Source organism: Nocardioides marmoraquaticus (assembly GCF_054777915.1).
The window spans coordinates 168,777-224,401 of the sequence record NZ_BAAHAA010000003.1; the positions used below are offsets into that span (position 1 = coordinate 168,777).

The window sequence follows — 55,625 nt, forward strand, 5'->3', positions numbered from 1 at the left end:
GAGCCACCACTGGTGCATGCCGACGGCCAGGGTCATCAGGCCGAGGCAGAGGCCACACCACAACGGCCACCAGCTGTAGGGCGGGAAGAAGCCGAGCTCGCCGGCGCCCTCGGCGATCTCGGCGTCCTTGCGGTCCTCGGGACGCGGCTGCATCTTGCTGGCGTGGAACCCGAGGTAGAAGGCCACCAGGGTCGTCAGCAGGAAGGTCATCACCAGTGCGGTGGTGCCGGTGATGTCACCGCTGGACAGGTAGTACAGCGGGGTGACCAGGACGAAGAAGATGCTGCACGAGGCGAACATCCAGGTCTCGGCCTTCATCGGGCGTCACCGTCCTTGCTGATGTGGTCGAAGCGACCCTCCATGTCGGGAGCGTCGGCGGCACCCTCGAGGTCGTTGTCGGCGTACTCGAGCGCCGCGACCTCCGGGTGGTGCAGGTCGAAAGCCGGCGACTCCGAGCGGATCCGCGGCAGCGTGACGAAGTTGTGGCGCGGCGGCGGGCAGCTGGTCGCCCACTCCAGCGACCGGCCCCAGCCCCAGGGGTCGTCGACCGAGACCTTCGGGCCGCGCGCGGTGACGTAGACGTTCCACAGGAACGGCAGCGTCGACAGCGCCAGCAGGAAGGCTCCGACGGTCGAGACCTGGTTGAGCAGCGTGAAGCCGTCGTTGGGGCCGTAGTCGGCGTAGCGGCGCGGCATGCCCTCGACACCCAGCCAGTGCTGCACGAGGAACGTGGTGTGGAAGCCGACGAAGAGCAGCCAGAAGTGGATCTTGCCGAGGCGCTCGTCGAGCATCCGGCCGGTCAGCTTGGGCCACCAGAAGTAGAAGCCGGCGAACATCGCGAACACGACCGTCCCGAAGACGACGTAGTGGAAGTGCGCCACCACGAAGTAGCTGTCGGAGACGTGGAAGTCGAGCGGCGGCGAAGCCAGGATGACGCCGGTCAGACCACCGAACAGGAAGGTCGTCAGGAAGCCGACCGCCCAGAGCATGGGCGTGTCGAAGCTGATCGACCCGCCCCACATCGTGCCTATCCAGTTGAAGAACTTCACTCCTGTCGGCACGGCGATCAGGAACGTCATGCCGGAGAAGAAGGCCAGGTCGACCGCGCCGGTCACGAACATGTGGTGCGCCCACACGGCGACCGACAGCACCGCGATGCCCATCGTGGCCGCCACCAGTCCGACGTAGCCGAAGATCGGCTTGCGGCTGAAGACCGGAAGGATCTCGGTGATGATGCCGAAGAACGGCAGCGCGAGGATGTAGACCTCGGGGTGGCCGAAGAACCAGAACAGGTGCTGCCACAAGATCGCCCCGCCGTGACTGGGGTCGAAGGTGTGGGCGCCGAACTGACGGTCGGCCTCGAGCGCGAGCAGCGCCGCGGCGAAGATCGGGAACGCGATGAGCACCAGCAGGCTGGTGACGAAGGAGTTCCAGACGAAGATCGGCATCCGGAACATCGTCATGCCGGGTGCGCGCATGCACACGATCGTCACGGTGAAGTTGACCGCGCCGAGGATGGTGCCGAGGCCGGCGAGCCAGAGCCCCATGATCCAGAGGTCACCGCCGATGCCGGGACTGCGCACCGCGTTGGACAGCGGCGTGTAGGCCGTCCAGCCGAAGCTCGCGGCACCGGATCGGGTGAGGAAGCCGGAGACGGTGATGAGGCTGCCGAACAGGTAGAACCAGTAGGCGAGCATGTTGAGCCGCGGGAAGGCCACGTCGGGCGAGCCGATCTGCAGCGGCACCAGCAGGTTGGCGAAGCCGAAGAACAGCGGCGTCGCGAACAGCAGCAGCATGATCGTGCCGTGCATGGTGAACAGCTGGTTGTAGACCTCGTCGCTGACCACCTGCGAGCCCGGGAACGCGAGCTCGGAGCGGATGACGAGGGCCATGACGCCGCCGACGAGGAACCACACGAACGACGTCGTGAGGTAGAGCTTGCCGATCAGCTTGTGGTCGGTGGTCGTCGCGATCCGGGCGAGCTGGGTGCCCAGGGAGTGCTTGGGCTGCTCGACGGTGACGTGGGACGGCGCGTCGGAGACGGCGGTCATTCGGTGGCTCCTGTCTCCTGGGTCTGCAGACCGGGGACCGAGTCTGCGTCGCTCTGGCCGAGGACGGGACCGGTGTTGCCCTGCTCGGCGAGGTCCTGCAGGTGAGCGTCGTACTCGGCCTGCTCGACGACCTTGACGTAGAACAGCATGCGGGTGTGGCGGGTGCCGCACAGCTCGGCGCAGCGGCCGATGTAGGTGCCGACGCGGTCGGGGGTCACCGTGAAGTGGTTGGCCCGGCCGGGGATGACGTCCATCTTGAACAGGAACGCGGGCACCCAGAACGAGTGGTTGACGTCGGGGCTGAAGAGGTTGAGCTCGACGGTCTTGTCCTTGACCAGCCACAGCGTGGGCGGCTCGGCCGCGGTGCCGACCTCGTGGACGACGTCACCGGTGCCCTCGGGGACGTACTCCTTGGACTCCTCGTCGTAGCCGAGGTTGTAGTTGAACGACCACGACCACTGCTGGCCGACGACGGTGACGGTCTCCTCGTGCTCCCGGTCGGGGTCGAGGACCTTGTTCTGGGTGTCGAGGGTGAAGTAGAAGAGGACGACCACCATCATCAGCGGCGCGACCGTGTAGAGGATCTCGATCGGCAGGTTGTAGCGCGTCTGCACCGGGATCTCGGTCTCGCTGCGCCGGCGGTAGCGCACGCAGGCGTAGCCGATCAGGCCCCACACGAGCACGCCGGTCAGCGCGGCCGCGAGCCAGGACCACATCCACAGCGAGTGCATGTAGGGGGCCTCGACCGAGGCCTCCTCCGGGTTGGCGAGCCGCCGCAGCTGGCTCTCGGTCTCCGCCGAGCAACCACTCAGCAGCGCGGCCCCGATGACCAGCACCAGGGCAACCGCACCGCGCCGGACACGCGTGGGTGACAACTGACTCAACAGCCGAACCTTTCGGATCGCACCGGCCCTTGTGGAGCAGGGCTGGGTGAGCGTGGACTGAGGATTCCCAAAGACTCCTGAAGACTACTACTGCGGCCCCCAGGACCAGCCTCCGGGCCGTGTGGCGCGTGCAACCTCCTGGGGCGCCGCGACCCGGCTGCCAAGCCCGGTCGTCATAGCAGGCGCGGGGCCACCGCCTGCGCCGCGTCGTCGCCGTACGCCGACGCCAGACGCGCGAGGAACTGCTCGCTCGTGAAGGTGTACTCCTGGGTGCCGACGCGCTCCACGACGTACGCCGCCAGGGTGCAGCCGACCTGCGCGGCCGCCTCGTGGCCGAGGCCCCAGTCGAGGGCGGCCAGGAAGCCGGCGCGGAAGGCGTCTCCCACCCCGGTGGGCTCGACGGCCGTGACGTCGGGGACGGCCGGCACGACGACGGGGTCGGCGCCGGCGGCCACGACGCGCACGCCCTCGGCGCCCAGGGTGACGACCTGCGTGCCCACCCGGGCGAGCACCTCGGCCTCGCTCCAGCCCGTCTTGGTCTGGATCAGGTGCGACTCGTACTCGTTGCTGAACAGGTAGGCGGCGCTCTCGATGAGCTCGCGGATCAGCTCGCCCTCGCCGAACGCCAGCTGCTGGCTCGGGTCGGCGACGAAGGCGTAGCCGCGCTGGCGGCACTCACGGGTGTGGCGGCGCATGCCCTCGGGATCGTCGGGCCCGACCAGGACGTACGTCGGCTCCCCCACGCGGCGGGCGATCGGCTCGAGCTCGAGCAGCCTCGCCTCGCTCATCGCCCCGGGGTAGAAGCTCGCGAACTGCGCCATGCTCGAGTCGGTGGTGCACACGAACCGGGCGGTGTGCTTGTCGGCGGAGATCCGCACCGAGTCGCAGTCGACGCCGTGGCGCTCCAGCCAGGAGCGGTAGTCGGCGAAGTCCTCCCCCGCCGCCCCGACGAGCACCGGGCGCAGCCCGAGGGCCGCGAGGCCGAAGCTGATGTTGCCGGCGCACCCGCCGCGCCGGATCTCGAGGTCGTCGACCAGGAAGGAGACGGACAGCTTGTCGAGCTGGTCGACCACCAGGGAGTCGGAGAACCGACCCCCGAAGCTCATCAGGTGGTCGGTCGCGATGGACCCGGCGATGAACAGCGACAACGGGGGCTCCAGAGGGTCTGGGAGGGCACGCGGAGGACACCGCAGACTACCGATCGGTACGGCTCGGCGTACCCCGCGGTAGCCCCTAGCGTCGCTGGCATGACCTACGACCGCCGCCCGTACGACGACGCCGACACGACCGGGCAGATGACCCTCGACGCCGCGGCGTGCAGCGCCCGGCTGGTGCTGCCGCGCCAGCGGGCGCTCTCGGGTGTCCCCTCCGCCGCCGACGTCCGCCGCCCGGCACCCCGGCTGACCCACGACGCGTGGGTCGAGTCGCCGAAGCGTGAGATCGAGGTCAGCGAGGCCGCGGCCCACCTCGCCGCCCGGCTGCACCTGCACCTCGACTGACCCGGCGCTCCCCCGACACGCGACGAGGGCCGTCCACCTGGTGGTGGACGGCCCTCGTCGTCTCGCGCGACAGCAGCGGGGCGCTGCGGAAGTCGGGGTCAGTGGAAGCTGTCGCCGCAGGCGCAGGAGCCCGAGGCGTTGGGGTTGTCGATGGTGAACCCCTGCTTCTCGATGGAGTCGACGAAGTCGATGGTCGCGCCGGAGAGGTAGGGCACGCTCATGCGGTCGACGACCACGTCGACGCCGTCGTAGTCGGTGACGACGTCGCCGTCGAGGTGACGCTCGTCGAAGAACAGCTGGTAGCGCAGGCCCGAGCAGCCGCCCGGCTGCACGGCGATGCGCAGCTGGAGGTCGTCGCGGCCCTCCTGCTGCAGCAGGCTCCGGACCTTGCTCGTGGCGGCCTCGGTGACGTTGATGCCGTTGGTGCGCTGCTCGGTGGGGGTCTCGACCTGCTCGGTCATGCTCGCTCCAGTGGTGTGGGACGGATGCTTCGGGCGACGGGGCCCCGCCGCGAGCCTGTCGCCCGCCGGGCGTGGCGGCCCGTCACGTGCTCAAGTGTGACACGGCGGGGTTTGTTCCCGCGGGTCGAGCACGCTCAGCGGCTCCACGTGCGGGCGGTGCGCTCGGCGAGCTGCTCGAGCGCCTCGGCCGGCGCGGCGAAGGCGCGCTCCTCCCCCACGAGCTCGACCAGGGAGTACGCCGACTCGATGCCGAGGGCGCGCATCTCGCGGGCCCCGACGAGCACCTGGCCGGCCAGGGCGACGCACGGGACCAGCCGCCCGGTGGCCACCTGGGCGACGCCGTAGGGCACCTTGCCGGCGCGCGAGGAGAAGTCGAAGGCGCCCTCGCCCGTGAGCGCGAGCCCGGCGCCGTCGAGGTGCGCGTCGAGGCCGACGGCGTCGGCCACCACGTCGAGGCCGCTGACGCGCTCGGCACCGAGCAGCGCCAGCGCGTAGCCGAGGCCCCCGGCCGCGCCGGTGCCCGGGCGCGAGGCGACCTTGCGGTCGGTGACCTCGGCGAAGTGCTGCAGCCACCCGTCGAGGGTCACCAGCCGCTCCTCGGGCACGCCCTTCTGCGGGCCGAAGACCTTCGTCGCGCCGTTGATGCCGAGCAGCGGGTTGTCCACGTCGGACGCCGCCACCAGCTCGACGCCCGCGACGAGCTCGCGGGCCCGCTCGACGTCGACGCCACCGACGTCGGCGAGACCGGCCGGTCCGTCGGTCATCGATCCGGCCGTGCACGTCGCGCCGAGCGCGGCCAGCAGCCCGGCCCCGGCATCGTTGGTCGCGGAGCCCCCCAGGCCGACGACCACGCGGCTCGCACCGGTGCCGACGGCAGCGAGCAGCAGCTCGCCGAGCCCGGCCGTGCTGCCGCGCTCCGGTGCACGCTGTGCAGGCTCGGTGAGGTGCAGGCCGACCGCCTGCGCGCTCTCGACGTACGCCGTGGCGCCCACGCGCAGCACCGCGGCCGGGACCGGGACGCCGTACGGGTCGGTCACGGTGACCGCCCGCAGCTCGCCGTCGAGGGCCGCGTGCAGGACGTCGAGGAAGCCGGGGCCGCCGTCGCTCATCGGCACCTCGACGAGCTCGTCGTCGGGGGCCCGCCGCGCCCACCCGCGGGCGATGGCGGCGGCGGCCTCGACGGCCGTGAGGGTGCCGGCGAACTTGTCCGGGGCGATGACGACGCGCATGCAGGGCAGGCTACGGCCGGTGTGGCGACGGGGGTCAGGTCGCGGTGGGCCCGACAGGCACCTCGAGCCAGAAGCACGCGCCCCCCAGCGGCGACTCCTCGACACCGATGCGACCACCGTGCACCTGCGCCACCCGTCGACAGGTCGCCAGGCCGATGCCCTGCCCGACACGGGCCAGGACGCCCTCGCCGATGCCGCGTGTCATGGGCTCGAAGATCCGCTCGCGCTGGGTCGCGGACACCCCGGGCCCGTTGTCCTCCACCTGGATCCGCCAGGCCTCGGCGTCGGTGGTGCCGGAGATCCGCACGACCGGGTTCTCACCGTCGCCGGCGTACTTGAACGCGTTGTCGACGAGGTTGAGCAGGAGCGCGCGGAGCAGCACCGGGACGGCGTCGACGACCGGCAGCTCGCCCACCTCGACCGCCACCCGGTCACGCGCCACCTCGAGGTCCTGCAGGACGTCGGTCACCAGGTCGGCCACCCGCACGGGCACCAGCTCGGGCCGACCCCCGAGCTGGGCGAACTCGAGGAGCGAGGCGACGGTGCGCTGGAGGCGTTCGCTGCCGGCCAGCGCGGTCCGCAGGAGCTCGGGCGCCTCGCCCTCGACCAGGTCGTCGCGAAGCCACTGCAACGCGAAGGTGATGGTGGACAACGGTCCCTGCAGGTCGTGCGCGACCTGTCCGGCGAAGGCGCTCAGGTGCTCGTTGGTGCGGTCGAGCAGCTGGAACCGACCGCGGGTCGCGTTCAGGACCTCCGAGACGCTGCGGGCGTTCCGCCTCGCCTCGAGCGCCAGCATGCACGACCGGGCCACCTCGTGCAGCGCCTCGACGAGGTGCGGGGCGATGTCGAGCCGGCCCTCGGAGAACACGCAGACGGTTCCGATCGTGACGCCGGCACTGGTCACGAGAGGACTCGCGGCGTAGCCGACGAGGTCCCCGCTGACGACGAGCCCGACGTCGGAGTACCGGACGTCCTGCGTCGCGTCGGGCACCTGGACGTCGCCGTGCTCGGTGGCCAGGACGCGCGCGCACATCGAGTCCGGCAGCGGCGTGGTCAGGGAGCGGCCGTCGGCGTTGACGAGGGTGACCTGGGCCTCGTCGGTCAGGACGTTGAGCTGGGCGTCGGAGGCGCCGGTGAGGAGGCGAGCCGCGTGCAGCAGGTGCGTGATGGCCTCGGGCGGCCGCCGGTCGAGCAACCCGAGCGCAGCGATCTCCGCCCGTCGCGCCGCCCCGTCCACACCGACGAACCTAAACTCGCCTCGCAGCGTGCACAACCGGACGGTCGCGCCGTCCCACCAGGCGACGCGGTCAGCCGGTCAGTCCCCAGATCGGCAGCCAGCGCGAGGGGTCCTGCTCGAACGGCAGGTCGGCACCGACCGCGTCACGCAGCTGGCGCTCGCGCAGGGTGTCGCGCTGCTGGCCGCCTCGCGGCACGAAGGGGTAGAAGGTGCCCTGCTTGTAGAGGTAGACGAGGTGCGCGGGCTGCGCGGCGTCGTCGACGAACGAGACCACCGAGCACAACAGGCTGGAGGAGAAGCCCTGGCTCTCGAGCGCCGAGTTGACCGCGTGCAGGTCGGTGACGAGCCCCGCGACGTCGGGCGGGTCGGTGCGGACGGTGAGCCAGGTGTAGCCGTAGTCGTCGACCCGGGTCACGGTGCGCGGTCCGCCGCCGCTGCCGACGAGGCCGGCGGCCTCCTCCTGGCTGACCCGCGCTGCCTGGCCCTCTGCGGCGCGGAAGCACACGCTGCCGGCGCCGGTGGCGTGCAGCCCCAGCGCGGCCTCGAGGCTCATCGCCGCGGACGGCACCCCGAAGAGGGCGTCGAGGTTGGCCTGCTTGGGCGTCGTGCGGCCCCGCAGCGCGTCCCAGAACCCCACGCGCGCCTCAGTACGCCCGGCCGAGCTCGGCCTGGATCCTGGCCAGCTGGTCGAGGCGCTGCTCCAGCGGCGGGTGGGTCGAGGTGAGGGTGCTCATCGAGACGCCCTTGATCGCGGGGGCGATGAAGAAGGCGTTCATCTTCTGCGAGGCCCGCAGGTCGCGCTCTGGCACGTTGTTCATCTGGCCGCTGATCTTCTGCAGCGCCGAGGCGAGCGCACCGGGCTTCTGCGTCAGGTAGGCGCCCGAGCGGTCGGCGCACAGCTCGCGGTAGCGCGAGAGCAGCCGCAGCGCGATGAAGCTGACGGCGTAGACGACCACGCTCACCAGGACCGCCAGCAGCACCGCGGCCGCGCCGCCGTTGTCGCGGTTGCCGCGGCCCAGGGCGCCGAACTGCGCGCCCTGCATGGTCATGCCGGCCACGATGCCGGCGGAGGCCGCCGCGGTCATGACGAGCACGTCGCGGTGCGCGACGTGCGACAGCTCGTGGGCGAGCACGCCCTCGAGCTCCTCGGCGTCGAGCACCTGCAGGATGCCAGTGGTGACGCAGACGGCCGAGCGCTGCGGGGACCGGCCGGTCGCGAACGCGTTGGGGATCGGGCTGTCGGCGATGGCGACGACGGGCTTGGGCATGTCGGCCATGACGCAGAGCCGGTCGATCATGCCGTGCAGCTCGGGCGCCTGCTCCGGGGTGACGACCCGGGCCCGCATGGCACGCAGGGCCACGGTGTCGGAGCGCCACCACTGGAAGATGCCGATGCCGATGCCGACGAGGCCGAGCAGGGCGCCCACCGCCACGCTGCGGGTCGCTCCCGCCACCGCCACGACGATGGCGACGAACAGGGCGCCGAGCAGGAACATGGTGGCGGTCATGCGGGCGGTCAGACCGCTGTCGGACTGGAAGCGTGTGCGGGCCATGTCAGGTCAACGTCGCTGTCGTCGGTCGGCGTTCCCGTGGGAACCCGAGAATCTGGTGAGAACCGGCGCGCTCGGCCTCAACCGGGGATGAGGCCCTCGTCGCCGAGCAGGCCGCGGACCTCCTCGAGGGAGGCGTCGGCCGGTGGCAGGATGAGGTCGGAGTCGTGCAGGAAGTCGGCATCGACCTCGGTGCCGACCGAGCGGACCTCGCCGAGCAGCGACTCCAGCGCCCCGGCGAACGCGGTCTCGTCGCCCGCCTCGACCGCCGACTCCACGTCGGCGTCGAGCGCGTTGAGCCGCTCGAGGTGCTCGTCGGCGACCTCGAGCTGGCCCTCGCCCATGATCCGGACGATCATCGCTGCTCCTCCTGGGCCTCGGAGGTGGTCTCGGTCGTCGCGGTGGAGGTGTCGGTCGGGGCGCCGGTGGGGGTACCTGCACCCTGCTCGAGCTCCTGGCGACCGGAGCCGCCGCCCTTGAGCGCGGCCAGCTCGGCCTCGACGTCGGCACCGCTGCTCATCGCCTCGAGCTCGCGGGAGATGTCGTCGCCGCGCGAGAGCGAGCTGGCGTCGTCGAGCGCGCCCGAGGCGATCAGCTCGTCGACCGCGCCGGCACGGGCCTGCATCTGCAGCGTCTTGTCCTCGGCGCGCTGGATGGCCATGCCGACGTCGCCCATCTCCTCGGAGATGCCGGAGAAGGCCTCGTTGATGCGGGTCTGCGCCTCGGCGGCGGTGTACGTCGCCTTGATCGTCTCCTTGCGCGTGCGGAAGGACTCGACCTTGGCCTGCAGCCGCTGGGCGGCGAGCGTGAGCTTCTCCTCCTCGCCCTGCAGCTGGGCGTGCTGGGCCTGGAGGTCGGAGATCTGGCCGGTGAGCCCCGACTTGCGGGTGAGCGCCTCGCGGGCGAGGTCCTCGCGCCCCACGTCGATCGCCTTCTGCGCCTGCTGGGTCAGCTTGTCGGCCTGCGACTGCAGCTGGTTGACCTGCAGCTCGACGCGCTTGCGGCTGGTCGCGACGTCGGCGACGCCCCGGCGCACCTTGGTCAGCATCTCCAGCTGACGCTGGTAGCTGTAGTCGAGGGTCTCGCGGGGGTCCTCGGCACGGTCGAGGGCGGAGTTGGCCTTGGCCCGGAAGACCGTGCTGATGCGCTTCATGAGGCTCATGGGCAGAACCTACCCGCTGCGACCAGGGGCGGCCCAGGGCCCCGGTAGGCTGCGAGACCCGTCGTCGACCCGTCCCGAGGACCCCCGCCGTGCTGCGCCGTACCAAGTCCGAGCCCGCCGAGACCGCCGAGGCCGCCCCCGTGGCCGCCCCCGCCTCCGGCGCCACCACCGCCGGCAAGGGGCGTCCGACGCCGTCCCGCAAGCAGGCCGAGGCGGAGCGCAAGGCTCGGGCCCGCGCCACCGTCGACTCCAAGGCCGCCCGCAAGCAGCAGCGCGAGAAGCGCGCCGACGCCGCGAAGCGTCAGCGCGAGGGGATGAAGCAGGGCGACGAGAAGTACCTGCTCGCCCGTGACAAGGGCCCGGTCAAGAAGCTGACGCGCGACTTCGTCGACGCCCGCCTCTCGCTCGCCGAGCTGCTGCTGCCCATCCTGATCGTCTCGCTGGTGCTCAACAGCTCGGGCAGCGCGGCCCTCGTGGGCTTCGGGTCCACGCTGATGACGACCTCGGTGCTGGTCGTCTTCGTCGACACCGCCTTCGCCGTCTGGCGGCTCAAGCGCGTGCTGCGCGCCGAGCTGCCCGACGAGAGCCTGAAGGGGGTCACCTTCTACGCCGTCATGCGGATGCTGCAGATCCGCCCGACGCGCATCCCGAAGCCGCGGGTGCGCATCGGCGGCCGCCCCAAGTAGGACGTCGGACCGGGACGTCGTGCCGGGACGTCGGCCCAGGCCGTCAGGCCGGGTCGAGCGACATCGGGCCGTAGACCTCGCGGTCGCCCTCGAACAGGGTGACGCTGCCGACGCCGTCCTCGGCCAGGTCGGGGTAGGCCTCCCCCAGCCACGTCTCGGCGTCGCTGCGTGTCGGGAACTCCACGCGCTCGCGCTCCAGCACGGCGCCGTCACGGTCAAGCAGCTGCCACCACCAGGGCACCTGGTCGCTGCGGCGGGTGCCGCCGAAGGTGGGCTCGAGGCTGTTGGTCATGGGGACCTCCCGTGGGTCATCGGTGGGGCCGGGGCCTGACCCCCCGGTGCCCGATCCTGCGGCGTCCGCTCAGGCGCGCACGTCGGTCGTCACGAACGGGGGCCTGACCACGGCGAACGCCTGGCCCCGACCCCGCACGTCGACCAGCACCTCCGCGTCGGGGGCGACCCCGGCGTCGAGGAGGGCGAGGGCGATGCCCTGCTTCAGGGTCGGGCTGAAGGTGCCCGAGGTGACGGTGCCGACCGGGTCGCCGTCGACGGTCGTGACCGACATCCCGGCGCGCGGGATAGCACGCCCCTGGGCGAGCAGGCCCCGCAGGACCCGGCCCGGCCCGGCCTCGCGCTCGGCCAGCAGCGCCTCGCGGCCGGCGAAGGCGGGCTTGGCCCAGCCCACCGCCCAGCCGAGCCGCGCCTGCACCGGGGTGATGTCGGGGCCGACGTCCTGCCCGTGCAGGGGGTAGCCCATCTCGGTGCGCAACGTGTCGCGGGCGCCGAGCCCCGCCGGCACCACGTCGTACGCCGCCCCGGCCGCGAGCAAGGAGTCCCACAGCGGCCCGGCGGCATCGGCCGCGGTCACCAGCTCGTAGCCGACCTCGCCGGTGTAGCCCGTGCGGCAGACCACGACCTCCGCGCCGCCGTGCTCGGTGACGGCGAAGCTCATGTAGGGGTGCCCGGCGGGCAGGCCGACGTCGCGCAGCAGCGCCTCGGACCGCGGCCCCTGGACGGCGAGCACGGCCCGCTCGGCGTGGAGGTCCTCCACCTCGACGCCGGCCGGCACCGCGGCGCGGACCCGGTCGAGCACGGCGGCGCTGTTGGCGGCGTTGGGGACGAGCATGGCGCGGTCGTCGTCGTGCACGTAGAGGATGAGGTCGTCGACGACGCCGCCGTCGTCGGCGCACAGCAGGGTGTACTGGGCGCGGCCGGGCCCGATGCGCGTGACGTCGTTGGTCAGCAGGGCGTCGAGGGCCGCGACGGCACCGGGCCCCCGGACCTCGGCCGTGCCGAGGTGGCTGACGTCGAAGACGCCGACCGCCTCGCGGACCGCGGTGTGCTCGCGCACCACGCCGCCGCCGGCGTACTCGAGCGGCATCTCCCAGCCGCCGAACGGGGCGAGCTTGGCGCCGAGGGCGACGTGACGGTCGTGCAGGGGCGAGCGCAGCGCAACGGGGTCGGGCATGGCCGGAACGTACCGCAGCGTCCGACCACCCCCGGGCCCGTCCTGGGCCTCGTCCTGGGGCCTGTCATGGGGCTCGTCCTGGGGCCGGTCGGGGCGTCGGGGGCGGCCTCTACGATGCACCGGGTGACGACCTTCACCCTGCGCAAGGGCAACCCCGCCAAGACCCGCACCGACGTCGTCGTGGTGGGGGTGGTGCGCCGCTCGCCCGGTCGCCGCGCCGCGGGCTCGGAGCCCCGGCACGAGGCCGCCGCGGGCGGCGAGGAGGTCGCCAGGGCCTACGGTCGCCGCTTCACGCCGCTGCTGAGCGCCGCCGGCTTCCGCGCCGAGGTGGCCGAGACGCTGCGCGTGCCCGCGGGCGACGCCGTGCGCGCCGGTCAGCTGCTGCTGGTCGGGCTGGGTGCGACCGACGAGCTCGACGCCGATGTGCTGCGGCGGGCCGCCGGCGCGGTCGCCCGCGACCTCGGCAACGCCGCCTCCGCGGCCCTGGCTCTCCCGCTGACCGACCCGGCCGACGTCGCCGCCGTGGTCGAGGGCTTCGCGCTCGGCGCCTACACCTTCACCCGCTACAAGTCCGGTCCGGCGCCGAGCACCGTCGGCGAGGTGGTGCTGCTCAGCGCGGCGGCCCGCGACGACGCCGTGGTCGCGGCGGTCGAGCGCGGTGAGGTGCTCGCCGCGCACGTCGCGCGCGCCCGCGACTGGGTCAACACCCCGCCCAACGACCTCACCCCGTCGGTCTTCGCCGACGCCGTCGTGGCGCTGGCCGCCGAGCAGAAGGGCCGCGGCCGCAAGGTCGAGGTCGAGGTGCTCGGCCCCGACGAGCTGCGTGCGCTGCAGTGCGGCGGCGTGCTGGGGGTCGGGCAGGGCTCGGCCCACGAGCCCCGCATGGTGCGGCTGACCTGGGCGCCCGACGACGCCGTGGCGTCGGTGGCCCTCGTCGGCAAGGGCATCACCTACGACTCCGGCGGTCTGACCATCAAGCCCGGCAGCTCGATGGCGACGATGAAGTACGACATGGGCGGCGCCGCCGCGGTGCTGGCTGCGACCTTCGCCGTCGGGACGCTCGGGTTGCCGGTCGCGGTCACCACCTACGCCCCCATGGCGGAGAACATGCCCTCGGGCAGCGCCATGCGCCCCGGCGACGTGCTGACGATGCACGACGGCCAGACCGTCGAGGTCACCAACACCGACGCGGAGGGTCGGCTGCTGCTGGCCGACGCGCTCGCGATGGCGATCGAGCAGCAGCCCGACGCCGTGGTCGACGCCGCGACGCTCACCGGCGCCTGCATGGTCGCGCTGGGCGAGCGCTACGCCGGCGTCTTCGGCCACGAGACCACGGTCGCCGACGTGCTCGGTGCCGCCGAGGCGGCGGGCGAGCTGGCCTGGCCGATGCCCATCCCCGAGCAGAGCCGCACGGCCGTGGGCGAGAGCCCGGTGGCCGACGTGCTGCAGGCCAACTGGGTGCGGTGGGGCGGGGCGTCGTACGCCGCCGCCTTCCTCGAGCGCTTCGTCGGCGACACCCCCTGGGCCCACGTCGACCTCGCCGGCCCCGCCTGGAACTCCGGCGGCCCCGCCGGGCACGTCACGGCCGGCGCCACCGGATACGGCGTCACCACGCTGGTGGCCTGGGTCGCCGCCCAGGCCGAGCAGGCCGAGGATCTGGCCGGGGACCCGGCCGACGGCTAGGCCCGGTCGGCCTCGTCGTCGAGCGAGCGGCGCAGCATCTCGCGCTGCGCGAGCTTCTGGCGGTGGTTGTAGTCGCGCATGCGCTGCGGCACCCCGACCAGCCCGGCGTCGTACGACGGCACGCCGTTGCGGTTGCAGAAGTCGTGCGCCCACGCGACCGACGGCACGCGGCGCCGGGTCCACTCGCCGTCGTGGGCGACGAGAAGCAGCGTCACGTCGGTGACGGTGGTGCGGGGCTCGACGAACCCCTCGACCCCCTTGCGGGAGGCGACGAAGTCACGCAGGTGCGCCTGGTCGGCACCGTCGGAGTGGCGCACGACGGGGCCGTCGCCCGCACCGCGGCGCGGTACGCGGCGGAATCGGTCCAGCAGTCCCATGGCCCCCAGTGTGCGGCATCGGGCACAGCCAGGCGTGCGGAACCGTCGCGGGAGGGGTACAGCGGGCGCGTCAGGCTACCGACGGGTCACGACGCGGGGTCCGGTGGAGGCCGCGGTGGTGGTTGGATAGCCCACCGAGACGTAGACGAGGGAGGTCGCGGCGTGCCGGAGGGTCCCGGGGGTGAGTACGACCTCGTGGTGCTGGGTGCCGGGTCGGGCGGTTACGCGTGCGCGCTGCGCGCCGCGGAGCTCGGCCTGAGCGTCGCGCTCGTGGAGCGCGACAAGGTCGGCGGCACCTGCCTGCACGTCGGCTGCATCCCGACCAAGGCCCTGCTCCACGCCGCGGAGGTCGCCGACAGCGCCCGCGACAGCGAGCGCTTCGGCGTGCGCGCCACCTTCGAGGGCATCGACCTGCCGGCCGTGAACGCCTACTCCCAGGGCGTCGTGGCCCGCCTCTACAAGGGCCTGACCGGGCTGGTCCGCGGCCGCGGCATCACCGTGGTCGAGGGCACGGGCCGGCTGACCGGGCCGCGCGAGGTCACCGTCGACGGGGCGACGTACACCGCCCGCCGCGCGGTGGTCGTCGCCACCGGCTCGCGCCCCCGCTCGCTGCCCTCCGTCGAGGTCGACGGCGAGCGCGTGCTGACCTCCGAGGACGCGCTGCGGCTCGAGGAGGTGCCCGGGTCGGTCGTCGTGCTCGGCGGTGGCGTCATCGGTGTGGAGTTCGCCAGCGTGTGGCGCTCGTTCGGCGCCGAGGTCACCGTGCTCGAGGCGCTGCCGCACCTGGTGCCGGCCGAGGACGAGCACGCGTCGAAGGCGCTCGAGCGGGCGTTCCGCAAGCGCGGCATCCGCTCCCACACCGGCACCCGGGTCGAGTCCGTGAAGGCCACCGGCAGCGGCGTGACGGTCACGGTCGAGGGCGGCGCGACGCACGAGGCCGACCTGCTGCTCGTGGCCGTCGGCCGCGGCCCCGTCTCCGAGGGCCTGGGCCTCGAGGAGGTCGGCGTCACGACCGACCGCGGCTGGGTGCCCGTCGACGAGCGGCTGCAGACCTCCGTGCCCGGGGTGTACGCCGTCGGCGACCTCGTGCCCGGCCTGCAGCTGGCCCACCGGGGCTTCGCCCACGGGGTGTTCGTCGCCGAGGAGGTCGCCGGCCTCGCGCCGCGCCCCGTGCCCGACCACGAGGTCCCCCGCGTCACCTACAGCGAGCCCGAGGTCGCCTCGGTCGGGCTGACCGAGGCCCAGGCCCGCGCCGAGCACGGCAACGACGCGGTCCGCACCGTCGTCCACGACCTCGCAGGCAACGGCAAGAGCCAGATCCTGGGCACGCAGGGCTTCGTGAAGCTCGTGCGCGTGGTCGACGGCCCCGTCGTCGGCGCCCACCTCGTGGGCAGCCGCGTCGGGGAGCTGGTCGGCGAGGCGCAGCTCCTCGTGGGCTGGGAGGCCCACCCGGAGGACGTCACCCCCTACCTGCACGCCCACCCCACCCAGAACGAGGCGCTGGGCGAGGCTCACCTCGCCCTCGCCGGCAAGCCGCTGCACGCGCACGGCTGACCCGGCCCCAAACCACAGCACCACCCGAACCAGACACCACCACGACGAAGGAAGCCGATGTCGACACCTGTGAAGCTCCCCGAGCTCGGTGAGTCCGTCACCGAGGGCACCATCACGCGCTGGCTCAAGCAGGTCGGCGACACCGTCGAGGTCGACGAGCCCCTGCTCGAGGTCTCCACCGACAAGGTCGACACCGAGATCCCCTCCCCCGTCGCCGGCACCCTGCTGGAGATCAAGGCCGAGGAGGACGAGACCGTCGAGGTCGGCGCCGAGCTGTGTGTCGTCGGTGACGAGGGCGAGAGCGCCGGGTCCGACTCGGACTCCGACGGCGCGACGCCCGAGGCGGAGCCGAAGGACGAGGCCGAGGCGGAGAAGAAGGCCGAGCAGGAGGAGGACATCGAGGAGCGCACCGGCGACCTCCCGCCCGGCGACGAGACGCCCGAGTCCGAGAAGCAGGACGAGCCCGCCGAGGAGAAGCCGAAGCCGTCGTCCGGCGGTGGTGGTGGCTCCGGCACCCCGGTCAAGCTGCCCGAGCTCGGTGAGTCCGTCACCGAGGGCACCATCACGCGCTGGCTCAAGCAGGTCGGCGACACCGTCGAGGTCGACGAGCCCCTGCTCGAGGTCTCCACCGACAAGGTCGACACCGAGATCCCCTCCCCCGTCGCCGGCACCCTGCTGGAGATCAAGGCCGAGGAGGACGAGACCGTCGAGGTCGGCGCCGAGCTCGCCGTCGTGGGCGACGCCGACGCGGCGCCGCAGCAGTCCGAGCCGGAGCCCGAGCCGGAGCCCGAGCCGGAGCCGGAGCCCGAGCCGGAGCCCGAGCCGGAGCCCGAGAAGCAGCAGGACGAGGCGCCCGCCCCGACCAAGGAGTCCAAGCAGGAGCCGCAGACCTCCGGCGCGCCCAAGGCCGGGCCGCAGGACGACGAGCCGGCCCCGTCCGGTGGCTCGTCGGGCAGCTCGTCCGACGGGGGCCAGTACGTCACCCCGCTCGTGCGCAAGCTGGCCGCGCAGCACGACGTCGACCTCGACAGCATCCAGGGCAGCGGCGTGGGCGGCCGGATCCGCAAGCAGGACGTGCTCGCCGCCGCCGAGGCCGCGAAGCAGTCGTCGGCCCCCGAGCCTGCTGCCGCCGACGCCGGCGAGGCCGCCTCGGCCTCGCGCGCCGGTGACAAGGCGCCCCAGCCGACCGCCCCCAGCCCGCTGCGCGGCAAGACCGAGAAGATCAGCCGGCTGCGCAAGGTCATCGCCACCCGCATGGTCGAGTCGCTGCAGACCTCGGCGCAGCTCACGCAGGTGGTCGAGGTCGACGTGACCAACATCGCGCGGCTGCGCGACAGCGTGAAGGCCGAGTTCCTCGCCCGCGAGGGAGTGAAGCTGTCGTACCTGCCGTTCTTCGCCAAGGCGGCCGTCGACGCGCTGAAGACGCACCCGGCGCTCAACGCCACCTTCGACCTGGAGGCGGGCGAGGTCACCTACTACGACCGCGAGAACGTCGCCTTCGCCGTCGACACCGAGAAGGGTCTGCTGACCCCGGTCGTCAAGGACGCCGGCGACCTCTCGATCGCCGGCCTGGCCAAGAAGATCGCCGACGTGGCCGAGCGCACCCGCACCAACAAGATCGGTCCCGACGACCTGTCGGGCGGCACCTTCACCATCACCAACCTGGGCAGCGTCGGGGCCCTGTGGGACACCCCGATCATCAACAAGCCCCAGGTGGCGATCCTCGGCCCGGGCACCGTGGTGAAGCGTCCGGTCGTGATCGACGACCCCAACCTCGGCGAGACCATCGCCGTGCGCCACATGGTCTACCTCGCGCTGACCTACGACCACCAGCTGGTCGACGGTGCCGACGCCGGTCGCTTCCTGCAGGACGTCAAGAAGCGCCTCGAGGCCGGCCAGTTCGAGGTCTGAGCCTCGCCTGAGCACCAGTGCGGTGCTGGGGTGCCACCTGGTGGCACCGCAGCACCGCACTGTGCTGTTCGCACGGAAAACCGGTCGCCGCGGTCCCCGGTCCGCTGGCACCCTTCCGGAGGCCGACCGCGACCCGCGCGGTCCGGACGACGGAAAGGACCATGGAGACCATCACCCCGACGCTGCTGAGCTGGGCGTCGATCCTGGAGGACAACACCCGCGCGCAGGCGGTGACGACGGCGTCGATGCCGTTCGTGCACCCGCACGTCGCGCTGATGCCCGACGCCCACCTCGGACGCGGGGCGACCGTGGGGTCGGTCATCCCGACCCTGGGCGCGATCATGCCGGCGGCCGTCGGCGTCGACATCGGCTGCGGCATGAACGCCGTGCGCACCGACCTCGTGCTGGCCGACCTGCCGGCCGACCGGAGCGTCGTACGACGGGAGATCGAGCGCGCCGTGCCGCTGAGCGCGGGCGCCGCCAACCGGCGGGTGCACCACGACCACACCCGCGCCCGGGTCGAGGAGCTGCGGAGCCTCGCCGACGAGGCGGGCTTCGACCCGGCGGCGTACGCCGCCCGCTGGGAGCTGCAGCTCGGCACCCTGGGCTCCGGCAACCACTTCATCGAGGTGACCGTCGACGAGCTGGAGCGGGTCTGGCTGTTCCTGCACTCCGGGTCGCGGGGCGTGGGCAACCGGATCGCGACGCACCACACCCAGGTCGCGCGCGAACTGCGCGAGCGCTGGTGGATCGAGCTGCCCGACCGCGACCTCGCCTACCTGGTCGAGGGCACGCCGGAGTTCGACGCCTACGTCGCCCAGATGCGGTGGGCGCAGCACTACGCGCTGCGCAACCGCGAGGAGATGATGGACCGGGTGCACCGGTGCGTGTCGGAGTGGGTGGGCCGCGACGTGGCGCGGGTCGAAGAGATCGCCTGCCACCACAACTACACCGAGCAGGAGCGCCACTACGGCAAGGACGTGTGGCTCTCCCGCAAGGGCGCCATCAATGCCGAGGTCGGTCGCCCCGGGCTCGTCCCGGGGTCGATGGGGACGGCGTCGTACGTCGTGGAGGGCAAGGGGTACGCCCCCTCGCTGCACTCGGCCCCGCACGGGGCCGGCCGGACGTACTCGCGCACGGCGGCCCGCAAGGCCTTCGACGTGGAGGACCTGCGGGCGGCGATGGTCGGGATCGAGTACCGCGTCACCGCGGCCTTCGTCGACGAGATCCCCGCGGCGTACAAGGACATCGACCAGGTGATGGCCGACGCCGCCGACCTCGTCGAGGTGCGGCACGTGCTGCGCCAGGTCGTCAACGTCAAGGGCGACTGAGGGTCTCGACAGGCTCGACCAGCGGTGGTCGAGCCTGTCGAGACGGGTCCAGCGGTGGTCGAGCCTGTCGAGTTCTGCCCATCGGTGGTCGAGCCTGTCGAGTTCTGCCCATCGGTGGTCGAGCCTGTCGAGACCGGTCCAGCGGTGGTGGAGCCTGTCGAGTTCTGCCCATCGGTGGTCGAGCCTCGTGCGCCGACGGTCGAGCCTGTCGAGACCGGTCCAGCGGTGGTCGAGCCTGTCGAGACCGGTCCAGCGGTGGTCGAGCCTCGTGCGCCGACAGCGAGCCTGTCGAGACCTGGTCACATGTGGATCATGTGGCCCGCGATCCCCTCGATGGCCTCCTTGACGGCCTCGGAGAGCGTCGGGTGGGCGAAGACGTTGCGGGCGACCTCGTCGGCGGTGAGGTCCCACTTCTGGGCCAGGGTCAGCGCCGGGAGCATCTCGGTGACGTCGGGGCCGATCATGTGGGCGCCGACGATCTCGTTGTGCTCGGCGTCGGCGACGATCTTGACGAAGCCGACCGCGTGGCCGAGGCCCTGGGCCTTGCCGTTGGCGGAGAAGGGGAACTTGGCGACCTTGACGTCGTAGCCCTTGTCCTTGGCCTGCTCCTCGGAGTAGCCGAAGGAGGCGATCTGCGGCTGGCAGTAGGTGGCCCGCGGGATCATGTCGAAGTCGACCTCCATCGTCTCCGCGCCCGCGATGGTCTCGGCGGCGACCATGGCCATCGCCTCGGCCGTGTGCGCCAGCATCAGCTTGCCGGTGACGTCGCCGATGGCCCAGACGCCCTCGACGTTGGTGCGGCCGCGCTCGTCGATGGCGATGGCGCCGCGCTCGGTGGTCTCGACGCCGGTGTTCTCGAGGCCGTAGCCCTCCAGGCGAGGCGCGAAGCCGATCGCCTGGAGCACCTTGTCGGTCTCGAGCACCTCCTCCTTGCCGTCCTTGGAGACGGTGACCTTGACGCCGGAGCCGGTGTCCTCGATGGCCTCGACCTTGGTGCCGAGGCGCACGTCGACACCGAGCTTCTTGTAGTGCTTGAGCAGCTCCTTGGAGACCTCGGCGTCCTCGGTGGGGACCATGCGGTCGAGGAACTCCACGATCGTGACGTCGACGCCGAAGTTCTTCATGACGTAGGCGAACTCGACGCCGATCGCGCCGGAGCCGGCGATGACGATGGAGCCGGGCAGCTCGGCGTCGAGGATCTGCTCCTCGTAGGTCACGACGTTGTCGGAGAGCTGGGTGCCGGGGATCAGGCGGGTGGTCGCACCGGCGGCGATGATGACGTTGTCGGCGGTGACGGTGCGGCTGCCGCCGTCGTTGAGCTGGACCTCGATGGTCTTGGCGTCGGTGAAGGTGCCCCAGCCCTGGATCTCCTCGATCTTGTTCTTCTTCATGAGGAAGTGGACGCCCTTGACGATGCCGGCGGAGACGTCGCGCGAGCGGGCGTGGGTGGCGCCGTACTCCATCGTCGCGTCGCCGGTGATGCCGAAGAGCTTCTTCTCGTGCTGCAGCGTGTGGGCCAGCTCGGCGTTGCGCAGCAGCGCCTTGGAGGGGATGCAGCCGACGTTGAGGCAGACGCCGCCCCAGTACTGCTTCTCGATCACGCCGACCTTGAGGCCGAGCTGGGAGGCGCGGATGGCGGCGACGTAGCCACCGGGGCCCGCACCGAGGACGACGACATCGAAATCACTCACGCGCGCGAGCCTATGCCGTGGCGCCGACGCCGGACCACGCGGTGGCGAACCCGCCGGTCACATGCGTTGCCCGGTGGCTGGGCACACGTCTCGGGTGACCTCCCTGCGCGTCCTCGTCGCCGGCTCCTCCGGTTTCCTCGGCACCCTGCTGCGCGAGCGGCTCCACGCCCTCGGCCACGCGACGACGTCGCTGGTGCGTCGTGAGGCCGGGGAGCACGAGGTCCGGTGGGACCCCTACAGCGGGCCGCTCGAGCCCGCCGTGGTCGACGACCACGACGTGGTCGTCAACCTGGCCGGCTCTCCCCTCGTCGGCAACGTGCACTCGCAGAAGTGGGCACGCGAGGTGATGACGAGCCGCGTCACGACCACCACCGTGCTGGCCGACGCCATCGCCGCGGGTGATCGCCGGCCGACCTTCCTCGCCGGCAACGGCATCGCCGGGTACGGCGACCACGGGGCGACGCCGCTGCCCGAGAGCACCCCGCTGTCCGGCGACGCGCTGCTGGCCCGGGTCTCGCGCGCCTGGCAGGAGGCGGCCGACCCCGCCGCCGAGGCCGGCGCCCGGGTGGTCGTGCTCCGGACGGCGCCGGTGATGGACCGTCGCAGCCAGCCGCTCGGCGCGCTGCGGCTGCTCTTCAGGACGGGGCTCGGCGGGCCCCTGGGGTCCGGTCGGCAGCACATGCCGATGATCTCGGCCCGCGACTGGATCGACGCCGTCGTGCACCTCGCCACCCACGACGAGGTCTCGGGCCCGGCCAACCTGTGCTGCGAGCGCACGCCGACCAACGCCGAGTTCACCAAGGCGCTGGCGAAGGCGGTGCACCGGCCGGCGGTCGTCAAGGTGCCGGCCGCGGTGCTCGACAAGGCCGCGGGGGCCATGGCACCCGAGCTGCTCGGCTCGGTCAATGGCGTGCCGCAGACCCTGCTCGACAGCGGCTTCGTCTTCAGCGACCCGACCGTCGCCGACGTGGTGCGCGAGGGCCTCTCGCCCTCCCGCTGAGCCGTCACCCGTCGACCAGCCGGGAGGCGCTCACCTGCCAGCCCACCTCGCCCCGGCGCAGGTCGACCACCCGGGTCGTCGCCGTGGTGCCCGGCAACGCAGAGGCCCGCGCGCCGTCACGCCCGACCACCCGGCCGCCCGCCACCCGGTCGACCACCCGCAGCAGCAGCCGGTCGTCGGTGGCCCGGACGACGGCCAGCGCCAGCACCTGCGAGCGCAGGTCGGTGACGCGCCACCCGGCGGCGCGGCGGTCGTCCCACGCGGCCAGCACGGCGGCGGCCTCTGCGAGCTCGGCGTCGCGGGCACCGGACGGGCTCACCGGTGCGGGGGCGGTCGGCGCCGGCGCCTCGGCCGGGCCGCGCGGCAGCAGCAGGGCGAGGGCGACCACCCACGCCGTCACGACCAGGCCCGCCACCCGCCAGCTCCGCATGCCGGCCACCCTGCCGTCGGGGTGGGGCCCGTGCGAGTTGTCCACAGGCGGACCTCCCGCACGCCCGGCGTAGCCTGACGGAGTGAGCGGCCTGCACTTCCTCGACCTGACCGACGCCCCCGTCGACTACGAGACGGCGTGGCAGCGGCAGCGCGACGTGCACGCGGAGGTCGTCGACGACCCGGACGCCGCCGGCACGGTGGTGCTGCTCGAGCACCCGCCCGTCTACACCGCCGGCAAGCGCACCGAGCCCCACGAGCGGCCCACCGACGGCACGCCGGTCATCGACGTCGACCGTGGCGGCAAGATCACCTTCCACGGGCCCGGACAGCTCGTCGGCTACCCGATCGTGCGGCTGCCCGACCACGTGCTGGTCGTCGACTACGTGCGTCGCCTGGAGGAGGCGCTCATCGGCGTGTGCCGCGACCTCGGCGTCGACACGGCCCGGGTGCCGGGGCGCAGCGGTGTCTGGCTGCAGGCCGACCCCGAGCGCGGGCTGCCCGAGCGCAAGGTCGCCGCGATCGGCATCCGGGTCAGCCGCGGCGTCGCCATGCACGGGTTCGCCCTCAACTGCGACGTCTCGCTCGACTGGTACGACCGGTTCGTCCCGTGCGGCATCGCCGACGCCGGCGTCACCACGCTGAGCCAGGAGCTCGGCCGCGACGTCGCCGTCGCCGAGGTGCTGCCGCTGGTCCGGCGCCACCTCGAGGTGCTGCTGGCGTGGGAGCCGTACGCCGCCACGCCCGACTACGAGGCGCGTCCCGACCCCGCCAGGAGCAGCCTGCGTGTCCCGGTCCTCAATCCGCTGACCTGACGACCCCGTCGGCCATGCTGGACGCCGGACTCGTCCAGTGCGGAAGGTGTGGCCAGCGTGAGCGACCTCGTGGTCGAGACCAGCGGCCTGCGCAAGGTCTACCGGCACGGCCTGCGGCGCACGGTGGCCCTCGACGGGCTCGACCTGCAGGTCCCGGCCGGCGGGGTCCACGGCTTCCTCGGACCCAACGGCTCGGGCAAGACCACCACGCTCCGCATCCTGCTGGGGCTCGCGCGACCCTCCGGCGGCAGCGTCAGGGTGCTCGGCGCCCAGGTGCCGCGCCACCTGCCGCAGGTCGTCGACCGCGTCAGCGGCGTCGTCGACCAGGCGGGCTTCGTGCCGCGCCTCTCCGGCCGCAAGAACCTCGCGCTGGTCGGCCGCTCGCTCGGGGTCAAGAAGGCCGCGGTCGACGAGGTGCTCCACCAGGTCGGCCTGCAGGACCGCGCGCGGTCGTCGTACGCGTCGTACTCGCTCGGCATGCGACAGCGCCTCGCGATCGCGGCGGCGCTGCTGAAGACCCCCGACCTGCTGCTGCTCGACGAGGCCACGACGGGGCTCGGCCCCGCCGGCACCCGCAGCGTGCGCGACCTGGTGCGGCGCCTCGGCGACTCCGGGGTGACGGTGCTGCTGAGCTCGCACAACCTGGTCGAGGTGCAGGAGCTGTGCCACTCGGTCTCCATCGTGCAGCGCGGACGACTGGTGGCCTCGGGACGGGTCGAGGACCTGCTCGGCGAGGACACCTCGCGCACCCGGGTCGTCGTCGCCGACCTGCGCGGTGCCGAGCACCTGCTCCGGGGCGAGGGCCACACCGTCACCCGCGCCGACGACCACCTCCTGGTCGAGGGGCACGCCCGTCCTGAGGCGATCACGCAGGCGCTCGCCCGGCGCGGCCACTACGTCAGCGAGCTCACCGAGGCGCGGCCCGACCTGGAGACCTACTTCCTGCGCCTGACCGGCCGGTCGGCCTCGAGCAACCTCGACGTCGGCGACCGGGCCGACGAGGGGGCCGACGACCGGCAGGGAGCCGCGTCGTGAGGCGGCAGCTGGGCGTCGAGCTCGCGCGCTGGCGCTCGCGTGGCGTGGTCGTGGCGCTGATGGTCGCCGCGCTGCTGTTCGCGGTCGTGGCCGCCGGTCTGGTGGCCTGGCAGTCGCGCCCGCTCACCGCGGCCGACCAGCGTGACGCCGACGCCCAGTCGGCTCTCGCCGCCCGCGACCCCGAGGTGCGCGCCGAGATGGCCGACTGCCAGGACGACCCGGCCGCCTACTTCGGCGAGGGCGCGACGGCCGGCGAGTGTCGCACCCTCGTTCCCGGGTCCGAGCGGTTCCTGCCTCGTGAGGGCCTCGACCTCGCCCAGGTGGTGCCGCAACGCGGCGCCGACGTCGCCCTCGTCGTGATCTGCCTGATGGTGGTGGCCGGCTGCACCTTCGCCGGCTCCGACTGGGCGACGCGGTCGATGGCCACGCAGCTGGGCGTCCAGCCCCGCCGCACCAGGCTCTGGCTCGTCAAGGCGCTCGCCGTCGTGATCGGCAGCGCCGTCGCCGCCTTTGTGGCGCTGCTCTCCTTCTGGGCGGTGCTCGCGGTGGTGGCCGAGGTGCGCGGGCTCGACGCCAGCGGGGCCGCCGTCACCGGCGCCCTGCAGCAGGTCGGCCGTGCGACGGCCCTCTCCGCCGCGGCGGCACTGGGTGGGTTCGCGCTCACGATGGCGCTGCGCCACACCGTCGCGACCCTGGCGCTGCTCTTCGTCTACGCCGTCGGCGGCGAGATCGCGCTCAGCCTCTCCCCCGTCGGCGGGGCCGAGCAGTGGTCGGTGGGCCGCAACGCGCTCGCCTGGGTCGACCCCTCCCGCAGCACCCTCGACCCGCTGCTGGCCGGAGCCTTCCTCGGCGCGCTCACCCTGCTCGCTGCGCTGCTCTCGCTCGTCGTCTTCTCCCGTCGCGACGTGTGAGGGTGGCCGTGCACGACCGGCACGACGACGCCTTCCACGTGCGGCTCGGACCCGACGAGCTGCTGCTGCGGCAGCGCTACGAGGTGCTGAGCATCCTCAACGACATCGCCGTCGCGCTGTGGTTCGTCGTCGGGAGCATCCTGTTCTTCTCCCCCGCCACCACCTACGCCGGCACCTGGCTCTTCCTGCTCGGCAGCCTGCAGCTGCTCGCCCGCCCGGTGATCCGGCTGAGCCGGCGCGTGCACCTCCAGCGGCGCCACGGCTCGGGTCTCGACAGCGGCGGGGAGTACTGAACGCGCAGGTCGGCGCGCAAGGGCCGCGGCGTACGCTGGTCGGCGTGACACAAGCACCCGAGCAGACCGCCGCGCCCTCCAGCGACACCCCCGCGGGCCCCGGCGGACGCAAGCTGCTCCGGCTCGAGGCGCGCAACGCGGAGACCCCGATCGAGCGCAAGCCGGAGTGGATCAAGACCAAGGCCCGGATGGGCCCGCAGTACACCGAGCTGCAGCAGCTGGTGAGGTCGGGCGGGCTGCACACGGTCTGCCAGGAGGCGGGCTGCCCCAACATCTACGAGTGCTGGGAGGACCGCGAGGCGACGTTCCTCATCGGCGGCGACCAGTGCACCCGACGCTGCGACTTCTGCCAGATCGACACCGGCAAGCCGCAGCCGCTCGACCGTGACGAGCCGCGCCGCGTGGCCGAGAGCGTGCAGACGATGCAGCTGCGCTACGCGACCATCACCGGCGTCGCCCGCGACGACCTGCCCGACGGCGGCGCCTGGCTGTACGCCGAGACGGTGCGGGCCATCCACGAGCTCAACCCCGGCACCGGCGTCGAGAACCTCATCCCCGACTTCAACGGCAAGCCCGAGCTCCTGCGCGAGGTCTTCGAGAGCCGGCCCGAGGTGCTCGCCCACAACGTCGAGACGGTGCCGCGCATCTTCAAGCGGATCCGACCGGCGTTCACCTACGAGCGCTCGCTCGACGTCATCACCCAGGCGCGCGACTTCGGCCTGGTCACGAAGTCGAACCTCATCCTCGGCATGGGCGAGACCCGCGAGGAGGTCAGCCAGGCGCTGCGCGACCTGCACGAGGCGGGTTGCGACCTCATCACCGTCACGCAGTACCTCCGGCCCTCGCCGCGCCACCACCCCGTGGAGCGCTGGGTCAAGCCGCAGGAGTTCGTCGAGCTGGCCGACGAGGCCAAGGAGATCGGCTTCGCCGGCGTCATGAGCGGACCGCTCGTGCGGTCGTCGTACCGCGCGGGCCGGCTCTACCAGCAGGCCGTCGAGGCGCGCGGCGGCGTCTCCGTCATCTGAGAGACTGCCCCCGCCCAGACACCCGTCCCAGACCCACCACGACCGAGGCGACTGACACCCAGCATGGCGACCAAGCCCCCCACGAAGGCCCCGAAGCTCTCCCGCAAGGAGCGCCGCGCGCAGAAGAAGGCGTCGGGCGAGCCCGGCCGCGTCGCACAGATGCGCCAGGTCTACCGGATGACCAAGGAGCAGGACCCCGCGGTCGGCCGGGTGCTGCTCGGCAGCTTCGTGCTGGCGTTCCTCGTCGGCTTCGGCCTGATGCTGCTGCTGTTCCCGGCGTCGTGGGTCTTCGCGACCATCACCGGCCTGCTGTTCGGCGTCCTGGCGCTGCTGATCGTGCTCAACCGCCGCGCCATGAACGCGGCGTACAAGCGCATCGAGGGGCAGCCGGGCGCCGCCGCCGGCGCGCTGCAGATGACGCTGCGTCGCGGCTGGAAGATCGACCCCGCCGTCGCCGTCACCAAGCAGCAGGACGTCGTCACCCGCGTCGTCGGCCGCCCCGGCATCGTGCTCATCGGCGAGGGCCAGGGCTCGCGCGTCACCAAGCTGCTCCGCGACGAGCAGCAGCGTCACGCCCGCGTCGCGAGCGAGGTGCCCATCAAGCAGGTCGTCATCGGCTACGACGAGGGCCAGGTGCCGCTGCCCAAGCTCGCCAAGCACGTCAAGAAGATGGACAAGCAGCTCAAGCCCGCCCAGATGACCGACGTGCTCGCCCGCATCAAGGCCGTCGACGCCCGCCGTTCCCCCCTGCCCATCCCCAAGGGCCCGATGCCGACGTCGGCGAAGGGCATGCGCGGTCAGCTCCGCGGTCGCTGAGCCGTTCGCTGCCAGGATCCGGTCCTCGTGGCCGGCTGGTGACGGCGCAGGTCTGTCGGCGAGCCCCTGATTACCCGCTCAGGCGGATAATCAGGGCGTCAGTGTCAGTTCTCGGTCGTCCGATGCCCCTTTGGACGACTGAGATCTGACAGCGAGGTCCGGCTCAGTCGTCAGGCGCGGGCGACCGGCTTGCGGTAGGCACCGGCGCCGGTCCAGATGTCGTGCAGTCCGCGGCCGGTGCCGGACTCGAAGACCAGCGGCGGCACGACCAGCAGGATCAGCGCCGTACGCAGCAGCGAGCGCAGCAGCGACAGCGGGCGACCGTCGGTGCGCAGCACGCGCACCCCGACGGCGACCTGCCCGAACGACCCCCCGACCAGCGCCGTCAGCACGGCCACCTCGACGTAGAAGACGCCCAGGACCCACCAGCGGCCGGGGCCGGCGGGGTCGGCGTACTGCTCCATGCCGATCAGCAGGATCGTCACGAGGGTGGAGGCGACACCGTCGATCAGGAAGGCCGAGATCCGGCGGCCCCAGGAGGCGTGGTCGGGCACGCACCGACCCTAGCGAGCGACCGGGAGACGACCTGCCCCGTTACGTGCCGGAAACAAACCGGATACGGTCGTGCAACTGCCGCTGCATAGGTTCCACCTCGCGTCCTGCAGTGCTGCGGGCGCGCGCTCACCACCGCACACCCGGCCGGGATCCCGGCAAGGAGGACGAATGTTCAACACCAGCGAAGAGCTGCTGAAGTACATCAAGGACGAGGGCGTCGAGATGGTCGACGTCCGCTTCTGCGACCTGCCGGGGGTGATGCAGCACTTCACCGTGCCCGTCTCCTCCTTCGACCAGTCGGTCTTCGACGACGGTCTCGGCTTCGACGGCTCCTCCATCCGCGGCTTCCAGGCCATCAACGAGTCGGACATGCAGCTCTACCCCGACCCGACCACGGCCTACATCGACCCGTTCCGGTCGTCGAAGACCCTGAACGTCAACTTCTTCATCCACGACCCGATCACGGGCGAGGCCTACTCGCGCGACCCGCGCAACATCGCCCGCAAGGCGCTGGCCTACCTCGCCTCGACGGGCATCGGCGACACCGCCTACTTCGCTCCCGAGGCGGAGTTCTACATCTTCGACAACGTCCGCTACTCCACCGGCGTCAACGAGGGCTACTACCACATCGACTCCGTCGAGGGCTGGTGGAACTCCGGCAAGGAGGGCGACAACCTCGGCTACAAGACCCGCCTCAAGGGTGGCTACTTCCCCGTCGAGCCGTACGACCACTACAGCGACCTGCGCGCCGAGATGGTCAAGAACCTCGAGCTGTCGGGCCTGCACGTCGAGCGCGCCCACCACGAGGTCGGCACCGCCGGCCAGGCCGAGATCAACTACAAGTTCGACACGCTGCTCAAGGCCGCGGACGACGTGATGAAGTTCAAGTACCTCATCAAGAACACCGCCTGGCAGCACGGCAAGTCGGTCACCTTCATGCCCAAGCCGATCTTCGGCGACAACGGCTCCGGCATGCACGTGCACCAGTCGATCTGGAACGACGGCGAGCCGCTGTTCTACGACGAGACCGGCTACGGCGGCCTGTCCGACATGGCCCGCTGGTACATCGGCGGCATCCTCAGGCACGCCCCGTCGCTGCTGGCCTTCACCAACCCGACGGTGAACTCCTACCACCGCCTGGTGCCGGGCTTCGAGGCGCCGATCTCGCTGGTGTACTCCTCGCGCAACCGCTCCGCGTCGGTCCGCATCCCGATCACCGGGTCGAACCCGAAGGCCAAGCGCATCGAGACCCGCTTCCCCGACCCGTCGGCGAACCCCTACCTGGCGTTCTCGGCGCTGATGCTCGCGGGCATCGACGGCATCCAGAACAAGATCGAGCCGGCCGACCCGATCGACAAGGACATCTACGAGCTCCCGCCGGACGAGATGGCCGAGATCGACCAGGTGCCCACCTCGCTGGGCGCCGTGCTCGACCACCTCGAGGCCGACCACGACTTCCTGACGGTGGGCAACGTCTTCACGCCCGACCTGATCGAGACCTGGGTCGACTTCAAACGCACGCAGGAGATCGCCCCCGTGCAGCTGCGCCCGCACCCGCACGAGTTCGAGCTCTACTACGACATCTGAGCCGAGCCCCGCGCTCCGTACGTCGGCACGGCACCCCCGGACCTCCGTGGTCCGGGGGTGTGGTGCGTCCAGGCGTCAGGCGTCGAGCACGAGGTCGGTCGTGGGACGCGAGCAGCACGGCAGGAAGTGGCCGGCGTCGACCTCGCGGTGCCGGATGCCGCCCTGGTGGCGCATCTCGACCTGGCCCTCCACGAGCCGGAGCTTGCAGGTGCCGCAGAGACCCTGCCGGCACGAGGACCGGAGCATCACCCCGGCCGTCGTCACCGCGTCGAGCACGGTCGCGCCCGGTGCGCAGGTGACCACGCGGCCGCTGCGCTTGAGCTCGATACGCGCCAGCGCGGCCGCGCCCGCGTCCTCGAAGACCGGCGTCGCGGCTCCCACCGAGAAGCTCTCGCGGTGCACCCGCTCGGGGTCGACGCCCAGGCCGTCGAGCAGCGTGACCGCGCCCGTCATGTAGGCCGGCGGTCCGCAGAGGAACACCTCGCGCTCGCGCACGTCGGGCGCGACGAGGCGCAGCAGCGGCTCGGAGAGCCGACCCACCGGGCCCTGCCACCGCTCCCCCGGCGCGTCGGCCTCGCACACCGAGGTCACGCGGACGGCGAGCCCGGTCTCCGGCAGCGCGGCGAGCTCGCGCCGGAACACGATGTCGGCCGGGGTGCGGGCGCTGTGCACGAAGACCACGTCGGCGTCGCTGCCGGAGTCGGCCAGCGCGCGCACCATCGACATCGCCGGGGTGATGCCGCTGCCGGCCGTGAGGAAGAGGTACGCCGGCGCCGGGTGCGCGACGTGGGTGAACGCGCCGACCGGTCCGCGGAACCGCAGCAGGTCGCCCGGCCGCACGTGGTCGTGCAGCCAGGGCGAGACCACGCCGCCCGGCTGACGCTTCACCGTGATGGTCAGCGTCGCGGACCGCGTCGGAGGCGACGAGATCGTGTAGCAGCGCTCCACCACCGGTCCCGCCGGGCCGTCGGGACGTGCGGCGAGGACGAGGTGCTGGCCGGCGTCGAACCGGCCGTCCCACCCCGGGGGTGGGTCCAGCACGACGCTGGTGACGTCGTGGGTCACCGGGACCACGCGGCGTACCCGCACCTCGGCGTCGAAGCCGCTCACGGGGAGCCCACCGAGCGCGCGGCGACCAGGCCGTCGAGCATGCGGGCGGTGTACCACGACAGGAAGTGGTCGACCTGGTACTCACTGGCGGTGTAGGGCCCCGGTTCGTACGCCGGGTCGGCGACACCGGCCTGGGTGAGCGCGACGAAGGTGCTGTCCTGCGCGTTCGTCTCGCGCCACACGTGGGTGAGCTCGGCCGGGTCGTAGTCGGCGCCCTCGACGGCGTCGGCGTGCACCAGCCACGTCGTGCGCACGAGCGTGCGGTCGACGGCCTGTGGCAGCACCGTGAAGACGACGGCGTGGTCGGAGAGCACGTGGAACCAGGCGTTGGGCTGGGTGTGGACGCTGAGCCGGCCCAGGCGCGGCTCTCCGAGGTCGGCGAGCGGGCGGCGGCAGACGACGCGTCCGGTCAGCGAGAAGGACTCGCCCGCGCCGTCGAGCGGCTCGCGCGCCACGCGGTGGGCGAGGTCGGGTCCCACCAGGTCCTCGACGAGGGTGTCGGGCAGCCCGAGCGCCAGGCTGCGCTCGTGCAGGTCGGCCTCGGCCGCGAGGAAGCGGTCGTGCGCGGCGCGGAGCCGGTCGGGGACCTCGTGGGCCTGCAGGCCGTACGTCGGGAAGAACGAGCACGACAGCTCGGGGTGGCCGTCGCAGTGGTAGCACTCCCGGTTGTTCTCCATGACGAGCTTCCAGTTGCCGGCCTCGACGAGGTCGACCTGGGCGGCGACCTTGGCGCGCGCGAGGCCGTGCGGGGCGAGGTACGGCGTCAGCGTCTGCGCGAAGTCGTCGACGTCGGTCGGTGGCACCGCCGCCAGGCTCAGGAAGACCAGCCCCGCGACGACGCGCACGGCGATCGCTCGCAGCGACAGGCAGGCGGGGTCGGTGCCGGTGAGCCCGGGGGCGTGCAGCAGCCGCCCGTCGGTGCCGTAGGTCCACGAGTGGTAGCCGCAGGTCAGGTTGCCGACGAAGCCGGACGGCTCGGTGAGCACCCGCGCCCCACGGTGGCGGCAGACGTTGTGGAAGGCCCGTACGACGCCGTCGTCGTCGCGGACCACGATGAGGGAGCGGGTGTCGAGGTCGAGCGTCACGTAGTCGCCCGGCTCGGGCAGCTCGGCCTCCGTGGCGGCCAGGAACCAGTGCCGGCCGAAGACGTGGCGCAGGTCGGCGGCGTAGACGTCGTCGGCGGTGTAGAACGACCCCGGCAGCGGCCGCCCGGGCACCCGGGCGGCGAGCCGGTCCTCGAGCGTGGGCTGCGGGCGCGGCCGTAGGACGGTCGGGTCGGCGGTCGGGGTGGCGGTCGGGGTGGCGGTCACGGGCACTCCTCGCGGGGTCAGAGGGCGAAGCAGAGCCGCAGCGCGTCGTACACGGCGGCGTGGATGTTGCGGCTGCACACGGCGTCGCCGACGCGGAACAGCTGGTAGCCGCCGGCCGCGTTGGTGCGCACCTGCTGGGGCCGGCCGGCCAGCAGGGCGTCGTGGTCGACCTCGCCGAGGTTGGTCGAGCCGGGCACGAGCCGGTGGTAGAGGTCGTCGTTGGGGACGGTGCCGTGCTCGACCACGACGGCGTCGAGCCGGCGGGTCCAGGTGCGGTCGGTGTAGTCGCTGCCGAGCACCGCCACCAGGCGGTGGCCGGAGCCGGGGGCGGCCCGCTCGACCGAGCGGAGGCGCGTCGCGACCGTGAGGCGTACGCCGTGGTCGGCGAACGCCCGCAGGTACGCCGGGGAGCTCATGCCGCCGACCCCGATCCCGACCGTGCGCTCCGGCGTGACGAGCTCGACGTCGCAGCCCCGGGCCGCGAGCAGCTCGACGGTGCCGAGCGCGGCCTCGCCGCCGTGGTCGTCGTAGACGAGCACCGAGCCGGTGGGGTGGGCGTCGCCCCCGAGGACGTCCCAGGTGTCGAGCACGTGCTCGGCGCCCGAGGCGAGCACCTCGGTGTCGGGCAGGCCGCCGGTCGCCACGACCACCACGTCGGGGTCGAGGGCGAGCACGTCGCCGGGCTCGGCGAGCACGCCGTAGCGGACCTCGACCCCGAGGTGCCGGGCCTCGGCCACCCGCCAGTCGACGATGCCGACCAGGTCGCGACGTCGCGGCGCGGCGGCGGCGAGCCGCACCTGCCCTCCCGGGCTCGCGTTGGCCTCGAGCACGGTGACGTCGTGGCCTCGCTCGCCGAGCACGCGCGCCGCCTCGAGACCCGCGATGCCGGCACCGACGACCACCGCCCGGCGGCGGCGTCGGGTCAGCGGCACGACCTGCGGGAGCAGCAGCTCGCGCCCCGTCGCGGCGTTGTGCAGGCACTTGGCGTCGCCGGACTCGTAGATGGCGTCGAGGCAGTAGTTGGCCCCCACGCACGGCCGGATCCGGTCGGTCTCGCCGCGCGCGACCTTGGCGACGAGGTGCGGGTCGGCGATCTGGGGTCGGGTCAGCCCGACGAGGTCGACGAGCCCCGCGGTCAGCGCGTGGCGGGCGGTGGCGACGTCGGCCACCATCCCGGAGTGCATCACCGGCACGTCGACCCGTGCCCGCACCTCGCCGGCGAACTCCAGGTGGGGCGCCGACCGGTCGCCCATCGACGGGATGACCCGGGCCAGCGTGGCGTCGGACTCGATGGTGCCGCGGATCACCGACAGCACGTCGACCCCCACGGCCGACAGCTCACCCACCGTCTCGACGGCCTCGTCGAGGCCGACGCCGTCGGTGAGGCACTCGTCCATGCTCATCCGCAGGCCGATGACGAAGTCGGGTCCGACCGCGGCACGGATGCCGCTGACCACACGGACGCCGAACGCGCGGCGGCGGGCGGCGTCGCCGCCGTACTCGTCGTCGCGGTCGTTGGTGGCGGGCGAGAGGAAGCCGTCGAGCAGGTGGCCGTAGGCCTCCAGCTCGACCCCGTCGAGCCCGGCCGCGACGCAGCGCTGGGCGGCGGCGACGTAGTGCCCGACGATGCGGTCGACGTCCCACGTCTCGGCGGCCTTGGCGAAGGACCGGTGCGCGGGCTCGCGGCTGCGGCTGGGGTAGACGAGGGGAAGCCAGTCGCCGGAGAAGTTGCTCGAGCGCCGCCCGAGGTGGGTCAGCTGGATCATCACGGCGGCGCCCGCGTCGTGCACCTCGTCGGCGAGCAGCCGCAGCCACGGCACCACCTCGTCGCGGTGGACCTCGATGTTGCCGAAGGCGGGCGGGCTGTCGGGCGAGACCACCGCCGAGCCGCCGATCATGGTCAGGCCGACCCCACCGCGGGCCTTCTCCACGTGGTAGCGGCGGTAGCGCTCCTTGGGCATGCCGTCGTGGGTGTACGCCGGCTCGTGCGAGGCGCTGACCACCCGGTTGCGCAGGTGCAGGTGGCCGAGCCGGAAGGGCTCGAGCAGCACGTCGCGCAGCGGCGGGGCCGCGACTGCCGGCGGGGGCACGAGGGCCGTCATGCCCGACAGTCTGCGCGCGCCTGACCGTGCAGACCATCGCGAGAAACAACGGCTGACCGTGCGATCATCGTGCATGCTCGACGCCCGGCTCCACGCCCTGCGACTGGTCGCCCAGCACGGCGGCGTCACGGCGGCCGCCGCCTCCGGTTACACCCCGTCCGCCGTCTCCGCCCAGCTGCGGTCGCTCGCCCGCGAGATCGGCGCCCCCGTGCTGGCGCCGCAGGGACGCGGCGTACGCCTCACCGACGCGGCGCTGGTGCTGCTCGACCACGCCCACGACGTCGCGGCGAGCTGGGAGGCGGCGCGAGCGCGGGTGCAGGCCGTGGCCGGGCCGCGGGGCGGGACCCTGACCCTCTGCGGCTTCTCGACCGCCGCGTCGACGCTGCTGCCGCGTGCGGTGCGTCGGGTGGTCGCGGAGCACCCCGGCACCGTCGTGCGGCTCGTGGAGGCCGACCCCGCGGAGTGCTTCGACCTGCTGCTGGCCGAGCGCGCCGACCTCGCCGTCGTGGTCGCCACCGAGGAGACACCGCCCGTGTCCGACCGACGCTTCGAGCAGGTCACCCTCGGCCACGACCCCCTCGACCTGCTCGTCCCGGAGGGTCACGCGCTGGCCGGGCTGACCTCGGTCGCGCTGCAGGAGGCGGCCCACGAGCCCTGGATCCTCGACCGTCCGGGGCGGCCCTACCACCGGCTCGTGACGAGCGCGTGCCTCGCCGCCGGGTTCGTCCCCGACGTCGCCCACGAGGCCGTCGAGTGGGACACCGGCGCCGCGCTCGTCCACGCCGGCCTCGGGGTCGCCATCGTGCCCCGGCTCGCCAACCTCCCGAGCGTCTACGACATCGTCAGGGTGCCGCTGCAGGGCGACCCGCCGCCCGGACGACACCTGCTCGGCGTCGTGCGCAACGGTGCCCGCGCCCAGGCCCGGGTGGCGACCGCGCTCGCGGCGATGGCCCCGCCGCAGGACCCGGCGCCCGCCTGAGGTGACGGCTCCGGACGTAGCATGGCGCCCGATCCCGATGAGCCCCACCGACGCCGCCCGCCGCCTGCTCCTGGTCGTCGACGCGCCGTCGCTGCTGCACCGCAACCACCACGCCCGGGCTCACACCCGCATCACCGACCGCTCCGGGCGCCCGGTGTGGGCGCTGCACGGGATGCTGCGGCAGATCCTCGAGTGCATCGACCGGTTCGCACCCGACGCGGTGGTGTTCGGGCTCGACGACCGCACCGCCTCGCTGCGGCGCGACCGTTTCCCCGACTACAAGGCCGGACGCGCCCCCAAGCACCCCGAGCTCGTCGAGCAGCTCGAGCGCGCCGGAGCCCTGCTCGACGCCCTCGGCCTCGCCACGGTCACTCCCCCGGGCCTCGAGGCCGACGACGTCGCCGCCTCGGCTGCCACGTGGGCGGGTCGGCACGGCTGGGACTGCGTGGTGGTGACCTCCGACCGCGACGCCTTCGCCCACGTCAGCGCCCACACCCGCGTGCTGCGGCTGATCGACGGCGGCATCGGCGGCTCCCCGCTTCTCGACCCCCACCGGCTGCGACTGATGTACGGCGTCGCCGCCCCCAACTACCTCGCGTACGCCGCCCTGCGCGGCGACGCCAGCGACAACCTCCCCGGGGTCACCGGCATCGGCGAGAAGGCAGCGGTCGCGCTGCTCGAGGCAGCCGGCGACATGCGCGCCGTGTGGGCCGACATCGACCACGACGCGGGCCGCTCGATCGCCGCCGCCCTCGACGACCAGGCGCTCGAGGCCGGTGGCCGACGTCTCGGCGCGAGCGTCGTACGCCGCCTCATCGCGCCGGGGGCCCGCGAGCGCTACGACTTCAACGTCGACCTGATGCAGGGCGTCACCGACCTCGACCTCGGCCTCACCCCCGACGTCCCCGGCACCCCCGGCCTGCTGCCCCTCGACGTCGAGAAGGTCCGCCGCGTCGCCGGCTTCTTCGGCATCGACGAGACCACCGCGCTCGCGGTGCGGCTGCTCACGGGCTGACAGGCAGGCACGGTCGGGGTACGGGCCGGCCATGGACGCGACCCGGCCCGACCTCGTGGTGCTCGACGTCAACGAGACCCTGTCCGACCTGTCGCTCATGGGCGAGGCGTTCGAGCGGGCAGGGCTGGGCGCCCACGAGGTCGAGGCGTGGTTCGCCGGGGTGCTCCGCGATGCCTTCGCCCTGACCCTGCTGGGCGACCTGCCCGGGTTCGCCGACCTCGCGTCGTCGTCGCTCCGCGCCCGGCTGACCGCCGCGGGAGCGGACCCCGACGCCGCGGCCGACGTCATGGAGCGGTTCACCGGGCTCCCGCTGCACCCGGACGTCGAGGACGGGATCGTCGGCCTGGCCGAGGCCGGCTGCCGGGTGGTCACGCTGAGCAACGGGAGCGCGTCGGTCGCGCGGACGCTGCTCGAGGGCACCGCGGCCGCCGACGTGGTGGAGGCGTACCTGTCGGTCGAGGACGCGGGCGCGTGGAAGCCGGCCGGGCAGGCCTACCGGCACGCGCTCGACCGCACCGGCGTCTCAGCCGATCGGGCGATGCTCGTGGCGGTGCACGCGTGGGACGTCGCCGGCGCCCGGCGGGCCGGGCTCGCCACGGCCTGGGTCGGGCGGGCCGGGGCGGCGTACCCCGACGCCCTGCCACCGGCCGACCTCGAGGTCACCTCGCTGGTCGACCTCGCCGAGCGGCTGGCGGCCTGAGTCGGGCCACTCTGACAGCTGCGGCCCCGACCGACGACGACTCCCCGGGCAGGTTGATGAGGATGGCGGTGGTCGAGCCGCCGTACTGCGCGCCGTAGTAGATGCCCGCCAGCATGATCAGCGCGGTGGTGGGCTCGAAGTCGAAGGTGATCCGTCACCGCGATCGACGGCCACGAGATGGCCCGCCGCGGCCGGGCCGGCGTCGCGCTGGCCACCGCCGCGATCGGGTCGTTCTTCGCCGGCACCGTGGCCACGCTGGTGCTGGCGGTGGCAGCGGTGCCCCTCGCCCGGATCGCGCTCGACTTCGGAGCGGCCGACTACTTCTCGCTGGTGATCTTCGGCCTGGTGGTCTCGATCGCGCTCGCCCGCGGCTCGGTGCTCAAGGCGACCCTGCTCGCCCTGGCCCTGGTCGCCCTCGTGATGGCCGTGCTCCCCGCGGTGCGCCGCAAGCGCGAGGTCGTCTTCGTCGAGGACGACTGACCGCCCACCTCGCCACCCACCACCCCGTGGAGGACCCATGACCGTCCTGCTCGCCCACGTCCACCGCGACGGCTCCGAGGCCGTCTTCGACGCCGCCGTGCGCCAGGCGGCGTACCGCTCGGTCCCGCTGGTCGTGCTCAACGTCGCGCCGGGCGAGGCGCCGGTCGACGACCGGATCGCGCCCACCGGCGAGCTCGACGACCTGGTGCGGCGCGCCGGCGACCAGGGCGTCACCGCCACCATCGAGCAGCCCGTCGGCGGCGACGTCGCGAGCCTGATCGTGGAGCACGCAGACAAGCACGGCGCCGAGCTCGTGGTCATCGGGGTGCGCAGGCGCTCGCCGTCGGCAAGCTGCTCATGGGCAGCGTCTCGCAGAAGGTGCTGCTCGAGTCCGACGTGCCGGTCCTCGCCGTGAAGTGAGACGTCGGCGACTGACTCCTCGACCGTCAGGGACTGACTCCTCGACCGTCAGGGACTGACCCCTCGACCGTCAGGGACTGACCCCTCGACCGTCAGGGACTGACCCCTCGACCGTCAGGGACTGACCCCTCGACCGCCAGGGACTGACCCCTCGACCGTCAGGGACTGACCCCTCGACCGCCAGGGACTGACCCCTCAGCGCCACCAGCCGCCGAGCCACGCCTGCAGCGACACGGCCTCGGCCGACCGCAGCCCGTCGGGCAGGTCGGCCGACGACGTCGTGGCGCGCTCGAGACCGAGGTGGGCGCGACGGAGCCGACGCAGGTCGGTCAGGGCCACCCCCGGCCGCTCGAGCGTCGTGACGCCCCGGGTGCCCTCGTCGAGCAGCCGCGACCAGGCGGCCGGCTCTGCGGCCAGCCCCGCCGCCAGGTGCACCCGGTACGCCGCCCGCACGGCGTCGGCGCCGAGGTGGGGCCGGACCCGTGGGTCGCCCACCTGCTGCCACACCGCCCGGTCGCTGACGACGTCGGCCTGGGGCAGGTCGCGCAGCAGGCCGTCGACCGCCACGACCAGCGCGCGGTCGTCGAGGTCGGGGTCGTGGGTCACGACCACCCGCGCGGGCGCGGCGCGCAGCCCGCGGAAGGCGACGGGGGGCGCGTTGACGTGTGCGGCGGTCGCGACCGACTCCGCCGTACGCCGCTCGTCGCGCGGGTCGCTGCGCCGCTCCTCGCCGCCGACCGCGTCGCCCTGGTGCCAGGCCACGGCACCGGGCACGTGCCGGAGCCGCCCCCCGGCCGTCCACCAGCGGTGCGCGAGGTCCCAGTCCTCGCCGCCGTAGCCGACGAACCGCTCGTCGAACCCGCCCACCCGGTCGAACCAGCCCCGGCTCGCCGCGAGCACCGCGGAGATCACGAAGCGGAACGAGCCCTCGTCGGCGGAGCGCAGGTCGTCGGAGGCGGCCCAGCCGTCGGCCAGCCAGGCCGGCTCGGCCAGCGCGTGCCGCTCGGCCCCGCGCAACGGGTCGTCCGGGTCGAGCGGACCGTCGTCGAAGGCGGTGTGGCGCCGCCGCCCCACCACCAGCACGTCGGGCTCGGCGCGCGGCACCTCGGTGAGGTGCCGCAGCAGCGACGGCTCGGGCGCGGTGTCGGCGTCGAGCAGCACCACCACGTCGCCGGTGGTGGCCGCGACGCCGCGGTTGCGGGCGCGCGCCGCCCGGAACCCCTCGTCGGGCTGCACCACCAGCCGGACCCCCGGCGGCACCGACGGTGGCTCGGCCGAGCCGTCGTCGGTCACGACCACTTCGTCGGGCGGGCGGTCCTGCCGGGCCAGGGCGGCAAGCGTGCGGGCCAGCTCTTGCGGCTGCTCGTAGTGCGTCACCACCACCGACACCCGCGCGGCGTCACCGGGTGCGGGCACCGCGGCGTGCGACGGGCAGAACCCGTCGGTCACCGGCGCTCCCACCACGCCCGGTAGGCGGCCGCGGTGTCCGCCAGCAGCGGGGCGAGGCGGCGTACGTCGACCACGCCGGCGGCGGGCTCGGCGAGCCTGCTGGTCACCAGTGCCGCGAGGTCGTCGGGACCGGCGTCGGCGGGGAAGGTCTCGACCGTGCCGGGCCGCAGCGCCGCCATCTCGCGGGCGTAGGCGCTGTCGCGGACCAGGGGGCGTCGCCCCGCGGCGAGCCAGCTGTTGAGCGAGCCGGAGGCCGACAGGTTGCCGTGGGCGACGAGCGGCACGGTGACGCCGGCCAGGCGCGCCGCCACCTCGTCGTCGGGCAGCCAACCGGTCAGCTCGAGCCCGACCCCGAGCTCCGCCGCCCGGGCGGTCAGGGAGCGGCCCAGGTCGGCGTGCCCGTCGGCCACGGCGCCGAGCCCGACCACGCGGACGCCGTCGAGGCGGGCCGCGGCCTCCAGCGCCTCGTGGTGCCCCTTGCCGGGGTAGACCCAGCCGAAGACGCCGATGCTCGGCCGACCGTCGGTCGCCGGCGGGGTGACCGGGTGCGGCACGACCGGCAGCGGCACCACGGTGCCGTCGGTGCTCGGACGGCAGTGGCGCGCGAGGGTGTCGCGCTCCGTCGCCGACGAGGTCGCCCAGCCGGCGACAGCGCCCACGACGCCGGCGTAGCACTCCCGACGGCGCGGGAAGGCGCGGCCGTCGGTGGGCTGCGGCACGTCGTGCAGCGTGACGGTGGTGGGGCGCCGGGCCGCGAGCCGGCGCACGTACGCCGCCACGGCCCCCGGCGGGCGGCCGAGGAGCCGGTCGGTGAGGTGCAGGTGCACCGGCCCGGTGCCGGGGTCGTCCGGGCCGACGACCTCGGCGCCGAGCTCGTGGGCGAGCTGGCGGGCCAGGATCGTCACGCCGTGCCGCTCGGTGCCGGGCACGACCACGTGCGCCGGGATCACGCCGCGACCCACGTGTCGCCGCGGCGCCGCACCAGGCCGAGCCGCTCGAAGTCGTGCAGCCAACCCGTCATCGGCCACCAGCCCCATCGCTCGGCGAAGACCGCTCCGTTGCGCAGGACGTCGTCGAGGTGCTGCACCGGCGGGCTGCTCGTCGGGTGGTGCTGGTGGTAGGCCCGGGCGCCGCCGTCCCAGCCGAGCTCGAGACCGGCGGCCCGCGCGCGCTGGGCGAAGTCGGTGTCCTCGCCGCCGTAGCCGGCGTACGCCTCGTCGAAGCCGCCCGCGGCGGCCCAGCCGTCGGCGGACACCGCGAAGGACAACGACCAGAACAGCGACCAGTCGCCGCCGGTCTCGCGACGGCCCGGCGCGGGGGCCGGTCGGGCGGGATGCGGGGCGTCGAGCCGGTCGAGGGCGTCAAGGGGGTAGGGCCGGTCGTCGGCGCGCAGGTAGGTCACCGGACCCGACCACAGCGTGCCGGCCGCCTCCCGCACCGCCGCGTCGTAGGCCGCGAGGGTCGGCGGGGCGACGAGGCAGTCGACGTCGAGCAGGACCAGCACGTCGGCCCCGCGGTCGGTCGCGGCGCGCACGCCGGCGTTGCGCGCGGCCGCCAGCGGCAGGCGCCGGTCGGGGCGCGCCGGGAGGTGCACCACCTCGGCGTCGTCCAGCACGAGGTCGGGGTCGTCCATCGCCACCACGACCCGCACGTCGGGCAGGCGCACCGAACGTCGCAGCGACTCCTGCTGCCGGCGCAGGTGGTCGTGCCGGCCGTGGGCGACGGTGACCACGGCGAGCCCGCTCACACCAGCACCCCGGCTCCGAGCACGGCGTCGACCAACCGGTCGGCCGCGTCGCCGTCGCACCACGGCGCCCACGCCTCGCCGTCGAGCGCCGCGACGTGGTCGAGCAGCCCGCGCCAGTCGGGGTGCTCCAGGCTCGCCAGCGCCACCGCGGGCCACGGCCCGTCGTCGAGCCGGGCGGCCATGACCTGCTGCTCGTCGAACGGGCGGGCCGCGGGCACGACCACGGCCGGCACCCGGGCGGCCGCGACCTCGGCCACGGCGTTCTGGCCGGCGTGCGTCACGACCGCGTCAGCCGTGCGCAGCAGCGGCCACGGGTCGGCGACCCAGGTCTCCCCCGGTCCGAGCGCGGTGAGCTCGACGTCGGGCACGGCCGAGCGGAGCCGGTCGAGCTGCTCGCCGCTCCAGGCGTCGCCGCCGCGGCCGCCGAGCACCACGACCCGCAGCGGGCCGTCGTGCCGGGGTCCGCGCGGTGCGGCCGGGAAGCGGGAGAGCCCACCGACCGCGACCACCCGGGCGGTGACGTCGGTCGGCACCCCGGGCAGCAGGTCGCCCGCGGACGGCGGCCAGACCGCGACGAGGCCGGTGGCCGCCCGCAGGCCGAGCAGGTGGGCCGGGTCGTCGCGTCGGCCCGGCTGCACGACCGAGACCACCGGCACGCCGTGCAGCCGGCACAGCAGCGCGACCTCCTGGGAGACGTCGCAGACCACGGCGCGGGGGCGGGCGAGGTCGAGCCACGTGGAGATCCGGGTCATGCGGGTGCGCAGCCCCGGGTGGTCGAGCGGAGCCCAGTGCAGGGTGCCCGCCGCGGTGGGGTCCTGCGGCGCGTCGTGCGGGTCGGGCCCCACGTCGTACGGCAGCGTCACCCAGGCCCCCGGCCAGTCCGCCGGCGCCTCGAGCGAGCTCAGCACGGTCGTCGGCTCCCCCCGCGCGGCCAGGCGGTCGGCCAGGGCCCGGGCGCGGTGCAGGTGGCCACGGCCGTGGTGGTGGACGTAGAGGCCGATCACGCGACGCGCCCCAGCCCGCCCACGGCCCGGTCGTAGACGTGCTCGTAGGCGTCGACCATCGCCTCGACGCCGTACGCCGCCACGGCCTCCTCGCGCACGCGCCGCCGGTCGAGCCGGCTCGCCTCGAGCAGCGCAGCGGCGAGCGAGTCGGGGTCGTCGGGGGTGGCCAGCCGGCCCGTCCAGGGGCCGAGCACCTCCGGCAGCGCCCCGCGGGCGTACGCCGCCACGGGCGTGCCGCTGCACAGCGCCTCGATCGCCACCAGGCCGAAGGGCTCCTCCCAGGCGGGGGTCACCAGGGCCACCGCGGCGCGTCCGACGGTGCGGGCGAGAGCGGCCTGGTCGAGGTGGCCGAGGTGGCGGTACGCCGCGCCGGGTCCCGGCGGGTCGAGCAGCGGCCGCACGTGCTCGTCGACGTACGCCTGGTCGCCGACGGGCCCGACGAGGTCGAGCGGCACGCCGGCCCGACGGGCCGCGAGCAGGGCGTGGTGGGGCGCCTTCTCCGGCACCAGCCGGCCCGACCAGACCGCACGGTCGCCGCCCGGACCCACCGGCCAGCGGGCGGTGTCGATGCCGTTGTGCACCACGTCGGCGTCGACGCAGTGGCGCCACTGCCGCCGGGTGCGCTCGCTGACGGCGATGACGTGCACGCCGGCGCCGGGCCGGTCCCCGGCGAGGGCGAAGGCCGACTCCAGCCAGGGCACCGGCGGGGTGTGCAGCGTGGTGACCACGGGCACCGGCAACGACGGCGCCATGGCGACGGGCAGGTGGTGCAACGAGTTGTTGTGCACGAGGTCGAAGCGCGAGCCCTCGCCCGCGAGGCGCAGCATCAGCCCGAGGTAGGCGTGGTGCTCCTGCATCCACCGCTCCGGCGGCGCCGCGATGTCGGCCCGGGCGGTCGGCGAGCTGGTGAAGGTCGCGACCGGCAGCTCACGAGCGCCCAGCGTGGGGTCGGAGCCCGGGGCGGCGAAGAGCTCGACGTCGTGGCCGCGGCGACGCAGCTCGCGCACCAGCGCCGCGGTGTGGGCCTCCAGCCCTCCGGCGAAGGGCTCGGCGATCGGGAACCTGCTCGAGGCGACGACGCAGATGCGCAGGCGCCTCACCTCAGCACCGTCGTGTAGAGGGCGTGCAGGGTGTCGGCGACGTGGGTGCGCTGAGCGGCGCGCGCATCGCACTCCATCCCGACCAGCCGGTCGGTGGGCTGCCGCAGCAGGGTGCGCAGCGCGTCGGCGAGACCGTCGGTGTCGACGGACTCCTCGTCGGCGGGGTACGTCGCGTCGGCCCCTTGGTCGCCGTAGCAGCCGTGGCTCGGGGCGAGCACTCGCGTGCCGACGTCGTGGCAGGCCTCCAGCCAGCCCGAGTGGGTGCCGAAGCGGTAGGGCAGCACGGCCACGTGCTGCGAGGCGAGCTCGGCCCAGAGCTCGGTGTCGGAGAGGCGGTCGTGCCAGACCACCTCGACCTCGTCGCCGCCCCACGCGTCGAGCCAGGTCACGAGGTCGGCGGCCCGCTCGTCCCAGCGGTCGTGCAGCGTGCGGTGCACCGTGACCCGCAGCCGCGCACCCGGGTGCTCGCCGACGACGTCCGCCAGCGTGGGCAGCAGCCGCAGCGGGTCGGTGTTGAGCCGGAGATCCTTGACGGCGACCCCCACCACGGGGTCGACGGGCCCGGCGGCACGCCGTGCCGCCCGCACCCGGGTCATGGCGTCGAGGTCGACGACGTGCGGGTGCGGCAGCACCGTCGCCACCACGCCCCAGCGGGCCGAGATCTCCGCGGCCGCCCTGGCGGTCAGCGTCACCACGGCCGCAGCCCGCGGCACCAGCACGTCGAGCTGGGCGTCGAGCACGTGCGCGTCCTCGTGGTGCGGGTTTCGCAGGTCGTGCACGGTCAGCACGAGCGGCTTGCCGTCGGCGTCGAGGGTGTCGCACAGCTCCGCGAGCTGCTCGGGGGTGCGGTCGTCGTAGCCGAAGTGCAGGTGCAGCACGTCGAAGCGGCGGCCACGGACCCACGCGGGGTCGAGGGCGACCGGCGGCCACCACCGCTCACCGGCGACGCGGGACGGGTCGTCGGGGTCGGGGTCGGGATGCACGACGACCCGGCGCTCGGCGCCTGGCAGCGCCTGCGTGTGGCGCGCGTAGGGATGGCCGGCCGGCACCGAGACCACCTCGACGGCGGGGCGGGGGCGGGACACCGACCCGAGCCGGACCGGTGCGGTTTCCACCGTTGCGGGGTCCACGAGAAGCCTCCTGTCGACGACGGTCGCCAGCCTCGTGCGGGCTCGACGAGTCGGCGTCGATCAGGGGCGGGAGCCTCCCGTGACGACGTCGTCGGCGGGCGACGAGGCGGCGTGCACGTCCTGGTGGCTCAAGACGCAAGAGCTGCGTACCTGCCCCGTGTACCCACCTCGGCCGAGCGCAACATCACGACTCGGTCGCGGTCGGCGCCGGCTCCTCCACTAGCTCGCGGGGGCGTACGGCGACCTGGGCGACGCGGCGTCCGTCCATGCCGGTGACCACGAGCTCGTGGTCGGCGACGGGGACGACGTCGCCGCGGGCCGCGAGCCGGCCGAGACGGTCGACGACGTAGCCGGCGACGGTCTCGTAGCCGCCGTCGTCGAGCTCGACGCCGGTGTGCTCGGCGAACTCCTCGATCGTGATCCGGGCGTCGACGAGCCGGGCGTCGCCGGCCTCGATGACGACCTCGGCGGCCGGGGTGTCGTACTCGTCCTGGATCTCGCCGACGAGCTCCTCGACGAGGTCCTCGAGGGTGACGATGCCGTCGAAGCCGCCGTGCTCGTCGACGACGACCGCGAGGTGGGCGCCGACCGCACGCAGGTGGGACATCGTCGGCAGCACCCGGTTGGTCGACGGCACGCCCGGCAGGTCGCGCAGGAGGTCCTCGACGCGCTCGTCGCCGTCGCGCCCGAGCAGGTCGCGCACGTGGAGGTAGCCCCGGATGTCGTCGACCCCGTCGCCGACCACCGGGTAGCGCGAGAAGGGCTCGGCCTGGGCCTTCTCGATGGCCTCGGCGACCGTGAGGCCGCTGCCCAGCACCGTGACCCGCGGGCGCGGGGTCATCACCTCGCGCACGATGCGGTCGCCGGCCTCGAAGACGTCGTCGAGGATCTCGCGCTCCTGCTCGGGCAGGTCGCGCAGCCCTGCGATCTGCACCCGAAGCTCCTCCTCGGTGACCTCGTCGGCCACCGCGTCGGGGTCCTGGCCGAGGACCCGCAGCACGAGGTCGGTCGACTGTGACAGCAGCCAGATCACCGGGCGCATCACCTTGCTGAAGGTGTCGACGGGCGGGGCGACCAGCAGGGCGATGCCCTCGGAGCGCTGCAGCGCCAGCCGCTTGGGCACCAGCTCGCCGAGGACCAGCGAGAAGTAGGCGATGACCAGGGTCAGCACGACGGTCGAGGCGGTCAGCGCCGCTCCCCCGGACAGCCCGAGGCCCTCGAGGGCGGGCGCGAAGTCGGGGGCCAGGGTGGAGGCGCCGAAGGCGGCGGAGAAGAAGCCGGCCACCGTGACGCCGATCTGCACCGCGGAGAGGAAGCGGTTGGGGTCGCGGGCGACCGCCGCCGTGCGTGCCGCGCGTCCGCCGCGCTCGGCCAGGTTGTCGACCTGGCTGGTGCGCAGCGAGATCAGCGCGATCTCGGTGCCGGCGAAGACACCCCCCACGAGCACGAAGGCGAGCACGAGGGCGGCGTTGCCGAGCGTCGCGAGGTCCACGCCCTCCAGTATCCGGGGGCCGCGGCGCCAAAACTCACCCCTGGGCGGCGAGCCGCAGCTGGGTGTTGCGGCTGCCGTAGCCGCCGTAGCCCCCCGTGCGCTGCAGCAGCTCGACGTAGAAGCCGGTCGGCAGCACGTCGGTCCACAGCTGCAGCAGCTCGCCGTGCTCGTCGGCGTCGTGCAGCACGCCGTGCTCGCGCAGCTCGGCGACCCGCTCGTCGCCGAGGTCGGTGCGCGCGGCGAGGTCGACGTAGTAGTTGTCCGGCACCCGCATCAGCGGTACGCCGCGTTCCCGCAGCGCCCGCGCCTGCGCGAGCAGGTCGTCGCACGCGAAGGCGACCTGGTTGACCCCGGCCCGGCGCCGTACGTCGGGGGCACCCTCGCCGGTGTTGACGACGAGGCGGGCGCCGCCCGCGGCGGGCCGCAGCGCCCGGCTCTGCAGCCGCCCCTGCGGCTCCCAGAACTCCTCGACCGCGCGCGGCTCGAGACCGAGCACCCCGCGCAGAAAGCCGGTCTCCTCGTCGAGCCGGTCCGGCGGGCAGGTCAGTCCGACGTGGTCGAGGCCGCACCAGCCCGAGCCGGACCACCTCGAGCCGGTCGGCACGAAGTCGACCTGCCAGTCCTCCCCCGGGTGGTCGTCGCCGGAGAGGAACAGGTGGGTGCCGCTGGGAGCGGTGACGCCCGGGAGCGGTGCCTCGCCCTCGCCGCGGGTGCCGGCCACCTCGGGCCAGCGCAGCGCGGCCGCGCGGGTCGCGACGGTGCCGACCTCCGGCACCCGGAGGCCGACGGCGTGGGCCAGGGCAGGCAGCCCGGGCGTCTGGTTGACGACGAGGTGGGCCTCGCCCTGGCGCCACCACTGCACCGGCTTGCTGCGGTGGTCGCCGGCGTGGTGGAAGCCGAGCGCGGTGAGCAGGACGGCGAGGTCGGGCGAGCGGTCGGGATCGGCGACCTCGACGAACGCGAGGTCGACGCGTGACGGCGCCGGGGCGGCCGGGTGGACGCCCGAGGCGACCGGGTCGCACACGGTCCGCGCGAGCTGGTCCTCGAGGAAGCGGAGCGAGCGCAGCGCCGCGTCGGCGATGACCCGCTGCTCGCTCTCGCGCACGACGTCGCTGAAGACCTCCAGGGACACCGGGCCGGTGTAGCCCGCGTCGAGCGTCGCGGCCACGACGCCGGTGACGTCGAGGGTGCCCTCGCCGGGGAAGCAGCGGAAGTGCCGGCTCCACTCGAGCAGCCCCATGTCCTTGACCGGCGCGTCGGCGACCTGCAGGAAGCCGACCGGGACCCCGTCGAGCACGCGCCGGACCTCGTCGGCGTCGTCGCCGCGGGCCAGCACGTGGAAGGTGTCGACGGCGAGGCTGACCCGGGGGTGGTCGGCCCGCCGCACCGCGTCGGCCGCGTGCGCCAGCCGGTTGACGTGGGTGCCCCAGGCCAGCGCCTCGTAGGCGAGCACCAGGCCGCGCTCCTCGGCCGCGTCGCCCAGCTCGCGCAGCTGGGCCGCGACCAGGTCGGGGTCGTCGACCGAGTCCGGGCCGACGTGGGAGCACAGCAGCACCACCGGCGCTCCGAGCCCGGCCGCCACGTCGAGCCGGCCGAGCACCCGCCGCCGGGTCGCGGGCCAGGCGGCCGCGGGCACGCCGGCCGCGTCGCGCACCGGCTGATAGAGGTCGACGGCCAGCCCGAGGTCGTCGCAGAGGCGGCGTACGTCGGCGGGCGGGAGCGGGCAGCCGACGAGGTCGTTGTCGAACACCTCGACCCCGTCGAACCCCGCGGCGGCCGCCGCGTGCAGCTTGTCGACGAGACGGCCGCTCAGGGAGAGCGTGGCGATGCCGGTGCGCATCAGGCGGTGAGGTCCTGGAAGTGCGCGGCGACCCGCTCCGCGTCGGCGGCGCGGCCCGTGAAGAGCCCGAAGGCACCCACCGCCTGGCCGACGGCCATGGCCCCACCGGGCAGCACCCGGCAGCCCCGCGAGCGGGCCAGCGCCACCAGCTCGGTCTCGAGCGGGAAGTAGACGACGTCGGAGACCCACAGGTCCTCACGGACCAGCGGCTCCGGCACCGGCAGCCCCGGGTGCCCGTGCATGCCCACGGGCGTGGCGTTGACCAGCCCCGACGACGCCGCCACCGAGGCGGCCAGGTCGCGGGCGACGCCGACGCGGTCGTCGCCGAACCGCTTGGCCAGCCGTACGACGCAGTCCCCGGCGCGGTCGAGATCGGTGTCGACGACGTCGAGGTGCTCGACCCCGTGGTCGAGGAGCCCGTAGCCGACGGCCACCCCGGCGCCGCCGGCACCGACCAGCGTGACGCGCTCACCGGTGCCGCTCGGCAGCAGCCCGGCCAGGGCGGCGCGGTAGCCGGAGGCGTCGGTGTTGTGCCCGGTGCGCCGCCCGTCGCGCAGCACCACGGTGTTGACCGCGCCCAGGTCGGCCGCCGTCTCGGACAGGTCGTCGAGGTGCGCGAGCACGGCCTGCTTGAAGGGGTGGGTGACGTTGAGCCCGTCGAGCCCGAACCGCTCGGCCCAGGTGAGCACCTCCCCCAGGTCGTCGGCCCCGAACCCGTGCACCTCGGCGTCGAGCAGCCGGTAGGTCAGGGCGAGGCCCTGCGCCGCGCCCTCACGCTCCTGCATCGCCGGGGTCAGCGACCGGCCGATGCCGGCCCCGACCAGCGCGAGGCTGACGCTGCTCACGCGGCGCCCACGCTCTCGCGCTCGCCGCGACGCAGGCCGACCTCGGCCGTCGGCACCGTGTGCGTGGCCCGCGGACCGCTCAGCACGGCGACCGCGGAGACCAGGCAGGCCCCGCAGGCGAAGGCCGCGACGCGCCACCAGTTGTCGGCCTCGCCGGCCATGAGGGCGCCCGCGATGGCGGGGGTGAAGCCGGCGAGCGCGAAGCCGAACTGCGTGCCCACGGCCATCCCGGACAGGCGCACCGAGGTCGGGAAGTACTCGGCGTAGGTGGCCGGCCACACCGCGTTGGGCATCGAGTAGACGACGCCGGCCAGGGCGACGCCGAGCACGAACGTCAGCGGCTCGTTCCCGGCGCGGATCGCGCCGAGGAAGGCCGTGACCAGGACGGCGCTGCCGAGCAGGCCGGTGAGGAAGACCGGCTTGCGGCCGACCTTGTCCGAGACCGCAGCCCACACCGGGATCACGGCGATCGCGACGAGGTTGGCGACGATGGCGAGCCAGAGCATGAAGGTGCTGGAGAAGCCGATGCCGTACTCCGGGCCGGTGGCGAAGCTGAGGGCGAAGACCTGGAACATCGTGTTCACCATCGCCACGAAGGCGGCCAGGAAGACCCGCAGCACGCCGGCGCGGTGCTCGGTGAACAGCTCCGAGAGCGGCGTGCGGCGCACCGTCTCCTGGGTCTCGACGTCGTCGACGAACGACGGCGTCTCCTCCAGCCGCGCGCGGATCACGAAGCCGACGGCGAAGAGCACGGCGCTGAGCAGGAACGGCACGCGCCAGCCCCAGTCGAGCAGCACGTCCCGGGGCATGACCGCGACGAGCGGCAGGAAGACCGCGGGGGCGAGCACCTGGCCGCCCTGGGTGCCGGAGAGCGTGAAGCTGGTGAAGAACCCGCGCCGGTCGTCGGGGGCGTGCTCGAAGGACATCGAGTTGGCGCCCGCCTGCTCGCCGGCGGCCGAGAGGCCCTGCAGCAGCCGGAGCAGGACGAGCAGCGACGGGGCGAGCAGACCGACCGAGTCGTAGGTGGGCAGGCAGCCGATGAGGAAGGTCGCGACGCCCATCAGCATCAGCGTGCCGACCAGCACCGCCTTGCGACCGACGCGGTCGCCGATGTGACCCATCAGCAACGAGCCGAACGGGCGGGCGACGTACGCCACGGCGAAGGTGGCGAGCGAGGCGATCGTGCCGGCGGTCTCGCTGCCCTCGGGGAAGAAGACGTAGGGGAAGACCAGCGCGGCGGCGGTGCCGTAGATCGCGAGGTCGTAGTACTCCAGGGCGCTGCCCGTCCAGGCGGCGAGCGCCGCGCGCCGGGGCATCCGGCGGTCCTGGCCGTCCGCGACGTCGGCGGCGCTCGGGCCGGTGGTGTTGCTGGTCATGCGGTCCTCCTCGTGGTTGGCCGCGACGCTAGGTGTGGCGGCGATCACGTGGCAATCGGTTGCCAAAAATTGCCGTGACGTGTGCCACGCTGTCCCCGTGACCCCCGCCCGACCCGGCCGCCCCACCATCCACACCGTCGCCGCGGCCGCCGGGGTCGCCGCCTCGACGGTCTCGCGGTCCTTCAGCAACCCCGGCCGGGTCAACCACGTCACCCGCACCCACGTGCTCGAGGTCGCCGAGTCGCTGGGCTACGTGCCCAACCCCAGCGCCCGCGCCCTCGGTACGGGCCGCACCGGCACCATCGCCCTGGTCGTCCCCGACATCACCAACCCCTACTTCGCCGGGGTGGTCAAGGGCGCCGAGGGCGCGGCGGCCCAGGAGCGGCTCACCCTCGTCATCGGCGACGCCCAGGAGAGCCCGGCCCACGAGCGCCGCGTCGTCGAGCGGCTCGGCGCGGCCGTCGACGGCTTCGTGGTCACCGCTGCCCGCATGCCCGACGCCGACCTGCTCGCGGCCGCCGGCGACCGACCGCTGGTGCTCGTCAACCGCGTCGTGCCCGGGGTGCCCGGCGTCGTCAGCGACTTCGGTGTGGGCACCCGGCAGATCGTCGCCCACCTCGCCGCGCTGGGGCACCGGTCGCTGGCCTACCTCGGCGGCCCCGCGCAGTCGTGGTCGGGCGCGCAGCGGTGGACCGGGCTGCGCCGCGCGGCGGAGGAGGCGGGGCTGGGGGCGACCCGGCTCGGGCCGTTCGTGCCCACCATGGCCTCCGGCCCGGCGGCCGCCGACGCCGTGCTCAGCACCGACGCCACGGCCGTCGTGGCCCACAACGACGTGCTCGCGATCAGCGTGCTGCGGCGGCTCGCCGACCGCGGCGTACATGTGCCCGACGACCTGACCGTGGTCGGCTTCGACGACGTCTTCGGCGCCGACTTCTGCCACCCCCCGCTGACCACGCTGGCCGAGCGCACCGAGGAGGCCGGGGCACGCGCCGTCGAGGCGCTCGCGCGGCTCACCCGCCCGGGCGCCGTGCCCGACCCCGACCAGCAGCTGGTGCGGGTGCTGCCGACCAGGCTGGTGGTCCGCGGCTCCAGCGGGCCGCCGGCTACCCGCGACGGCTGAGCGCGCGGCCCACCATCGCCCCGAAGAGGTCGGGCACCGTCCATCCCGCGGCCCGCGCCATCACGGCCACGACGCTCTGCTCGGCGAAGGAGCAGTAGAGGCCCGCCTCGAGGAACCACGGCCGACCCTCGGGGTCGAGACGGAAGTCGAACAGGCTGTAGTCGCGGCAGCCGAGCGCACGGTGCGCCCGCTGCGCCGCCTCCCACACCGGCGCCGTCACCGGGTCGGCGGGGTCGAGCACCCAGGCGTGCTCGACGTCCTTGGCGACCAGCCGCAGGTCGCCGTCGTCGGTGCGGGCGAGCTTGTCGGCGGCGTCGCGGATCGGTTTGCTCGTCGCGTCGACGGCGTACTCCTCCAGCGGCAGGCAGACCAGGCCCTCGTCGAGCTCGAGCACGCCGCACCGCACCTCGCGGCCCAGCTCGACGTAGCGCTCGACCAGCGCCTCCTCCGACACCGCCAGGGCGGCCTCGAGCGCGGCGTCGAGATCGGCGGGGTCACGCACCAGCGTGACGCCGTGGGAGTTGTCGGCGTCGGCCGGCTTCACGACGTACGGCGGCACCAGGCTCGGACGCTCGCCACGCCGCACCAGCTCGGCCTCGGGCACCGCGACGCCGGCGGCCGCGACCACCGCCCGGGCCCGCCCCTTGTGGGCGCCGAGGGCCATCGCCTCCGCGGTGTTGCCGACGAACGGGACGCCGAGCAGGTCGAGCAGCGCGCGGTAGGTCGTCATGCCGGGCCGGCAGAACAGCTGGGGCACGGCCACGTCGACCCGCGCCTCGGCCAGCCGGGCGAGCGCCTCCGCCCGGGTGAGGGTCGGGGCCGCCGCCACGGCCTCGTCGGAGAGGTCGGTCGGCAGGGTCCAGGTGCCGTCGGGCGCGACGTGGGCCACGAGGGGCTCGTAGCGCTCCGCGTCCGCGGTCGCGGCCAGCGCGTCGCGGGCGTAGAGACGCGAGAGCTCGGCGTGGAACTCGTCGACGGGCGAGCCGACGAGGTGCAGCACCCGCAGCGCGGCGGACGTCGCCTCAGTCACCCCCGGCCTCCACCAGCTTGCCGATGTTGAAGTCGACCTTGAGCACGTCGTCGCCGCGCCACAGCGCGCGCAGCAGCAGCGCCGGCACCTGCAGGTGGTGCACCAGCAGGAACGGCAGCGGGTCGTCGACCTCGAGCACCGCGTCGGTGCCCCGGAGCAGCACGCCGAGGCGCTCGGGCACGCTGCGCGGGTCGCGCAGCATCCGCCACACCTCGTGGTAAATCCAGTACGTCGGCCGGCTGCTCGCCGTCGGCCGCACCGGCTCCTCCCGCCCCGCGCGACCGAGGTAGGCGTCGGCCAGGTCGGGGTGGTCGGCGAACATCGTGATCGCCGAGTGCGTGCGCGGGTTGCACTCGATCGCCTTGACCGTGCCGTCGGCGGTCTCGACGAGGTCGAAGGACAGCTGGCCCGTCAGGCCGGTGCCCTCGCAGAAGCGGCGTACCCACGCCTCGACGCCGGGGTGGTCGACCATGGCGTAGTTGAGCTGGAACGCCGACGACTCGCAGCACGCCCACACCGTGAGCCGTCCGTCGCGGACCGTGCCGTGGGTGCAGTACTCCTGCCCCTCGAGCATCTCCTGCAGCACCCACGGCGAGTCGGGCCCGATCGCCTTGGAGCGCGCGAAGGCCGCGGTCTCCTCCGGCGTGGCCAGGGGCAGCAGGGTCAGGTCGAGCCGGTTGACCGGGTCATAGTCGAGGTTCTTGAGGATGAAGCGGTGCGGCCGCGAGGCGAAGTCGAAGTCGATCACCTGCTGGGGGTCGGTGACGCGGTGCGACTCGGGCACCGGCAGGCCCAGCTCGGCGGCCCACGTCGCGAACTGCTCCTTGTCGTCGACGCGGTCGAGGTCGTCCGCATCGAGGTGCACCACCTCGCACCACGGCTCGAGCAGCTTCTTGGCGGCCGCGTCGTGCCGGCTCGAGGCGGGGCTGCACACCGGCACGTAGACGTCGACACCCTCCTCCTCGACCACCCGCAGCAGCGCGGCGGCGTACTCGGGCTCGCGGGAGTCGGGCACCACCCGGAAGGTGTCGACGGCGCGCGAGAACCGGTGGCCGGTCAGCCGGTACTTCGCCGACTCCACCAGCACGACGCGGTGGCCGGCGCGGTGGAAGGCCCGCGCCAGCGCGAGCGCCTTGGTCATCTTGCCGCCGCTCAGCAGCACCGTCAGCGGCTGCTCGGGGGTCGCCCGCTCGGGCCGTCCGCGCACGATCGAGGCGACGAGCGCCGCGCCGGTGACGGCGAGGTTGGCCGGCAGGGCCAGCCCGAGCAGGCCCAGCATCCCGAGCGTGCGGGCTCGGCTCACGCCTCGTCCCCCGTGTCGTCCCCCGTGGCATCACCCGTGTCGCCTCGGGTCTCGCCGCGGGCGTAGCCCACCGCCATGCCGCGGTGCATGACGCGGTCGCCGACGACCCCGGAGTGATCGGCCTGGTGCAGCACGCAGCCGTTGTCCCACATCACGACGTCGCCCTCGACCCACGCGTGACGCAGCACGTGGCGGTCCTGGGTGGAGTGGGCGTGCAGCATCGCGACCAGGTCGCGCGACTCCTCCGGCGACAGCCCGCTGACCTCGACGCACCGCGCCGGGGTCGACAGGTAGAGGGTGTCGCGGCCCGAGACCGGGTGGCGGCGCACGGCCGGGTGCCAGGCCTCGTGCTCGTCGTCGGGGCCGAGCTCGACGCCGGTCACGACGTGGCGGATGCTGCGCCCCACGAGGTCGTCGCGCACCTCGGGCGGCAGCGACTCGAGCGCGGCGTACTGGTTGCTGAAGAGGGTCTGGCCGCCCTGGGCCGGCACCTGCACCGTGCGCAGCGCGGTGTAGGCCGGCGGCGAGGCGACATAGCTGCTGTCGACGTGGAAGGTGCTGCGCGGCGGCGTGGTGCGTCCGACGTTGCTGATGACGTTGAGGTCGGGATGGCCCTCCACGGGGGTCTCGCCCGTGGTGAAGAACGGGGCGCCGAAGCGTCGCAGGAAGGCCTCGAAGGCGTCGTCGTCGAGGTGCTGGTCGGGCATCACGACCACGCCGTGCTCGGCCAGCAGGTGCACGAGCCGGTGCACCAGGGCGTGGTCGGGCTCGCGCAGGTCGACCCCGGTCAGCCGCACCCCGACAGGTCGCAGCACCTCCTCCACGGGCGAGGTCGTCGTGGTCATGCGTCCTCCCGTGTCCGCATCAGCAGGGTGACGCCGTCGCGGAGCGGCACCAGCACCTGCTCGACCCGCGGGTCGTCGGCCACCGCCCGGTTGAAGTCGGCGATGGCCTCGCCGTTGGGACTGGTCGCGCCGAGCCAGGGGTGCCCCTGCATCAGCGTGTTGTCGACGCACACCAGGCCGTCGTCGGCCAGCAGGTCGAGCCGCAGCAGCAGGTCGAGGTAGCCGCGGTAACCGGCCTTGTCGGCGTCGAGGAAGACGAGGTCGAAGCGCCGGCCCTCGAGCGCGGCCAGGCTGTCGGCCGCGGGCCCGACGACCACATCGATCCGCTCCCCCGCCGGTGAGGCCTCGAAGCCCGCGCGCGCCAGGTCGGCCACGCCCTCGTCGACCTCGAGCGTCGTGACCCGCCCGCCGTCGGGCAGCGCCTCGGCCATCGCCAGCGCGGCGTACCCGGTGAAGGTGCCGATCTCGAGCACCTCGCGGGCACCGGTCGCGCGGACGAGGAGCCGCAGCAGCTGTCCCTCGACGTGGCCCGAGAGCATCTCGGCCTCGAGCCCGGACCCGCTCGACGCTCCCGGGGTCTCCGCCCACGCGGTCGAGGCCGTGGTCGCGGCGAGCCCCTGGAGCGCCGGCGACGGCGCGGTCGTGCACGCCTCGACGTAGGGGTCGAGCCCGCCGACGAGATCACGGGCGCGGGCGAGCCGCTGCTGCCACTGCGGGGTGTCGGCGGCGTGGGCGGTCGCCACGAGGTCGTCGAGCTCGGCGGCCAGGATCGCAGCCGGGGTCACCGGCCGCGGGGCCAGCCGCGGGGCGAGCGGCTGGCTCACGCCGCGCCCCGGGCGGGAGCCATCGAGGCCTTCGGCGCACCGCTGTCGATGAACATCTGCACGCCCTCGCCGCCACGCGGGAAGTCCTGCACCACCCGGCGGTGGTGCTCGAGGGTCTCGACCAGCTCCTCCGCGCTCACGTCGTTGAGGAAGAGGCACTCCCCGATCGGTGCCGGCACCGCGGCGCGCAGCGAGCCGTCACGGGTCTGCAGGATCGACGCCGTCGCCGAGGCGATCAGCTCGGGCGTCAGGTGCGGCGTGTCGAGCGCGAGCCCGAGCTTGCTCATCAGCCACAGCACCCGGTCGCGGTCGGCCGTGCCGATGTGCCCGCGACGCTCGGCCAGCGTGGTGGAGAAGGCCATGTCGACGTTGATGGCGTGGCCGTGGAAGAACGGCACGTCGGGGGCCAGCTCGAGGGTCGGGCTCCAGGTGTGCCCGAAGGCGATCACCCGGTCGAGGTCGAGCTCGTGCAGGTTGGGCACCTCGAGGCGCAGCATCGTCTCGATGGAGCGCCAGGTCACCTCGTGGGCGACCTCGCGCAGCTCGGGCGTGCCGTCGCGGTGGCCGAAGTGCGTCGCGAGCAGCTCCTCGCCGTGCTTGTCGAGCAGGTCGAAGGTGTCGGCGTCGGCGACGGTGTTGATCTTGATGAGCTCGGCCATGCCGTTGCGCACCTGGTCCTGCGGCAGCGTGCCGAGGAAGGCGAAGTCGAGGAGCACCTGCGACGACGCGTGGTAGGCGCCCAGCCGGTTCTTGTACTTGCGGTGGTTGACCCCGACCTTGATCGACACGCTGGCGTCGATCAGGCCGATCAGCGTGGTCGGGATCCGGACGTAGGGCGTCGAGCGCCGGAACGACGCGCACGCGAAGCCCGCGATGTCGGTGGTGAGCCCGCCGCCGACGACCAGCGCCGGCTCCTTGCGCACCAGGCCGAAGTCGGCGAAGGCGTCGACGATGCGCTCGACCGTCGACCAGGTCTTGCGTGTCTCGTCGAGCTCGAGCGAGAGCACCGTCAGCGCGATGCCGTGGTGCTCGAAGTACGCCGCCGCCTGCTCGCCGTACAGCTCGTGCACGGCGCTGTCGACGATCATGAGGCAGCGGCCCCACGGCGCGTAGGTCGCGGCGAGCTGGCCGTTGGCGACGTCGAAGACGCCGTCGACCACGGTC

General features: G+C 73.7%; 56 protein-coding genes (2 of these 56 cut by a window edge). 20 read left to right on the plus strand and 36 right to left on the minus strand.

Annotated features, from left to right (window positions below):
* The 4 genes from ACYU8I_RS03675 to ACYU8I_RS03690 form a co-directional block, all read right to left on the minus strand.
* Window positions 1–318, minus strand: the 5' portion of a protein-coding gene (locus tag ACYU8I_RS03675; RefSeq protein WP_460837563.1) for a cytochrome c oxidase subunit 4. The gene continues 81 nt to the left of window position 1, outside the view; the window shows 318 of its 399 coding nt (coding positions 1–318); the start codon lies at window positions 316–318; its stop codon lies off the left edge, out of view.
* A complete protein-coding gene (gene ctaD, locus ACYU8I_RS03680; protein WP_460837565.1) occupies window positions 315–2,051 on the minus strand; it encodes an aa3-type cytochrome oxidase subunit I in 1,737 nt (578 codons plus the stop codon). The genes ACYU8I_RS03675 and ctaD overlap by 4 nt, the downstream gene beginning before the upstream one ends.
* A complete protein-coding gene (ctaC, locus tag ACYU8I_RS03685) occupies window positions 2,048–2,887 on the minus strand; it encodes an aa3-type cytochrome oxidase subunit II (protein ID WP_460837567.1) in 840 nt (279 codons plus the stop codon). The genes ctaD and ctaC overlap by 4 nt, the downstream gene beginning before the upstream one ends.
* A 221-nt stretch (window positions 2,888–3,108) precedes the next feature.
* Window positions 3,109–4,083: a carbohydrate kinase family protein gene (locus ACYU8I_RS03690; protein WP_460837569.1), complete on the minus strand. Its 975-nt coding sequence runs from the start codon at window positions 4,081–4,083 to the stop codon at window positions 3,109–3,111.
* 99 nt (window positions 4,084–4,182) lie between these two features.
* On the opposite strand from ACYU8I_RS03690, the gene ACYU8I_RS03695 reads away from it, so the two are divergent.
* Complete coding sequence (locus ACYU8I_RS03695) at window positions 4,183–4,434, plus strand: hypothetical protein (protein ID WP_460837571.1); 252 nt, start codon at window positions 4,183–4,185, stop codon at window positions 4,432–4,434.
* A gap of 98 nt (window positions 4,435–4,532) precedes the next feature.
* Here ACYU8I_RS03695 and erpA read toward each other — a convergent pair whose 3' ends face one another.
* The 7 genes from erpA to ACYU8I_RS03730 form a co-directional block, all read right to left on the minus strand.
* A complete protein-coding gene (gene erpA, locus ACYU8I_RS03700) occupies window positions 4,533–4,895 on the minus strand; it encodes an iron-sulfur cluster insertion protein ErpA (protein ID WP_460837573.1) in 363 nt (120 codons plus the stop codon).
* 134 nt (window positions 4,896–5,029) lie between these two features.
* On the minus strand, window positions 5,030–6,124 hold the full coding sequence (locus ACYU8I_RS03705) for a glycerate kinase family protein (protein ID WP_460837575.1): 1,095 nt from the start codon (window positions 6,122–6,124) through the stop codon (window positions 5,030–5,032).
* Between the two features lie 34 nt (window positions 6,125–6,158).
* Window positions 6,159–7,361, minus strand: a complete 1,203-nt coding sequence (locus tag ACYU8I_RS03710) for a sensor histidine kinase (protein WP_460837576.1) — start codon at window positions 7,359–7,361, stop codon at window positions 6,159–6,161.
* 70 nt (window positions 7,362–7,431) lie between these two features.
* The gene (gene pspAB, locus ACYU8I_RS03715; protein ID WP_460837578.1) at window positions 7,432–7,998 is read right to left on the minus strand and encodes a PspA-associated protein PspAB; all 567 of its coding nucleotides are present in this window, start codon (window positions 7,996–7,998) and stop codon (window positions 7,432–7,434) included.
* 7 nt (window positions 7,999–8,005) lie between these two features.
* Window positions 8,006–8,914: a zinc metalloprotease HtpX gene (gene htpX, locus ACYU8I_RS03720; RefSeq protein WP_460837579.1), complete on the minus strand. Its 909-nt coding sequence runs from the start codon at window positions 8,912–8,914 to the stop codon at window positions 8,006–8,008.
* Window positions 8,915–8,991: 77 nt separating this feature from the next.
* Entirely contained in the window at window positions 8,992–9,270 is a 279-nt protein-coding gene (gene pspAA / locus ACYU8I_RS03725; protein WP_460837581.1) for a PspA-associated protein PspAA, read from the minus strand.
* Complete coding sequence (locus tag ACYU8I_RS03730) at window positions 9,267–10,073, minus strand: PspA/IM30 family protein (RefSeq protein ID WP_460837583.1); 807 nt, start codon at window positions 10,071–10,073, stop codon at window positions 9,267–9,269. The genes pspAA and ACYU8I_RS03730 overlap by 4 nt, the downstream gene beginning before the upstream one ends.
* Window positions 10,074–10,162: 89 nt before the next feature.
* Here ACYU8I_RS03730 and ACYU8I_RS03735 point away from each other — a divergent pair, with 89 nt between their 5' ends.
* The gene (locus ACYU8I_RS03735) at window positions 10,163–10,759 is read left to right on the plus strand and encodes a DUF3043 domain-containing protein (protein ID WP_460837585.1); all 597 of its coding nucleotides are present in this window, start codon (window positions 10,163–10,165) and stop codon (window positions 10,757–10,759) included.
* 43 nt (window positions 10,760–10,802) lie between these two features.
* On the opposite strand, the gene ACYU8I_RS03740 is transcribed toward ACYU8I_RS03735, so the two are convergent.
* Complete coding sequence (locus tag ACYU8I_RS03740) at window positions 10,803–11,051, minus strand: hypothetical protein (protein WP_460837588.1); 249 nt, start codon at window positions 11,049–11,051, stop codon at window positions 10,803–10,805.
* Window positions 11,052–11,120: 69 nt separating this feature from the next.
* Window positions 11,121–12,227 carry a glycine cleavage system aminomethyltransferase GcvT gene (gene gcvT / locus ACYU8I_RS03745; protein WP_460837590.1) on the minus strand — a complete coding sequence of 369 codons (1,107 nt, stop codon included), beginning with the start codon at window positions 12,225–12,227 and terminating at the stop codon, window positions 11,121–11,123.
* 114 nt (window positions 12,228–12,341) lie between these two features.
* Between gcvT and ACYU8I_RS03750 the strand changes: the two genes are divergently transcribed.
* The gene (locus ACYU8I_RS03750; protein ID WP_460837687.1) at window positions 12,342–13,910 is read left to right on the plus strand and encodes a leucyl aminopeptidase; all 1,569 of its coding nucleotides are present in this window, start codon (window positions 12,342–12,344) and stop codon (window positions 13,908–13,910) included.
* On the opposite strand, the gene ACYU8I_RS03755 is transcribed toward ACYU8I_RS03750, so the two are convergent.
* On the minus strand, window positions 13,907–14,287 hold the full coding sequence (locus ACYU8I_RS03755) for a hypothetical protein (RefSeq protein ID WP_460837592.1): 381 nt from the start codon (window positions 14,285–14,287) through the stop codon (window positions 13,907–13,909). The two genes, ACYU8I_RS03750 and ACYU8I_RS03755, sit on opposite strands and share 4 nt — an antisense overlap.
* A gap of 162 nt (window positions 14,288–14,449) precedes the next feature.
* Here ACYU8I_RS03755 and lpdA (ACYU8I_RS03760) point away from each other — a divergent pair, with 162 nt between their 5' ends.
* The 3 genes from lpdA (ACYU8I_RS03760) to ACYU8I_RS03770 all read left to right on the plus strand — a co-directional run bounded on the left by lpdA (ACYU8I_RS03760) (window position 14,450) and on the right by ACYU8I_RS03770 (window position 19,083).
* Entirely contained in the window at window positions 14,450–15,841 is a 1,392-nt protein-coding gene (gene lpdA, locus ACYU8I_RS03760) for a dihydrolipoyl dehydrogenase (protein ID WP_460837594.1), read from the plus strand.
* Window positions 15,842–15,898: 57 nt separating this feature from the next.
* Complete coding sequence (gene sucB / locus ACYU8I_RS03765) at window positions 15,899–17,752, plus strand: 2-oxoglutarate dehydrogenase, E2 component, dihydrolipoamide succinyltransferase (RefSeq protein WP_460837596.1); 1,854 nt, start codon at window positions 15,899–15,901, stop codon at window positions 17,750–17,752.
* Between the two features lie 161 nt (window positions 17,753–17,913).
* A complete protein-coding gene (locus ACYU8I_RS03770) occupies window positions 17,914–19,083 on the plus strand; it encodes an RtcB family protein (protein ID WP_460837599.1) in 1,170 nt (389 codons plus the stop codon).
* Window positions 19,084–19,382: 299 nt separating this feature from the next.
* On the opposite strand, the gene lpdA (ACYU8I_RS03775) is transcribed toward ACYU8I_RS03770, so the two are convergent.
* Window positions 19,383–20,774, minus strand: coding sequence for a dihydrolipoyl dehydrogenase (lpdA, locus tag ACYU8I_RS03775; protein ID WP_460837602.1), 1,392 nt, complete (start codon window positions 20,772–20,774; stop codon window positions 19,383–19,385).
* Between the two features lie 94 nt (window positions 20,775–20,868).
* On the opposite strand from lpdA (ACYU8I_RS03775), the gene ACYU8I_RS03780 reads away from it, so the two are divergent.
* A complete protein-coding gene (locus tag ACYU8I_RS03780; protein ID WP_460837603.1) occupies window positions 20,869–21,774 on the plus strand; it encodes a DUF1731 domain-containing protein in 906 nt (301 codons plus the stop codon).
* 4 nt (window positions 21,775–21,778) lie between these two features.
* Here the strand turns inward: ACYU8I_RS03780 and ACYU8I_RS03785 are convergent, their stop codons facing one another.
* Window positions 21,779–22,204: a hypothetical protein gene (locus ACYU8I_RS03785; protein WP_460837606.1), complete on the minus strand. Its 426-nt coding sequence runs from the start codon at window positions 22,202–22,204 to the stop codon at window positions 21,779–21,781.
* Window positions 22,205–22,286: 82 nt separating this feature from the next.
* Here ACYU8I_RS03785 and lipB point away from each other — a divergent pair, with 82 nt between their 5' ends.
* The 6 genes from lipB to ACYU8I_RS03815 all read left to right on the plus strand — a co-directional run bounded on the left by lipB (window position 22,287) and on the right by ACYU8I_RS03815 (window position 27,098).
* Window positions 22,287–23,018, plus strand: coding sequence for a lipoyl(octanoyl) transferase LipB (lipB, locus tag ACYU8I_RS03790; RefSeq protein WP_460837608.1), 732 nt, complete (start codon window positions 22,287–22,289; stop codon window positions 23,016–23,018).
* 57 nt (window positions 23,019–23,075) lie between these two features.
* Window positions 23,076–24,053 (plus strand): ABC transporter ATP-binding protein, encoded by a 978-nt coding sequence (locus ACYU8I_RS03795; protein ID WP_460837610.1) that lies wholly within the window; start codon window positions 23,076–23,078, stop codon window positions 24,051–24,053.
* Window positions 24,050–24,964: a hypothetical protein gene (locus tag ACYU8I_RS03800; protein ID WP_460837611.1), complete on the plus strand. Its 915-nt coding sequence runs from the start codon at window positions 24,050–24,052 to the stop codon at window positions 24,962–24,964. The genes ACYU8I_RS03795 and ACYU8I_RS03800 overlap by 4 nt, the downstream gene beginning before the upstream one ends.
* 2 nt (window positions 24,965–24,966) lie before the next feature.
* Window positions 24,967–25,257 carry a YrhK family protein gene (locus tag ACYU8I_RS03805; protein WP_460837612.1) on the plus strand — a complete coding sequence of 97 codons (291 nt, stop codon included), beginning with the start codon at window positions 24,967–24,969 and terminating at the stop codon, window positions 25,255–25,257.
* Between the two features lie 44 nt (window positions 25,258–25,301).
* Complete coding sequence (gene lipA / locus ACYU8I_RS03810) at window positions 25,302–26,282, plus strand: lipoyl synthase (RefSeq protein WP_460837614.1); 981 nt, start codon at window positions 25,302–25,304, stop codon at window positions 26,280–26,282.
* Between the two features lie 63 nt (window positions 26,283–26,345).
* Window positions 26,346–27,098, plus strand: coding sequence for a DUF4191 domain-containing protein (locus ACYU8I_RS03815; RefSeq protein WP_460837617.1), 753 nt, complete (start codon window positions 26,346–26,348; stop codon window positions 27,096–27,098).
* Window positions 27,099–27,268: 170 nt separating this feature from the next.
* Here the strand turns inward: ACYU8I_RS03815 and ACYU8I_RS03820 are convergent, their stop codons facing one another.
* Window positions 27,269–27,652 (minus strand): RDD family protein, encoded by a 384-nt coding sequence (locus tag ACYU8I_RS03820; RefSeq protein ID WP_460837619.1) that lies wholly within the window; start codon window positions 27,650–27,652, stop codon window positions 27,269–27,271.
* Window positions 27,653–27,821: 169 nt separating this feature from the next.
* Here ACYU8I_RS03820 and glnA point away from each other — a divergent pair, with 169 nt between their 5' ends.
* On the plus strand, window positions 27,822–29,240 hold the full coding sequence (gene glnA, locus ACYU8I_RS03825) for a type I glutamate--ammonia ligase (RefSeq protein ID WP_460837622.1): 1,419 nt from the start codon (window positions 27,822–27,824) through the stop codon (window positions 29,238–29,240).
* 75 nt (window positions 29,241–29,315) lie between these two features.
* On the opposite strand, the gene ACYU8I_RS03830 is transcribed toward glnA, so the two are convergent.
* Genes ACYU8I_RS03830 through ACYU8I_RS03840 form a run of 3 tightly spaced genes read right to left on the minus strand, consistent with a single transcriptional unit; the run spans window position 29,316 to window position 33,762 of the window.
* Window positions 29,316–30,350, minus strand: coding sequence for an FAD-binding oxidoreductase (locus ACYU8I_RS03830; protein WP_460837625.1), 1,035 nt, complete (start codon window positions 30,348–30,350; stop codon window positions 29,316–29,318).
* A complete protein-coding gene (locus ACYU8I_RS03835) occupies window positions 30,347–31,660 on the minus strand; it encodes an aromatic ring-hydroxylating oxygenase subunit alpha (RefSeq protein ID WP_460837627.1) in 1,314 nt (437 codons plus the stop codon). The genes ACYU8I_RS03830 and ACYU8I_RS03835 overlap by 4 nt, the downstream gene beginning before the upstream one ends.
* Before the next feature lie 17 nt (window positions 31,661–31,677).
* A complete protein-coding gene (locus tag ACYU8I_RS03840) occupies window positions 31,678–33,762 on the minus strand; it encodes an oxidoreductase (RefSeq protein ID WP_460837630.1) in 2,085 nt (694 codons plus the stop codon).
* A gap of 73 nt (window positions 33,763–33,835) precedes the next feature.
* Between ACYU8I_RS03840 and ACYU8I_RS03845 the strand changes: the two genes are divergently transcribed.
* Genes ACYU8I_RS03845 through ACYU8I_RS03855 form a run of 3 tightly spaced genes read left to right on the plus strand, consistent with a single transcriptional unit; the run spans window position 33,836 to window position 36,456 of the window.
* Window positions 33,836–34,741 carry a LysR family transcriptional regulator gene (locus ACYU8I_RS03845; protein ID WP_460837633.1) on the plus strand — a complete coding sequence of 302 codons (906 nt, stop codon included), beginning with the start codon at window positions 33,836–33,838 and terminating at the stop codon, window positions 34,739–34,741.
* Between the two features lie 37 nt (window positions 34,742–34,778).
* Window positions 34,779–35,756 (plus strand): 5'-3' exonuclease H3TH domain-containing protein, encoded by a 978-nt coding sequence (locus tag ACYU8I_RS03850; protein ID WP_460837635.1) that lies wholly within the window; start codon window positions 34,779–34,781, stop codon window positions 35,754–35,756.
* Window positions 35,757–35,787: 31 nt separating this feature from the next.
* Window positions 35,788–36,456 (plus strand): haloacid dehalogenase type II, encoded by a 669-nt coding sequence (locus tag ACYU8I_RS03855; protein WP_460837637.1) that lies wholly within the window; start codon window positions 35,788–35,790, stop codon window positions 36,454–36,456.
* On the opposite strand, the gene ACYU8I_RS03860 is transcribed toward ACYU8I_RS03855, so the two are convergent.
* Complete coding sequence (locus ACYU8I_RS03860) at window positions 36,416–36,607, minus strand: tripartite tricarboxylate transporter permease (RefSeq protein ID WP_460837689.1); 192 nt, start codon at window positions 36,605–36,607, stop codon at window positions 36,416–36,418. The two genes, ACYU8I_RS03855 and ACYU8I_RS03860, sit on opposite strands and share 41 nt — an antisense overlap.
* A gap of 26 nt (window positions 36,608–36,633) precedes the next feature.
* Here ACYU8I_RS03860 and ACYU8I_RS03865 point away from each other — a divergent pair, with 26 nt between their 5' ends.
* Both ACYU8I_RS03865 and ACYU8I_RS03870 read left to right on the plus strand, forming a co-directional pair.
* Window positions 36,634–36,936, plus strand: a complete 303-nt coding sequence (locus ACYU8I_RS03865; protein WP_460837640.1) for a tripartite tricarboxylate transporter permease — start codon at window positions 36,634–36,636, stop codon at window positions 36,934–36,936.
* A 37-nt stretch (window positions 36,937–36,973) separates the two neighbouring features.
* Complete coding sequence (locus ACYU8I_RS03870) at window positions 36,974–37,351, plus strand: universal stress protein (RefSeq protein ID WP_460837643.1); 378 nt, start codon at window positions 36,974–36,976, stop codon at window positions 37,349–37,351.
* 200 nt (window positions 37,352–37,551) lie between these two features.
* On the opposite strand, the gene ACYU8I_RS03875 is transcribed toward ACYU8I_RS03870, so the two are convergent.
* The 10 genes from ACYU8I_RS03875 to ACYU8I_RS03920 all read right to left on the minus strand — a co-directional run bounded on the left by ACYU8I_RS03875 (window position 37,552) and on the right by ACYU8I_RS03920 (window position 49,339).
* Entirely contained in the window at window positions 37,552–38,805 is a 1,254-nt protein-coding gene (locus ACYU8I_RS03875; RefSeq protein ID WP_460837644.1) for a glycosyltransferase, read from the minus strand.
* The gene (locus ACYU8I_RS03880) at window positions 38,802–39,755 is read right to left on the minus strand and encodes a glycosyltransferase family protein (RefSeq protein WP_460837646.1); all 954 of its coding nucleotides are present in this window, start codon (window positions 39,753–39,755) and stop codon (window positions 38,802–38,804) included. The genes ACYU8I_RS03875 and ACYU8I_RS03880 overlap by 4 nt, the downstream gene beginning before the upstream one ends.
* Entirely contained in the window at window positions 39,752–40,552 is an 801-nt protein-coding gene (locus ACYU8I_RS03885) for a glycosyltransferase family 2 protein (protein ID WP_460837648.1), read from the minus strand. Before ACYU8I_RS03885 ends, ACYU8I_RS03880 begins: the two co-directional genes overlap by 4 nt.
* On the minus strand, window positions 40,549–41,556 hold the full coding sequence (locus ACYU8I_RS03890) for a glycosyltransferase (RefSeq protein ID WP_460837650.1): 1,008 nt from the start codon (window positions 41,554–41,556) through the stop codon (window positions 40,549–40,551). Before ACYU8I_RS03890 ends, ACYU8I_RS03885 begins: the two co-directional genes overlap by 4 nt.
* The gene (locus ACYU8I_RS03895) at window positions 41,553–42,656 is read right to left on the minus strand and encodes a glycosyltransferase (RefSeq protein WP_460837651.1); all 1,104 of its coding nucleotides are present in this window, start codon (window positions 42,654–42,656) and stop codon (window positions 41,553–41,555) included. The genes ACYU8I_RS03890 and ACYU8I_RS03895 overlap by 4 nt, the downstream gene beginning before the upstream one ends.
* A complete protein-coding gene (locus ACYU8I_RS03900) occupies window positions 42,653–43,771 on the minus strand; it encodes a glycosyltransferase family protein (RefSeq protein ID WP_460837653.1) in 1,119 nt (372 codons plus the stop codon). Before ACYU8I_RS03900 ends, ACYU8I_RS03895 begins: the two co-directional genes overlap by 4 nt.
* 199 nt (window positions 43,772–43,970) lie before the next feature.
* A complete protein-coding gene (locus ACYU8I_RS03905; protein ID WP_460837654.1) occupies window positions 43,971–45,278 on the minus strand; it encodes a hemolysin family protein in 1,308 nt (435 codons plus the stop codon).
* A gap of 34 nt (window positions 45,279–45,312) precedes the next feature.
* Window positions 45,313–47,118 carry a bifunctional sugar phosphate isomerase/epimerase/4-hydroxyphenylpyruvate dioxygenase family protein gene (locus ACYU8I_RS03910; RefSeq protein WP_460837655.1) on the minus strand — a complete coding sequence of 602 codons (1,806 nt, stop codon included), beginning with the start codon at window positions 47,116–47,118 and terminating at the stop codon, window positions 45,313–45,315.
* Complete coding sequence (locus ACYU8I_RS03915) at window positions 47,118–47,963, minus strand: shikimate dehydrogenase (protein ID WP_460837656.1); 846 nt, start codon at window positions 47,961–47,963, stop codon at window positions 47,118–47,120. The genes ACYU8I_RS03910 and ACYU8I_RS03915 overlap by 1 nt, the downstream gene beginning before the upstream one ends.
* Window positions 47,960–49,339, minus strand: a complete 1,380-nt coding sequence (locus ACYU8I_RS03920; RefSeq protein ID WP_460837658.1) for an MFS transporter — start codon at window positions 49,337–49,339, stop codon at window positions 47,960–47,962. The genes ACYU8I_RS03915 and ACYU8I_RS03920 overlap by 4 nt, the downstream gene beginning before the upstream one ends.
* Before the next feature lie 97 nt (window positions 49,340–49,436).
* Between ACYU8I_RS03920 and ACYU8I_RS03925 the strand changes: the two genes are divergently transcribed.
* Entirely contained in the window at window positions 49,437–50,459 is a 1,023-nt protein-coding gene (locus ACYU8I_RS03925; protein WP_460837660.1) for a LacI family DNA-binding transcriptional regulator, read from the plus strand.
* On the opposite strand, the gene ACYU8I_RS03930 is transcribed toward ACYU8I_RS03925, so the two are convergent.
* The 5 genes in view from ACYU8I_RS03930 to ACYU8I_RS03950 are tightly spaced (each overlapping or abutting the next) and all read right to left on the minus strand, a layout consistent with a single transcriptional unit that may run on beyond the window.
* On the minus strand, window positions 50,443–51,489 hold the full coding sequence (locus ACYU8I_RS03930; protein ID WP_460837662.1) for a D-alanine--D-alanine ligase family protein: 1,047 nt from the start codon (window positions 51,487–51,489) through the stop codon (window positions 50,443–50,445). The genes ACYU8I_RS03925 and ACYU8I_RS03930 overlap by 17 nt on opposite strands.
* Entirely contained in the window at window positions 51,482–52,792 is a 1,311-nt protein-coding gene (locus ACYU8I_RS03935) for an ATP-grasp domain-containing protein (protein ID WP_460837663.1), read from the minus strand. The genes ACYU8I_RS03930 and ACYU8I_RS03935 overlap by 8 nt, the downstream gene beginning before the upstream one ends.
* Window positions 52,789–53,637 (minus strand): TauD/TfdA dioxygenase family protein, encoded by an 849-nt coding sequence (locus tag ACYU8I_RS03940; RefSeq protein ID WP_460837666.1) that lies wholly within the window; start codon window positions 53,635–53,637, stop codon window positions 52,789–52,791. The genes ACYU8I_RS03935 and ACYU8I_RS03940 overlap by 4 nt, the downstream gene beginning before the upstream one ends.
* Complete coding sequence (locus ACYU8I_RS03945) at window positions 53,634–54,461, minus strand: O-methyltransferase (protein ID WP_460837667.1); 828 nt, start codon at window positions 54,459–54,461, stop codon at window positions 53,634–53,636. The genes ACYU8I_RS03940 and ACYU8I_RS03945 overlap by 4 nt, the downstream gene beginning before the upstream one ends.
* A protein-coding gene (locus ACYU8I_RS03950; RefSeq protein WP_460837669.1) for a sedoheptulose 7-phosphate cyclase crosses the window boundary here: on the minus strand, window positions 54,458–55,625 show its 3' portion. The gene runs 107 nt beyond the window's last position; only the last 1,168 of its 1,275 coding nucleotides appear in the window; the start codon falls outside the window, past its right edge; it ends in the stop codon at window positions 54,458–54,460. Before ACYU8I_RS03950 ends, ACYU8I_RS03945 begins: the two co-directional genes overlap by 4 nt.

What these genes read in the sequence shown, in the direction of transcription:
- ACYU8I_RS03730 (WP_460837583.1), bottom strand. Translation starts at nt 10,073, where the DNA reads ATGAGCCTCATGAAGCGCATCAGCACGGTCTTCCGGGCCAAGGCCAAC.
- ACYU8I_RS03695 (WP_460837571.1), top strand. Translation starts at nt 4,183, where the DNA reads ATGACCTACGACCGCCGCCCGTACGACGACGCCGACACGACCGGGCAG.
- ACYU8I_RS03865 (WP_460837640.1), top strand. Translation starts at nt 36,634, where the DNA reads ATGGCCCGCCGCGGCCGGGCCGGCGTCGCGCTGGCCACCGCCGCGATC.
- ACYU8I_RS03705 (WP_460837575.1), bottom strand. Translation starts at nt 6,124, where the DNA reads ATGCGCGTCGTCATCGCCCCGGACAAGTTCGCCGGCACCCTCACGGCC.
- ACYU8I_RS03940 (WP_460837666.1), bottom strand. Translation starts at nt 53,637, where the DNA reads ATGACCACGACGACCTCGCCCGTGGAGGAGGTGCTGCGACCTGTCGGG.
- ACYU8I_RS03845 (WP_460837633.1), top strand. Translation starts at nt 33,836, where the DNA reads ATGCTCGACGCCCGGCTCCACGCCCTGCGACTGGTCGCCCAGCACGGC.
- ACYU8I_RS03770 (WP_460837599.1), top strand. Translation starts at nt 17,914, where the DNA reads ATGGAGACCATCACCCCGACGCTGCTGAGCTGGGCGTCGATCCTGGAG.
- ACYU8I_RS03755 (WP_460837592.1), bottom strand. Translation starts at nt 14,287, where the DNA reads ATGGGACTGCTGGACCGATTCCGCCGCGTACCGCGCCGCGGTGCGGGC.
- ACYU8I_RS03740 (WP_460837588.1), bottom strand. Translation starts at nt 11,051, where the DNA reads ATGACCAACAGCCTCGAGCCCACCTTCGGCGGCACCCGCCGCAGCGAC.
- ACYU8I_RS03850 (WP_460837635.1), top strand. Translation starts at nt 34,779, where the DNA reads ATGAGCCCCACCGACGCCGCCCGCCGCCTGCTCCTGGTCGTCGACGCG.
- gcvT (WP_460837590.1), bottom strand. Translation starts at nt 12,227, where the DNA reads ATGCCCGACCCCGTTGCGCTGCGCTCGCCCCTGCACGACCGTCACGTC.
- htpX (WP_460837579.1), bottom strand. Translation starts at nt 8,914, where the DNA reads ATGGCCCGCACACGCTTCCAGTCCGACAGCGGTCTGACCGCCCGCATG.
- ACYU8I_RS03840 (WP_460837630.1), bottom strand. Translation starts at nt 33,762, where the DNA reads ATGACGGCCCTCGTGCCCCCGCCGGCAGTCGCGGCCCCGCCGCTGCGC.
- ACYU8I_RS03750 (WP_460837687.1), top strand. Translation starts at nt 12,342, where the DNA reads ATGCACCGGGTGACGACCTTCACCCTGCGCAAGGGCAACCCCGCCAAG.
- ACYU8I_RS03785 (WP_460837606.1), bottom strand. Translation starts at nt 22,204, where the DNA reads ATGCGGAGCTGGCGGGTGGCGGGCCTGGTCGTGACGGCGTGGGTGGTC.
- ACYU8I_RS03815 (WP_460837617.1), top strand. Translation starts at nt 26,346, where the DNA reads ATGGCGACCAAGCCCCCCACGAAGGCCCCGAAGCTCTCCCGCAAGGAG.
- glnA (WP_460837622.1), top strand. Translation starts at nt 27,822, where the DNA reads ATGTTCAACACCAGCGAAGAGCTGCTGAAGTACATCAAGGACGAGGGC.
- ACYU8I_RS03870 (WP_460837643.1), top strand. Translation starts at nt 36,974, where the DNA reads ATGACCGTCCTGCTCGCCCACGTCCACCGCGACGGCTCCGAGGCCGTC.
- ACYU8I_RS03855 (WP_460837637.1), top strand. Translation starts at nt 35,788, where the DNA reads ATGGACGCGACCCGGCCCGACCTCGTGGTGCTCGACGTCAACGAGACC.
- pspAA (WP_460837581.1), bottom strand. Translation starts at nt 9,270, where the DNA reads ATGATCGTCCGGATCATGGGCGAGGGCCAGCTCGAGGTCGCCGACGAG.
- ctaD (WP_460837565.1), bottom strand. Translation starts at nt 2,051, where the DNA reads ATGACCGCCGTCTCCGACGCGCCGTCCCACGTCACCGTCGAGCAGCCC.
- ACYU8I_RS03910 (WP_460837655.1), bottom strand. Translation starts at nt 47,118, where the DNA reads ATGCGCACCGGCATCGCCACGCTCTCCCTGAGCGGCCGTCTCGTCGAC.
- sucB (WP_460837596.1), top strand. Translation starts at nt 15,899, where the DNA reads ATGTCGACACCTGTGAAGCTCCCCGAGCTCGGTGAGTCCGTCACCGAG.
- erpA (WP_460837573.1), bottom strand. Translation starts at nt 4,895, where the DNA reads ATGACCGAGCAGGTCGAGACCCCCACCGAGCAGCGCACCAACGGCATC.
- ACYU8I_RS03920 (WP_460837658.1), bottom strand. Translation starts at nt 49,339, where the DNA reads ATGACCAGCAACACCACCGGCCCGAGCGCCGCCGACGTCGCGGACGGC.